This is a genomic window from Mycobacterium sp. TKK-01-0059 (genome assembly GCF_000709305.1).
Lineage (GTDB): Bacteria > Actinomycetota > Actinomycetes > Mycobacteriales > Mycobacteriaceae > Mycobacterium > Mycobacterium intracellulare.
This window is the reverse complement of record NZ_KL446995.1, coordinates 115,343-173,013: the sequence shown is the minus strand read 5'-3', so window position 1 is coordinate 173,013 and position 57,671 is coordinate 115,343. Positions and strand designations below refer to the sequence as shown.

The following is a 57,671-nucleotide window of genomic DNA, read 5'->3' as shown; positions in this document are numbered from 1 at the left end:
TGGTTTGCGCGGCCGCCCCCACCATGCATGTTTTGATTGCTGGCCGGGCGATGCAGGGGGTGGCCGGGGGCTTGCTGGCCGGCCTGGGCTACGCGGTGATCAACTCCGCGCTGCCCCGCTGGCTGTGGACGCGGGGGTCGGCGCTGGTGTCGGCGATGTGGGGTGTCGCGACGGTGGTCGGGCCCACGACGGGCGGGTTGTTCGCGCAGCTCGGGATCTGGCGGTGGGCGTTCGTCACGATGGCCGTCCTCACCGTTTTGATGGCCCTGCTGGTGCCGGTCGCGCTGGCCCGCGTCGACCCGACCAACGGCATCCCGCGGATGAAGGTGCCGGTGTGGTCGCTGCTGATCATCGGTGTGGCCGCGCTGGCCGTGAGCGTCGCGCAGATTCCCCGCAACACCGCCGCGACGTACGGGCTGCTCGCGGCCGGCATCCTGCTGGTCGGCCTGTTCGTGATCGTCGACTGGCGCATGCACGCGGCCATCCTGCCGCCCAGCGTGTTCTCTCCCGGGCCGTTGAAGTGGATTTACCTCACCATGGGTGTCCTGATGGGCGCGGCGATGGTGAACACCTATGTGCCGCTGTTCGGGCAGCGGTTGGCCCACCTCACGCCGATCGCGGCCGGCTTCCTGGGCGCGGCTCTCGCCCTCGGCTGGACCGTCAGCGAAATCGTCAGCGCCTCGCTGGAAAACCCGCGCACGATCGGGCGGGTGGTCATGGTGGCGCCGCTGGTTGCCGCGTCCGGCCTGGCGCTGGGCGCGGTCGCCCGGCACGGCGACGGGTCCAACTGGACCGCCGCCCTGTGGGCGGTGGCCCTGCTGGTCGCCGGCATCGGCATCGGGATGGCCTGGCCGCACCTCTCGGCCCGCGCGATGGCCTGCGTCAACGATCCGGCCGAGGGCGGCGCCGCCTCCGCGGCGATCAACACCGTCCAGCTGACCTCCGCGGCGATCGGCGCCGGACTGGCCGGGGTCGTCGTCAACACCGCCACCGGTGGCGAGGCGGTCGCGGCCCATTTGTTGTTCACGGTCTTCACCGCGGTGAGCGCCGCCGGTGTGGCGGTGTCGTACGCCGCGACCCGGGCCACGCGCCAGGCGCGGCCGGTCGCCAACGTGGGCTGACCCGTCGCCGATCACCGGGTGGACTTGACCACCTGCGAGTAATGGAATTGCCAACGCTCGACGATGTGGAAACCGAGGTAGCCCGGGAATCGGTATGCCGGGGCGCGCCCGAATGCGCTTCCGGGCGGGAGCGCTTGTCCCGCTTGGTGGTCCGGCAGCGAGGCGTCTTTATTGGTAATGGTCCAGATGGTGGGGCATTTGTTGATTTTGGCCGTGGTCAGCCAGACGGCCACATGGCCGTCCCACAGCGAGCCGACCTTCGGGCCGTACACGCCGCGCTCGACGTCGATCAGCGACCGGAAGGCCGCCGGCCGGGTGGCCAGCAGCGCCCGGATCGGGCCGGGCCGCCACGGCACGGTGTTGTCCACCATCAGGCAGTCGCCGGGGGCGGCGTGTGCGGCGATCAGGTCGGCGACCTGGCTGTAGTCCCAGCCTTCCTTGGCGTACGGCCAACGCTGGACGAACAGGTAATTGGGCACCGCGGCGATGACGAACAGCAGCACCGCGCCAACCATCGGCCAGGGCCGGCGGGCCAGCGTGACGATGCAGACGGCCAGGACGATGGCCATCGCGGGCGCGGTGAAGATCAGGTAGCGCGGGTAGTAGATCGGCTCGCTGACGGCCGAATAGATGACGACCAGCGCGGTCGGAATGACCATCCACACCACACAGAAGGTCAACAACCGGCGCAGGTCGCCGGCCGGGGCCGGCGCGCCGGCCAACCGGGCCAGCGCCGCCGCGACGATCACGACCGCGCTCAGCACCGCGAAGGCGACGCTGTGGTCGAAATACTGCCGCAGGATGATGTCGAACGCGTAATGCCAGCTCACCGGGTAGATCCAGCCGACCTGCCACACCTGGCCATGGGCGAACAGCGCGAACGGGATCATCGCCCCGACCGCGACGGCGGAGCTGGCGGCCCACCACACGGCCGGGGATCTGCGGGACCCCGCAGGAAGCAACAGCGGCAGGATCGCGCCGTACACCGGCACCAGCAGCACCAGGTTGACGTTGAGCAGGATCGACAGCGCCAATGCCAGCGCGTAGCAAATCCACCAGCGGGGCCGATTGCGCCGGACGGCGGCCACGAACAACACGGTCAGCCATACGGACGCGGCCGCGACGAAGCCATAGGAACGCGCCTCCATGCCGGCCCACGTCGTGCGGGGCAGGATGGCGAAGACGACGCCCGCGCACACCGCCGTCGGGCGCGTCGCGAACTTCTTGGTGAACACCGTGACCCCGGCGGCCGCGGCGCCCACGGCAAGGGCGCTGGGCAGGCGCGAGAAGAACTCGGTGGGCGGAAACACGGCGAACCAACCGTGCATCACCAGGTAGTACGCACCGTGGACGGCGTCGATGTGGCCCAGCAGCCGCCACAGCTCGGGCAGGGTCCGGCTCGCCGCGGCCGAAATCGTGGCCCCCTCGTCGAACCACAGCGAAGGCCGGCAGGCCCAGGCGGCGCTGACGGCGGTGGCGAACAGGGCGATCGCCCACGGGTCGAGCAACCTGCCGCGGGGGCGCGCTGCGACGGGTTTATCGACGGCATCCCCGGCGCGCGGCTCGAAAATCGGCTCGAGGGTGGGCTCGAGCATGGGACCAGACATGATGCTTGTTACTGTAGGGCGCGGCCGGTCGAACCGGTCACCAACAGCGCCCCCCCGCATTTGCAGTTCGCTCCCGTATTCACGAAAAGCGGCGTCATGCAATGCTTTCCGTCGCCGAATCGCGCATTCGATTGTTTTGTCATTATCGATATTGTCCGTTGGCCCAGCCAGGCGCCGCAAATTGCGGGTGCGCCTCGCCACACTGTGTCGTTCATCTATCTCCTCTGCATCGAGCAAACGCGATACTGTCTTGGGTTGGCTGACCAACCGAAACTGGGAGGGTAAATGGGCGCCTATCGGACTGTGGTGGTAGGAACCGATGGCTCGGACTCGTCGATGCGTGCGGTGGAGAAGGCGGCGCAGATCGCCGGGCCGGACGCCAAGCTGATCGTCGCCTCGGCGTACTTGCCCCAACATGAGGACGCCCGGGCCGCCGACGCCCTCCGGGACGAAAGCTACAAGGTTTCGGGCACCGCGCCGATTTACGCGATTCTGCGCGACGCCAAGGACCGCGCGCACGCGGCGGGCGCGCAGAACATCGACGAGCGCCCGATCGTGGGGGCGCCGGTCGATGCGCTGGTGCACCTCGCCGAGGAAGAGCAGGCGGACCTGCTCGTGGTCGGCAACGTCGGTCTGAGCACCATCGCCGGCCGGCTGCTGGGATCGGTGCCGGCCAACGTCTCGCGGCGGGCCAAGACCGACGTCCTGATCGTGCACACCACGACGTAACCGCCTGCCGCCGGGCCCGGCGCTACCAGCCCCGCGCGCGCCATTCGATCAGATGGGGTCGTTCGGCGCCCAACACCGTGTCGTCGCCGTGGCCGGGGTAGATGACCGTCGCGTCGTCATACACGTCGAACACCCGGGTGGTGACGTCGTCGAGCAGCTGGTCGAAATCGCCGGGCTGCCAGGTCTTGCCGACGCCGCCGGGGAAAAGGCAGTCGCCGGTGAACAGCTGCGTGACCCCGCCGGTCGCGGGTCCGTCCAGGGCCAGCGCGATCGATCCGGGGGTGTGCCCCCGCAGGTGGATGACGTCGAAGTTCAGCTCGCCGATCTGCACGGTGTCGCCGCCCGCCAGCAAACGGTCCGGTTTGACCGGCAGCGCCTCGGCGTCGATTTCGTTGGCGGCGGTCGGCGCGCCGGTCGCCTTCGCCACGGCGTCGAGCGCCTGCCAGTGATCGAAGTGCTGATGGCTGGTCACGATCAGCGACACCTTTGGTGCGTGCTGCCGGATCAGGCCGATCAGGTCGTCGGCGTCGTTGGCGGCGTCGATGAGCAGGGTTTCGCCCGTGGCGGAACACGTCACCAGATACGCGTTGTTGTCCATGGGGCCCACCGACGCCTTTATGATCGTGGCGCCGGGTAGGGTCCGGCGGGCCGCGGTACCAGGGTCGACGTGTCCCGTGTAGGTGTCGACAAGCTTGTCAGTGGGGCCGTCCTGGGCAGTCATAGCGGCCACGTTACTGGTCACAGACTGCTTGTCGGTATGGGCACATAGCATGGAATGCGCCGTGCGCAACTCCGATCCGGGATCGGCATTGTGGCTGCGGAAAAGTAGCAGATAGTTCCTGAGAGGGGCGGCGTTGGCTGACCGTCTGATCATCAAGGGCGCCCGCGAGCACAACCTGCGCGGCGTCGACCTCGACCTGCCCCGCGACGCGCTGATCGTCTTCACCGGGCTGTCGGGTTCGGGCAAATCGTCGCTGGCCTTCGACACGATCTTCGCCGAGGGGCAGCGGCGTTACGTGGAGTCGCTGTCGGCCTACGCCCGCCAGTTCCTCGGGCAGATGGACAAGCCGGACGTCGACTTCATCGAGGGCCTGTCCCCGGCGGTGTCGATCGACCAGAAGTCCACCAACCGCAACCCGCGATCGACGGTCGGCACCATCACCGAGGTGTACGACTACCTGCGGCTGCTGTACGCCCGCGCCGGCACCCCGCACTGCCCGGTGTGTGGCGAGCGCATCGCCCGCCAGACGCCACAGCAAATCGTCGATCAGGTGCTGGCGATGCCGGAGGGCACCCGCTTTCAGGTGCTGGCGCCGGTGGTGCGCACCCGCAAGGGCGAGTTCGCCGACCTCTTCGAAAAGCTCAACGCCCAGGGCTACAGCCGGGTCCGGGTCGACGGCGTCGTGCATCCGCTGACCGATCCGCCGAAGCTGAAGAAGCAGGAGAAGCACGACATCGAGGTCGTGGTGGACCGCCTCACCGTGAAAGCCAGCGCCAAGCAGCGGCTCACCGACTCGGTGGAAACCGCGCTGAGCCTGGCCGACGGCATCGTGGTGCTGGAGTTCGTCGATCACGAGCACGACGCCCACAACCGCGAGCAGCGGTTCTCCGAGAAGCTGGCCTGCCCGAACGGGCACGCGCTGGCCGTCGACGACCTGGAGCCGCGGTCCTTCTCCTTCAACTCGCCGTACGGCGCCTGCCCCGAATGCAGCGGCCTGGGCATCCGCAAGGAGGTCGACCCGGACCTGGTGGTGCCCGACCCCGAGCGCACCCTGGCCGAGGGTGCGGTGGCGCCGTGGTCGACGGGCCACACCGCGGAGTACTTCACCCGGATGATGGCCGGGCTGGGGGACGAGCTGGGCTTCGACGTCGACACCCCGTGGCGCAAACTGCCCGCCAAGGCCCGCAAGGCGATCCTCGAGGGATCCGACCACCAGGTGCACGTGCGGTACCGCAACCGGTATGGCCGGACCCGCTCGTACTACGCCGATTTCGAGGGCGTGCTGGCGTTTTTGCAGCGCAAGATGGCGCAGACCGAATCCGAGCAGATGAAGGAGCGCTACGAGGGCTTCATGCGTGACGTGCCCTGCCCGGTCTGCGAGGGGACCCGGCTCAAGCCGGAGATCCTGGCGGTGTCGTTGAGCGCGGGCAATCGCGGCAAGAAGTCCATCGCCGAGGTCTGTGAGCTGTCGATCTCCGATTGCGCCGACTTCCTCAACACCCTCACCCTGGGGCCGCGCGAGCAGGCGATCGCCGGGCAGGTGCTCAAGGAAATTCAGTCGCGGCTGGGATTTTTGCTCGACGTCGGTCTCGAATACCTGTCGTTGTCCCGCGCGGCCGCCACGCTGTCCGGTGGTGAGGCGCAACGCATTCGGCTGGCCACCCAGATCGGGTCCGGGCTGGTGGGCGTGCTGTACGTGCTCGACGAGCCGTCCATCGGGCTGCATCAGCGCGACAACCGTCGCCTCATCGAAACCCTCACTCGGCTAAGGGGTTTGGGCAACACGCTGATCGTCGTCGAGCATGACGAGGACACCATCGCACACGCCGACTGGATCGTCGACATCGGCCCGCGGGCCGGTGAGCACGGCGGTCAGATCGTGCACAGCGGCACCTACAGCGAGCTGCTGGCCAACAAGGAGTCGATCACGGGCGCCTACCTGTCGGGCAAGGAAAGCATCGAGATGCCGGCGATCCGGCGTCCCGTCGACCGGCGCCGTCAGCTCACCGTCGTCGGCGCGCGCGAGCACAACCTGCGCGGCATCGACGTCTCGTTCCCGCTCGGCGTGCTCACGTCGGTGACCGGCGTGTCCGGTTCCGGCAAGTCGACTCTGGTCAACGACATCCTCGCGGCGGTGCTGGCCAACCGGCTCAACGGCGCAAGGCTGGTCCCCGGCCGCCACACCCGGGTCACCGGGCTGGACCACCTGGACAAGCTGGTGCGGGTGGATCAGTCGCCGATCGGCCGCACGCCGCGGTCGAACCCGGCCACCTACACCGGCGTGTTCGACAAGATCCGCACCCTGTTCGCGGCCACCACCGAGGCCAAAGTCCGTGGCTACCAACCGGGCCGGTTCTCGTTCAACGTGAAGGGCGGCCGCTGCGAAGCGTGCACCGGTGACGGCACCATCAAGATCGAGATGAACTTCCTGCCCGACGTGTATGTGCCGTGCGAGGTGTGTCAGGGGGCCCGCTACAACCGGGAAACCCTCGAGGTGCACTACAAGGGCAAGACCATCTCCGAGGTGCTGGACATGTCCATCGAGGAGGCGGCGGAGTTCTTCGAGCCGATCACCGGCATCCACCGCTATCTGCGCACCCTGGTCGACGTCGGTCTCGGTTATGTGCGGCTCGGCCAGCCGGCGCCGACGCTGTCCGGCGGCGAGGCGCAGCGCGTGAAACTGGCCGCCGAACTGCAAAAGCGGTCCACCGGGCGCACCGTGTACATCCTCGACGAGCCGACCACGGGTCTGCATTTCGACGACATCCGCAAGTTGCTCAAGGTCATCAATGGCCTTGTCGACAAAGGCAATACGGTCATCGTCATCGAACACAACCTGGACGTCATCAAGACCTCGGACTGGATCGTCGACATGGGCCCGGAAGGCGGCGCCGAGGGCGGAACCGTTGTCGCGGAAGGCACTCCGGAGGACGTCGCGGCGGTGCCGGAGAGTTACACCGGGAAGTTCCTTGCCGAGGTCATCGGGCGCAACGCGCCGCCGGCCAGCGCTCCGACGCGCCGGCCGGCCCGCCGCCGTAAAGCCACCGCCTGAGCCCGCCTTCGCGACAAGGCCCGAATGACATTGTCGGGCAAGGCATCTGGCGAGCACTGAGGGGACACACGCCCCGCGTCGCTCACGGCTGATCGCCGCGCCGCATCGACTCGCGGATCTGGGCCAGTCGCTCGGCCGCCGCGCGACGGCGCTCGTCGTACTCGGCCTCGACCGATCGTCCCTCGGGTGACTCCGCGTCGAGTTCGGCCGAGCCCTGTGCCGTCGCGTACCGGGCCTCGATCTTGTCGCGCACGGACTCGAACGTCGGCGTACCGGCGTCGTCGTATCCGGCGTCGGCGGCACCTTCAGTGCTGGATTCGTCGGGCATGCCGCCACGGTACTGCGCGCCGCGGTCGAAATCGGCAACATCCGTTGTCAGTTCTTGGAGTCGCTGCGGTTCGCATTTCCCGTGCTCTAGCCCCGACCGGCGTTAACCATAATTCGGCCGCGGTCGCGTGTTACTGAACAGTAGCTGACGTTTTCGCCAAATCCCGTGCGGCGCCTAACAAGCCCGCGTTGATATTTTCCGCCCGCGCTGCACAGCCGCCATTAGCTTGTTATGTCACAATCTCCTTGGTTATTTGTCGCGAGTCGAATTGAGAAACGATTCAAGACGCGTTCACGAAATAGTTCGGTTCGCACGGTTAATAGGTGGAGGCAAACCCATGGAAGCGGCTCAGCTCGAAGCAAGAGTGTTTGATGCCCCGCGGTCGGACGTTCGGTCCGGCTGGCGCGATCACGCGACGGGATGTTGGGTCGTCGCGTCCACGCCGAGGGCGGAGCCCGATCTGTGGAATCAATACCTGGAAGGCGCAGCGCACAGCTATCGCAGGCACGGGTTGGATTGGGTGCTCGACGTGGACGCGATTTCGGACGGCGCGGACACGGCGCTGTTCTTCGCGGCCCTTGACCCGGAGGGGCGCGTGGTCGGGGGCACGCGCGTCGTGGGGCCGTTGCGCTCGCCCGAGGACTCCCACGCGCTGGTGGAGTGGAAAGGCAATCCCGGCCTTTCCCTGCTGCGTCATATGATCGCCAACCGGCTTCCGTTCGGCGTCGTGGAGGTGAAAAGCGCCTGGGCCAATTCCCGCGAATATGGCAATCAGTCGCTTTCCCGAGTATTGGCCCGCACGGCCCTGCCGACGATGACGTTGCTGGGTGCTCAATTTGTGATGGCTACCGCGGCGGCCCATGTGCTGGAGCAGTGGCAATCCTCCGGGGGCGTCGTGGCCGCACGCGTTCCGGCGGCCGCCTATCCGAATGAAAACTATCGAACCAAAGTGATGTGGTGGGACCGTCGCACCCTTTCCGCTCATGCCGAGCCGGCGCAATTCAAGCTGATGTGCGCCGAGAACGCCGAAATCCTCAGCCGCTTTTCGGCATTGGAAGAAATCACGTGTTGATGGCACGGTCCTGGTTGGCCGCCAAAGCGGTAAAACCGGGAAGGTGGTGTCGGGCCGGTTGCCGCGGATGCCATCATTGCGGCTATGGCATCTCGACACACGCGATTTCGGTTCTTCTACCGGGTCGGCTTCACGCCGTGGGAGGGACACCCGATCGGGCAGGGTCTGCGGGATCTGGTCGAGGGGACTGCTTCCACGCCGGCGCTGCCCAAGGGGCAGGCTCTCGACGTGGGATGCGGCACCGGGGACTGCGCCATCTATCTCGCCCAGCAGGGCTGGCAGGTCACCGGGGTCGATTACGTCGCGAAACCGCTTGAAAAGGCGCGGGCGAAAGCGGGCAAAGCCGATGTCTCGATCAATTTTGTTCGTGCCGATGTGACGCAGCTGAGTCAGTCCGGGATCGGGACTGGCTTCCAGTTGATCGTCGACAACGGTTGCATCCACAACATGAGTGGCGGCGACCGTGAGGCGTACGTCCGGGAAGTCAGCGCCGTGGCGGCGCCCGACGCGCGGCTGTTCATCGCCGCGTTCCCTCCCGGCGGCCGGTTCGGCGTGCCGGGGATCGATCACGCCGAGATCGAACGACGTTTTACTCCCGGCTGGACGCTGTTATTCACCGGCGACGAGCAGGAACTCGACGATAGGAAGACCCCGGCGTATTACTACCTGTTCCAACGTCGCCCCTGAGTGCCCGACCGTCTCCCGTGCTGCACTTTCTGGCGGATCTAAACCGCGTTTCCCGTTCCAGGAAACCGCGTGCTGGAGAAGTTCATCGGGATGACGCGTTTGGCCAGGAGTGATTCCATCGCCGCGCTGTCGATGGGGCGGGACAGCAAAAAGCCTTGCGCGCGATGGCAGCCCAGGCTGAGCAGCCTTTCGGCCGCGGCCACGGTTTCCACCCCTTCGGCCACGACATCGAGCCCGAAGGCGTCGGCCAGGGCCATCGTCGAGCGCACGATCGCCAGATCTCCGGCGTTGGTGTCGAGACTCTGGACGAAACCCTTGTCGATCTTGAGTGAATCGACGGGAAGAGATTTCAGATATGTCAACACACTGTAGCCGGTGCCGAAGTCATCGATCGCGATCTGTACGCCAACGTCCTTCAACCCGAACAACGTCTGACGCGTCGCGTCGATGTCTTGGACCACAACGCTTTCGGTGATCTCCAGACATACGGTGCTGGGATCAAGACCGAACTCGTCAAGGGTGGCGGCGACGGTGTCAACGATACCGGCCGTGACGAGCTGCACGGGAGATACGTTGATTCGCAGCACCGTGCCCTTCCCGACACCGTGCGAGCGCCATAGTCCGAATTGCGCACACGCGGAGCGCATGACGAGGCGGCCGAGCTTGGCGCCGAGGTTGATCGATTCCACGACCTGGATGAACGAATCAGGCATCAACAGGCCCAGAGTTGGGTGTTGCCAACGGATTAGCGCCTCGGTGCCGAGAATCTCGCCGGTACGCATGTCGAATTCCGGAAGGTAGTGGAGGACCAGCGCGCCGCCACCGCCCTCGATCATCCCTTCCAGGTGCAGCTCGATGTCGTTGCGGATCATGTCCGTTGTGGACATCTCCGGGCGGAAGGTTGCGACCTTGTTGCCGCCCGAGGCCTTGGCCGACCGGGTGGCCTGATCGACCCGCCGTAGCAGGTCTGACGTGGTCTCGTCCCCGGGTAGGCCTGCCGCGACGCCGATACTTACGGTGCGACTGAGCATTTCGCCGTCGATGGGGATCTGTTGGTGAACCCGACCGTGCAATGAGTGTGCGAACGCTTCGGCGGCCTCGACATCCATGGCCGCGGACGGCACGACGCCGAACTCGTCGCCGCCGAAGCGGGCGATGACGGAGGGAACCCGGGTGGCCTCACGTAGTAGCGCGGCGAAGGACTCGATGAATCGGTCGCCGGCGTCTTGGCCGAGGCGACTGTTGATGACCTTGAAGCGGTCGATGGCGAGGAACACGACCGACACCGGGCCGGGCTGTCCCTTCGCCAGCCGGTCGTCGAGGTGTGCGATGAGCGCCCTTCGGTTCAGCAGCCCGGTGAGTTCATCGTGCTCGGCGAGGTAGTGAATTTGCTGTTCGGCGACGACGCGGGCTTGCAGCTGCGCAAAAAGCGCGGCGATCGCCTGTAGCGCATTGAGTTCTTCGGGTAGCCATTCGCGGTCTCCGAGTTTGCCGAAGGCGAGTGTGCCGGTGGTGACGTCGCCGGACAGCAGCGGAACGGCGGCCAGCGAGACGGCGGGAACCCCGGTGCCCGCTTCGATTCGGTTCTGATAGTCGGCGTTCTCCGGCTCGGGGCGGACCACCTCGGGCACCTTGAGGTGTTCGGTGCGCGCGAAGATGGAGTCGGCGTCGGCGAAATACACCAACCCGATCGGGTCGGGGTCGGCGTTACGCGGCGGGAATTCGGCGATGAGGATGGTCGCGCGGATGGTGTGATCGTTGTGGCGCAGGAAGCTGAAGTCCACCCCCAGGTCGCGAACCAGGTTGCCGAGCACGCGTTCGCTGATGGTGGCAGAGTCCGCCGCGGTGGCCGCCATCAACTCGGCGGCGGCAGCGGTGACCAGGTGGTCCAGTGTGCCCGACATTGCCTTAACGGTAGCGGTAACCGGTGCGCCGCGTTTGGCATTGCCTAGTGCGTCTAGCAATGATTCGCTCACGTTGACGCCCGAGTGTGATCGGGGTCGCGTGGACTCGGTGGCTACGGGGAAGGTGCGGCGGGCCGGGTTAGCGGCGCGGTCGGACGCGCGCGCGGATAGGACCGCCGGCGATCATGGTGAAGTGCAACGCGAGCGGAAATTCGTCGTCGAGTGAGCGAATTTCGACTCCCCGGATGAGTGTTGCCAAGGCGAGTGTGACTTCGAGCATGGCGAAATGGTCGCCGATGCACGAGCGGGGGCCGCCGCCGAAGGGCACGTATTGCCACCGATCGAGAGCCTTGAAGTTCTCCGGGCTGAATCGTTCCGGGTCGAATCGAAGCGGGTCGTCCCAAAGCTGCGGGTCGCGTTGTACGGCCATTCGCCCCACGATGAGCATCGTGCCCTTGGGCACCCGGTAGCCGCCGACTTGGACGTCGCGGGATGCCATGCGTGTCCCCGTAGGCGCCGGGGGGCACAGGCGCAACGATTCCCGTATGACCTGCACCGTGTAACCGAGCTGTGGAATGTCGTCGGACGTCAGCGGCCGATCCGGCAGGGCCGCGACTTCCGCGGCCACGCGGTTCTGGCAATCGGTGTGGTGTCCCAGAGACCACAGCGCATACGTCAACGCGGTCGTCGTGGTGTCGTGGCCGGCGAAGAGGAACATGACGAGCTCGTCGCAAATCTCGTCATCGGACAACCGTTTTCCGGTTTCTGGATCCTCGGCGGCGAGCAGGGCATGGACCAGGGGCGCGACTCGTGTCGGATCGGCGCGACAGTCCCGCAGGATCTCCTGTGTCAGCGCGTGAAGTTTGGCGCTCGCCGCTCGCGCGCGATGACGCGCGGGTGTGGGCAACCAGCGCGGCGCGCGGAGCGGGCGCGTCGCGCGCCTGACCGCGTAGGCCAACGCGATTCGCAGTGGCTCGACGACCTCGTCGGCCCGTTGTTCCAGGTCGAGCCCGAGCACCGATCGGCCCAGCGCGCGCAACGTGATCGTGCGGCATTCGGCGTCCAAATCGATCAGGGCGTCCTCGTGCCAGCTTTCGCTCACCGATTGCGCCGCCTGCTCCATGTGGCCGCCGAACTCGCTCACCCGCTGCTTGGTGAACACCGGCTGTAGGGTGCGCCGGCGTGGCTTCCATTGCTCGAAGGGAAGATCGGTGAGGCTGGCGCCGATGACGCGGCGCACTTGGTCGAAGACCGGAGTGGTCTTGTCCACGGAATCGTCTTTGGTGCTGAGGATGTCGCGGATGGCCTCCGGAGACGTCGCCAACACCATCGGGGGCATCAGCCATCGCGGCCCTAACTTGAACGACGTCACCCGCCCGCCGGCGTCACGCAGCCGTTCGGTTCCCGTGCTGAACTCCCGTACCGCCGCGAGGCGCTGACGGTAAGGCATCGGATTCACCGGCGGCAGGGGCAGGCATTCGATGCCGTCACTTGCAAGGGCCTGAACCACGCCTACCTCCTGCGGAAATGCTGTTGCCTACGCCGGTCGAACGACCGCGCAGGCCGAAAGCTTGCCGGCCCCCGCTGACCGGACAAGTATTCCAGGACGTCCGTTTCGACGCAGCGAAATTCAACGGGACGCCGGTGCAGACTGCGCGGACAGGTTAATAATCATTTGCGACACTTCGGCCGGGTACCTGACTGCCGCCAGAGCTGACGAGAAATCGATCATGCGGACCCCATGAAAGGTTGAGGGTGAAGAGAATTCGGCCGCTGTGGCGAATGCCTGGGATCGTTTTGCGTGAGCGGTCGCATCCGCCGGGGCGGGAGCGCATTCCTGAGCCGATGGTGGTGGACGATCCGGAGTCTGTCGCACAGTTCCACACCGGTGGCGCATCCAACCCCGGCATGTGCGCGGTGTACGACTTGTGCGCTCGCGCGCTTGATGCGCTGCTGCCTCCAGGCGGCCGCCTGCTGGATCTCGGCGTCGGCTCCGGTCGTGCGTTGAGCGCCGTCCTGCGCCGACGACCCGACGTTCGGGCCACAGCCGTCGATCTCGCCCCCAACATGCTGTCCACGGCGCGGGCGCTGTTCGACGCCGAAGGGATCGGAGAACGTGTCGAACTGCGCCGGGAGGACATCACCGCGTTGCCGGAGCGGGTTTCAACGGCCCCGTGGGACGCCGTCTCGTGCATGTGGACCTTACATCAGCTACCCGATTTCGACACCTTGCGCGGCGCCCTTCGACAGATCGAAGCGATCCAACGCCGCAGTGGGGCCGCAGTGTGGATTTCCGATTTTCAGCGACTCCGGGACCCTGCGGCCGCCCCCAGCATGCTGGCGATAGCCGACCCCGACTCGCCGGCCGTCCTGCGCCAAGACGCCATTGCGAGCGAGGCGGCGGCGTTCACCATCGCGGAACTGTCGAATGAGCTTGCCGCAGCGGGTCTGCAAGCAATGCACCGCGGTCATTCGACACCGGTGCCCTACCTGCAGGCGTACTGGATGTACGGGGCGCGCGGCGGACCGAGCGCGGTGACCGGCGCGCGGGACCCTCGGCTGAGTCGTCAAGCCCGCCGCGAGTCGGCTTTGTTGCGATGGGGATTCACGGCGAAACCGTTCTGAGGTCCGATGGCCCCGGCTCGCTCGTCACACGACGGGCGCATCACGGGCGCCCAGAACGGACCCGGCTCGGGCTGCGGCGACTGGACACCGACGGTGGCGGTGCGGAGGTCAAGCGCAAGACCAGCACGATCGATTCCTCGGGATCGGTCGCGATCAGGCGCGCAAATCCGTCTTGTAGTCGGGCCAATTCGTCGCCGAAGGCGGCCGATAACTCATTGAGATCGGCAGCATTCCGCGCATGCAGAAAGACCGGCGACAGCGGCCTGACGGCGAGGCCTTCGCGCTGGGCAACGATCCATACCGCCTCGACCGCCGACCCGCCGCGGGCGTAGTCACGGAGGCGCCCCCCGGTCACGGTGAGCACGGCCAGGGCGGAGCTGGCGAGGACTTCGTCGCGCATCCCGTCGCCCAGCGCGCTACCGGCGTCCCATTCCGCAAGATAAGCCATGACGTCGGCCCGGCGCACGATATCCATCAGCGCCAAGTCGCTGGCGTCGAGTTCGAGCGAGCGCACGTCGATACCGGTGTCGGGGTCGGGGTCTCCGGGCCAGCGCAGTTCCGACACCATCTCCGCGTGCAGATGCGGCGTCAAGTACCGGATGCGGTCGGCCGCGCCGAAAATCGTTGCGGCCCGCGAAAGCTCGTCTCGCCCGGTGAGCAGGTGCAGGCGTGCGCCCTCCCGCTCGGCCGTGACGGTGAGTAACTTGGTCGTCTGATCGTCGAGCGGTTGAGGTGTGCCGCGATGCCGGTTGGTCTCCCGCACGAGCATCGGTTCATAGAGATCGGCCAGGGCCGGGTCGCTGCCGGTTCCGAAGTGCATGGTGGCCCGCAGCGGCGACCCGGCGCCGTCTTCGGATACGGTCACCGGGCCGAGCACCCCGCGGGCGGCGGCGGCGATTCTGACGTTGTACAGCGCCGCGCCCACCGCGACGGCGCTGCCGCGGAAGCCCACGTCCATCGTCGAAGTATGTTCTGTGGCAATGCTTATGGTGAGCTCGGTCGGTTGCGCGTCGATGCGCCACGGCTGACTGTTTCCGCCCGAGGGGGCGCGCATGGCGGCGGCGACAATCGTGTCGTCGACCGCGGGGGCCGCCGGGTCGTCTCCCTTGTCGTTGTCACGCGCAGGGCGATGCTGGGCCGTGTCGACCTCGCGCAGCTGGTCGAGCGCCCAGCCTGTGTCGATGCGGCACCGGCCGGATCGAAGGTGTTCGCCCAGTCCGATTCTGCGGACGGCCTCGGCCAGGGCCGAGGCGCCCACAATGACATCGGATGCCTGCTGCGGCCACGTCGACAGCGACCGGTCGATCTCGATGAGCGATGCGGCGGTGCGCGGCGAGATGTGCTCGGCTTCGTCGTATCGCAGCATGTGCGGGAGCTTGTCCCGGGTACTCATGCCTGCCACCAGCTCGACGTCGAGCCCGTCCAGCAATCCGTGCATGATCGGGCGTTCGGGGTGTTGATCGAAGCGTTCAACATCGACCCGCCCGCGGTCGCTGGTCGCCATCAACACGGGGATACGCCTGTCACGGGCCGCCAGCCGCAAGGCGACCTTCATGTCGAGCGAATCGCATTCTTCGACGGCGATGTCCAGTCCATCCAAGAACGCATCGATGGTGTCTGCGGTGATTCCGGTGTCGAGCACATCCACCGCCAGGTAGGGATCGAGCTCGGCGATCCTGCGCGCCGCCACCTGAGCTTTGTTCAACCCGAGGTCGAACACAGTGGCCGGCACCCGATTCAGATTCGATAGTTCCAAATGATCGAAATCCGCCAGCCGAAGGCGGCCACACAATCCCTGGACCGCCAGGGTGTGCGCGATGACATGCCCGACGCTCAGGCCGGCGACGCCAATGGTCAGCGAGCTGAGCCTGGCCTGTTCCGCAATGGTGATGTTGTTCCTGTTGCGATCAAGTCGTAACGCCCGAAACCCCCGCGGCCCCAACACCGCAACGACGGCGCGCCGCCACGGGTAGTACGCCCACCGGGTTCCCTCGCCGAGGAGGGTTGAATCCGGTGGCGGGTGGAGGCCGCGCAGATTGGCCAGCTGCGCGTCGAGCCGGTCGACGACCTCGACGGTGGGATCGGTTTGAAGTCGGTCCAGTACCAGACGATCGCCGGGCTCTTCGGGGTCGAGAATTTGTGCGCTGTGCGCGGTTACCGTGCGCTCGTCCATGGTGTTTCGTGTATAGCACCTGACCGGCGTGCCGGCCGTCTTAACGCTGCGTTTGGCCGCTCACCGGGCGATGACGTCCTTGTCCTGCAGCTCGGTTTCCTCGACGAATTGCCCGCGCCGTATCAGGCTCGTGACCGCGGCATCCCACCGACGCAGCTGTGGCGCGCTGAAGAACGACTCACCCAGGTAAAGCTCGATGTAGGGATGCAGAATGATGGCGCCGATGCGCAAGATGAGCGGGTTGAGCACCCCCCAATCGGGATCGAGGTCGGGCCGGAGCTTGCCCTGTTGCCCGAACTGATCACCCTGCCCCGCGCTGATACCCACCAGACCGGTGAAGATGACCGAACCCAAGGCGCCACCCTCGGCGAGCGCACGCCCGAGGTAGGACATCACATCGGGACGCGCGACCATCAGCGTGGTCAGCCGCCGCCCTGCCTCGTTGAGATTGTCGGACGGCGGTTCGGGCAGCGTAGCGGGCTCCAAGGCCTCACTCACCGTTTGCAGGACGTATTGATCGACGGCGGCGCTCAGCGCGGCCTTGGTGCGAAAGTGGTGCTGTACCAGCCCAATCGAAACGTCCGCGGTCTCGGCGACCGCGCGCAACGTCGTGGCGGCGATGCCGCGAACGGCAAAGCAGCTCAGCGCGGCGTCGCGAATCCGCTCTTTGGGCGAAGGGTCTGCTGGAGGGGGCGGGTCGTACGGAAACAGCCGGGTGGGTCCCACGGCCGGACAATACACCCGCATCGCGTCACGATACGGAGGTATCGGATAACCATACCTGCGTATCGTCACCGCGCTTACGTGGCCGCGGGCGTCCTCGGCGACGAACGGTGTTCTCGCCCACAAGGTCCCGGGAGGCTACCGCGCCTGCCGCTCGAGATACCGGACCATCTGCTGCCAGTACACCAGAGTCAGCGCCATCTGCACGGCGACCGCGATCAGCGCCGGCCGCAGCCGGTGGCGGCGGGCGGCGAGCACCGCGCCCAACGCGGCGGCCGACGTCGCCGCGCTGACCAACGCCGCCGCATCGCGGGGGCGACGGCTGATCCAGCGCTCCTCGCCCAGCATCGCCCGCGTCGACCATGCGCGGTGATGGGCGGGCGTGCCGAAAACGAACGGGTTCGCGGCCAGCCACAGCGCGATCCACGCCGCGTGGCTCCACCGCCGCGTCCACGGCGGCACCAGGATCAACGGCGTGCTCGCCCACCGGCTCCACGCGCTCCACGGATGGCAGTGCCGCGCGAAGACCGCACGCCGAACGCGCGCAACGGATACCACCGAGCTACCGCATCGCGGTCTTGGAACGTTCGGCCGGAACGACGACCGGGGCGCCGGCGGCCGGGGCGGAGGGCAACGGCGTCCGCGAAATGCCCGGGGTGCCCAGCGCTCCGGCCAGCCAGGGCAGCGCGGCGGCGAACACGCGGTCCGCGAACGGCCAATCGTGCCGGCCGGGCTGCGGAACGACGGCGCAGTCGATTCCGTTGGCGCGGCCGAGCGCGCACAGCGAATAGGCGGCCGCGGTCTGATTGGCGGGGTTGGCGGCCGCCTCGCGTCCGGCCAGACGGATGGCGCCGCTGTCGGTCAGTGTGATGTCCCGGCGCGCCGTCGGCGGACCGTCCGACGAAATCGCGAACCAGCCGGCGACGTCGTGGTACGGCCCATGCCGGGTGATCACCGTGGACGGATCGAAAGCCGCCCAGGCATCGGCGTTTCCGCCGAACAGCCGGGCGATGGTCTGAGCCTTGTTGCCGGCATTGGGGAAGAAGTCGCCGGCGACGTCGACGAACGCGCTGAACATATCGGGATGCATGACGGTCAAGTCCACGGCGCAGGTCCCGCCCATGGACCAGCCCGCCACACCCCAGTTGGACCGGAGCGGGCTGACACCGAACGCCGAAACCATATAGGGCACGACGTCTTTGGTGAGGTGGTCGGCGGCGTTGCCCCGCACCCCGTTGACGCATTCGGTGTCGTTGTTGAAGGCGCCGCCGGAGTCCACGAACACGAACACCGGCGCCTTGCCGCCGTGCGCGGCCGCGAAGTCATCGATCGTCTTGACCGCGTTGCCCGCACGGGTCCAGTCCGCCGGCGTGTTGAACTGCCCGCCGATCATCATCACGGTCGGCAACGGTGGCGGCGGGGACGTGGCGAACCATTCGGGCGGCAGGTACACGAGCTCGCCACGGTGTTTGAAGTGCGACCCGTCCGAGGGGATCGCGACGGGCACCACGGTGCCGTGCGGTGGCCGGATTCGGTTGGCGGCCATCGCGGTAACGGTCGCCTGATCGGTCTGATCGGGCAGCGGGCCGGACGTCAGCTGGCTCCACGCGGACTGGACGGTGGGGAAGTAGCCCACCCACAGGTTGAGCACCAGCGCCGCGCTCAGCAAGCACAGCGGCACGGCCAGCACCCCCGCGCCGCGCCGCCAGCGGCGCGCGCTGCCCCAGCCCAGCACCAGCACCGCCGCCGCCACGCCCGTCAGCGCGATCCACACCCACAGCGCCGTCGGCGCCGGCTCCTCGGAGAGCCCATGGTCGACGACGTACCAGTGGGTCACGTAGGCGGCGGCTCCGCCGCTCAGCGCCGCCACCGGCATCCGCACCGTGCGCCAGCGACGCGACCGCCACCCGACCGCCAACGTCAGCACGACGGCGGCCAGCACCTGGATCGTCGTCGGCACCCAGCCATGCATCAGCGAGGTGTGACTAAGAGCCAGGAACTGCGCGGGCGCACCGTTCGTCGAGGCTGTCACGTGAGTCATTGTGATCTATTGTTTACCGGCCTGGAACATATTTACCTAATGTTCGCCCACTATGGACGCAGTGTTGCTGACCTCGATTAATGGGGTTTGGCCAGCGGGAACGGCAGCGTCTCCCGGATGCTGCGCCCCGTTATGAGCATGACGAGGCGATCGACGCCCATCCCGAGCCCGCCGGTGGGCGGCATCGCGTATTCCATCGCCTGCAGGAAGTCTTCGTCGAGCTCCATCGCCTCGGGATCCCCACCCGCGGCCAACAGCGACTGCTCCTGCAGGCGGCGACGCTGTTCCACCGGATCGGTGAGCTCGCTGTAGGCGGTGGCCAGCTCGACACCCCACGCCACCAGGTCCCACCGTTCGGCGACGCCGGGCTCGCTGCGATGCGGGCGGGTCAGTGGCGACACCGACGTCGGGAAGTCGATATAGAACGTCGGCTCCTCGGTCCGGTCCTCGACCAGATGTTCGTACAGCTCCAGCACCACCGCGCCGGCGTCCCAGTGCGCCCGATACGGAATGTGCGCGGCGTCCGACAGCTTGCGCAGCGCGGGCAGCGGCGTGGCGGGGTCGATGTGCTCGCCGAGCGCTTCGGAGACGGCGTCGTACACGGTCTTGACCGCCCACACGCCGGAGATGTCGACCGGCTCGAGGCCGCCACCGGTGCCCTGGTCGCGTGGGCGCATGACGGCCTGCTCGCCGTGGGCGGCCTCGGCGGCGTTCTGGATCAGCTCGCGGCACCCGTCGATCCAGACCTTGTAGTCGGCGTGCGCCTGGTACGCCTCCAGCAGGGTGAACTCCGGGTTGTGGCTGAAGTCCACGCCCTCGTTGCGGAAGGCCCGGCCCAGTTCGAAGACCCGCTCGACGCCGCCGACGCATAGCCGCTTGAGGTAGAGCTCCGGCGCGATCCGCAGGAACAGGTCCATGTCGTAGGTGTTGATGTGCGTGACGAACGGCCGGGCCGTGGCTCCGCCGTGGATCTGCTGCAGGATCGGGGTCTCGACTTCGATGAACCCCTTGTCGAACAGCGTCTGCCGGACCGAGCGCAACACCTCGCTGCGCGCCGTGATCAATTCGCGAGACTCGGGATTGACCGCCAGGTCGACGTAGCGGGTCCGCACCCGGGCCTCCGGATCGGTCAGCCCCTTCCACTTGTTGGGCAACGGCCGCAAGCACTTACCGATCATCCGCCAGTCGCCGACGATCAGCGAGCGGGTTCCCTTCTTGGAAAAGCCCATGTGGCCGGAGACCTCGACCAAGTCGCCGAGATCGATGGCCGCCGTGAAGTCGGCCGTTCGCCCGCGCTGCAACTGCGAATTGTCCAGCAGCACTTGCATTTCCCCCGACCAGTCACGCAGGTGGGCGAACAGCACCCCGCCGTAGTCGCGTATTCGCAGTATCCGGCCGGAGACGGTGATCGTCTCCCGGTCGTCCGTGTCGAGCGCCGCGGCGACCGTGTGACTGGGCGGATGGCCCACCGGATACGCGTCGATGCCCTTGCGCCGCAACACCTTCAACTTGGCCAGGCGCACCCGAACCTGCTCGGGCAGCCGGGATCTCGCCTCTTCCTCGTCGGCCGACTCCTGGCGCCTCTGCAGCCCGCTGACGTCCGGCGCGCTCCCGTCGTGGTGCAACAGCCCGGACGCGGCCAGCCGGGCGGGGACGGCCGGGTGGTGACCCGTGTGCGGCTTGCGCCGGCCGAACGGCAGGACGAGGAAGCCCTCGGCCAGCGCCGAGGCGACCCCGACCCGCGGGATCAGGCGGGCGTCCTCGTAGCAGGCGTACCGCGGCACCCAGTCGGGCTGGTACTTCATGTTGGAGCGATACAGCGTCTCCAGCTGCCACCACCGCGAGAAGAACAGCAAGAACCCGCGCCACAGCCGCGCGACGGGGCCGGCGCCCAGTTGGGCACCCTGTTCGAAAGCCGAGCGGAACATCGCGAAGTTCAGTGAAATGCGGGTGATGCCAAGGTTTTCCGCGTTGAGTGCGAGGTCGCTGACCATCAGCTCGATGGTGCCGTTGGGGGACTGCGGCGATCGGCGCATCAGGTCCAGGGAGACGCCGGTGGTTCCCCACGGGACCAGCGACAGCATCGCGACGACGGCGCCGTCCCGGTCCAGGGCCTCGACCAGCAGGCAGTCCCCGTCGGCGGGATCGCCTAGGCGGCCCAGCGCCATCGAAAACCCGCGCTCGGTTTGGGTGTCGCGCCAGGCGTCGGCGCGGGTGATGGTGTCGGCCATCTCGTCGGCGCCGATGTCGCGGTGCCGCCGGATCCGCACGGTCAGGCCGGCCCGGCGGGCGCGGGTCACGGCCTGTCGGACTCCGCGCATGTCGGGGCCGGACAGCTTGAAGTCGGCGGTCCGCAGGATGGCCTCGTCGCCGAGCTCCAGCGCGTTCAGGCCGGCTTCGCGATATGTCCGCGCCCCCTGGGTGCTGGCGCCCATGACCCCGGGCGCCCAGCCGTAGGTTTGGCACAGACCCAGCCAGGCGTCGGCGGCCTGGGACCACGCCCGGGGATCGCCGATCGGGTCGCCGCTGGCCAGGCAGACGCCGACCTCGACCCGGTAGGTGATGGCGGCGCGCCCGCTCTGGGCGAAAACCACCGACTTGTCGCGGCGGGTGGCGAAGTAGCCCAGGGAGTCGTTCTTGCCGTACAGCTCGAGCAGCCCGCGGATGGCCGATTCGTCCTCGCCGGTGAGCGCGTTCTCCGCGCGCTGCGATTGAAAGAGCACGATCGTCGCCATGATCAGCGCGAGCGCGCCGAACAGACCGAAGATCGCGTTGAGGAACACGTGCGGCCGGCCGGTGAACAGGTCCGGATCGGCGAGCGCGAATCCGACCACCCGGTTGGCCACGTAGGGCAGGCGATCCGGGCGGGCCAGCGTTCCGGGGAACAACTCGACCAGGCCCCAGGACACCAAGATCCCCACCACATCGCCGGCCACCAGCACGCCGGCCGCCTTGACCAGCGCGCCCCGGCGGACCTTGGCCCAGAACTCCCGATAGGCCAACACCAGCAGGACGATCGCGACGATGTGCAGGGCGAACCCGAGATTCTCGCCCAAGATCTCGGCGGCGGTGTTGTCCCCGGCGGCGATATCGGCGGCGTTCAGGCCGGCGGCGAGAATCATGTTGCCCAGCAACAGCAGCCAGGCGATCCGCTTGCGCGCGGTCAGGGCCGCGGCCAGCAAGGCCAACACGAACGACCACGCGATGCTGGTGTCGGGGAAGTTGAACAGATAGTCGTTGATGAACTCGCGCGGCACCTTGATCAGGTAACGGATCAGGGGGGACACACTGCCCAGCAGCGACACGGTGGCGATGACACCCACGGTCCATCCGGCCGCCGCGGGCACCCAGCGATACCGCGAGTTCGATCGGCTACGGGGCCCCAAGTGCGGCCCCGAACGGGGGCCTGAACGAGGAGAAGCGAGTGTCACAGACCGCGAGGATATGCCCTCAATCCGTGAAAAGCTTGCCGAAGCGCTAAGAGTGGCGGGCGCGAGTTTGCACGCGTTTTTCGGGGCCGGTTGGTGGCCGGCGCGGCGCCGCCGACCGGCCGAAGTGCTAAAAGGCACCTCAAGGCTGCTAAACTGACGCCTGCGACCATCCCGGCGAACGCCAGGAACAGTTAAGTGGAGTCCCACTCCCACCGCGAACCGACGAGATCCCTGTGCGGATCTGCGGAAGGTTCGACGGTCCGGTCACAGGCAGCGCGTATGCCTGTTCCGCGTCCAGCGCGGGCGGCCCGAGTAGCCCTCGGCCGCGATCGGTCGGCATTGGGCCCTGCTTGTGCAGGGCTTTTTTGCTCGTGGTGTGGTGTTTCCACCGCTGCTTCCCGACGAACCCAGGTAACGGTCGTCACCGCAGGACATAGAGAAGCCCAACAAGGGAGGCCCCATCAGCACTGAGACCCGCGTCAACGAGCGCATCCGCGTACCTGAAGTCCGATTGATTGGCCCAGGGGGAGAGCAGGTAGGCATAGTGCGCATCGAAGACGCACTGCGCGTCGCTGCGGACGCCGATCTCGACCTTGTCGAAGTTGCCCCGAACGCCAGGCCGCCGGTCTGCAAGATCATGGACTACGGCAAGTTCAAATACGAAGCGGCGCAAAAGGCGCGCGAATCCCGCCGCAACCAGCAGCAGACCGTCGTCAAGGAACAAAAGCTGCGACCCAAGATCGACGATCACGACTACGAGACCAAAAAGGGCCACGTCATCCGCTTCCTGGAGGCGGGATCGAAGGTGAAGGTCACGATCATGTTCCGCGGACGTGAGCAGTCGCGGCCCGAGCTGGGCTATCGGTTGCTGCAGCGCCTGGGCGCGGACGTCGCCGAATACGGTTTCGTGGAGACGTCGGCCAAGCAGGACGGCCGCAACATGACGATGGTGCTGGCGCCGCACCGCGGCGCGAAGACCCGCGCCAGGGCGCGGCATCCCGAAGAGGTGGGGGGCGGAGCGGCACCGGATTCCGACGCCGCCGACGCCGAACCGTCGTCGAACTGACCTAGCCGAACTGACCTAACAGCGAGAACCGAGCGAGAACCAGAGGAAACATGCCCAAAGCCAAGACCCACAGCGGGGCGTCAAAGCGCTTCCGGCGTACCGGAACCGGCAAGATCGTCCGGCAGAAGGCCAACCGCCGGCACCTGCTCGAGCACAAGCCGACGAAACGGACCCGGCGGCTCGACGGCCGAACCGTGGTGGCCGCCAACGACGCCCAGCGGATCAATCGGCTGCTGAACGGCTGATCACCGCGCCGGCCAGACCCGCATCGCGAGCTGGCACGGCGAACCCATTTATCGACCCACTACGCATGAACGAGAGTAGGAACATCCAATGGCACGCGTGAAGCGGGCGGTCAACGCCCACAAGAAGAGGCGCAGCATCCTTAAGGCCTCGAAGGGCTATCGCGGCCAGCGATCCCGGCTCTACCGCAAAGCCAAAGAGCAGCAGCTGCATTCGCTGCAGTACGCCTATCGCGACCGTCGCGCGCGCAAGGGCGAGTTCCGCAAGCTGTGGATCTCGCGGATCAACGCGGCGGCGCGCGCCAACGACATCACCTACAACCGGCTGATCCAGGGCCTCAAGGCCGCCGGCGTGGAGGTGGACCGCAAGAACCTGGCCGACATCGCGGTCGCGGACCCGGCCGCCTTCACCGCCCTGGTCGACATCGCCCGCGCGGCGCTGCCCGAGGACGTCAACGCCCCCTCGGATTCGGGAGAAGCCGCTTAACCGGCCCGACCGAAGATGCCCGACCGGCAGGTGCTGACCGAGCGTTCGGCCAGGGTCGCCGCGGCGGTCAAGCTGCATCGCCACGTCGGGCGCCGTCGGGCGGGGCGTTTCCTCGCCGAAGGCCCGAACCTGGTCGAGGCGGCCGCGCGTCGCGGTCTGGTCCGCGACGTCTTTGTCACCGAGGTCGCGCAGCAGCGCCATGCGTCGTTGCTGGCGGGCCTGGACTGCCCGGTTCACCCGGTCACCGAGCGCGCCGCGAAGGCGCTCTCCGACACGGTCACCCCGGCGGGGCTGGTCGCGGTGTGCGACATGCCGGCGACCCGCCTCGACGACGTGCTGGCGGGCGCGCCGCAGCTGGTCGCGGTGGCCGTCGAGATCGGCGAGCCCGGCAATGCCGGCACCCTGATCCGCCTCGCGGACGCGATGGGCGCGGCGGGCGTGATCCTCGGCGGCCACAGCGTCGATCCGTACAACGGCAAGTGCCTGCGCGCCTCGGCCGGCAGCATCTTCTGCGTCCCTGTCGTCGTCGCGCCGGACACCCTCGCCGCCGTGGACGCGGTGCGCGCCGCGGGCCTGCAGGCGCTCGCCACCACCGTGGACGGTGAGCGACGGCTGGACGAGGCCGGCGAACTGCTGGGCAGGCCGACGGCGTGGCTGTTCGGGCCCGAATCCCACGGCCTGCCAAGCGAAATCGCGTCGGCGGCCGACCACCGGCTGCGCATCCCGATGTCCGGCGGCGCCGAGAGCCTGAATGTGGCGTCGGCCGCGGCCATCTGCCTGTACCAGAGCGCGCGGGCCCTGAAGCTGCCTACGCGGCCTTGACCGCGCGCTTCGGGCGGCCCCGCCCGGCGCGCAGGCCGGCCAGCGACAACGTCGTGTGCACCAGCGATCCGGCCCGCTCCAGCAGCGCCCGGGCGGGTTGCAGGGCTGGGTCGAACGGCAACTTGGGCGGCGGCGGGAAGTAGTGCATCGGCAGCCCGCGGCGATCGCGCGGCGGCGCCATGAACGGCGGGGCCTCGACCAGCGGCGCGTCGCTGGGCAGCCGTCCCTCGGCGCGGCGGTAGGCGGCCAGCGCGCGCGGGTGCAGCCGGATCTCGTCGGGCACCGCCAGGAACGCGAGTTCGACGATCTTGCCGAACAATCGCAGCAACACCTCGTCACCCGGAGTCCAACGCATACCGGCCTTTTCGCGGACCGCGGGCTCGAACAGCCCGGCCGCGATCCAGCGCTGCCCGGCCACCAGCGGTTTGAAGATCTGGTCCCAGATCGGGGTCGGCATCAACACGAACCTGGGTTTGGGAATGCGGATGTCGAAGATGTCGAGGACCGCCTGGTTGATCTCCAGCTCCTCGCGACCGACCCGCTCCCAGTACTCCTGGAATTCGTCCCACGACCCGGGCACCGGCCGCATGCTCATCCCATACATCCGGTACCACTGCACGTGCTCGTCGAACAGCTGCCGCTTCTCGGCCTCGGTCAGGCCGCCGCAGAAGTACTCGGCCACCTTGACGATCAGCATGAAGAACGTGGCGTGCGCCCAGTAGAAAGTGTCGGGGTCGAGCGCGTGATAGCGGCGGCCCTCGGCGTCGACGCCCTTGATCGTGCGGTGGTAGCCCTTGATCTGCTGCCCGGTCTGGGCCGCGCGGTCGCCGTCGTAGACCACGCCCATGATCGGGTAGACCGACCGGGCCACCCGCTGCAGCGGCTCGCGCAGCAGGATCGAATGCTCCTCGACGGCGGCGCCCAGTTCCGGGTACATGTTCTGGATCGCACCGATCCACACGCCCATCATTCCGGTGCGCAGATCGCCAAAATACTTCCAGGTCAAAGAATCTGGTCCGAGCGGATCAGCGGGGGTAGTCGATCTGGCAGTCATCGCGGCCTCCTGCACCGATTGGCCTCACGATAACTTTTGACAACGAGTGTTGTCTACGATTTCGGTGATGTGTCCCCGCAGCTGTTATCGAGGTTCCACACCGGTGTGCCGCCACCGTGACCAGGCGGTGAAGTGCGACTTGTGACACACCCGCCGGGGCCGTCGTTGCCTGCCTCTGACGAAACCAAATAACCTGGCCAGGTGGAACTCGCGCGTCGCGATCTGAAGCCGGGCGAGCCCGACGAATCCCGCGCGGCGCACTCCGCTTCGCGGCGCACGCCGCTGTCGGTGCACAACGCGACCCAATGGCTGCACGGCCGCAATCACAGCCCCGGGGCGGTCGCCCTGGTCCGGCGGGCACGCCGGCTGTTGCCGGGGGACCCCGAGTTCGGCGATCCGTTGTCCACGGCCGGCGACGGCGGTCCGCGCGCCGCGGCGCGCGCGGCCGACCGGCTGCTGGGGGACCGCGACGCGGTGTCGCGTGAGGTCAGCCTCGGGGTGCTGCAGGTGTGGCAGGCGCTGACCGAAGGCGTTTCCCGCCGGCCGGCCAATCCCGAGGTGACGTTGGTCTTCACCGACCTGGTCGGCTTTTCGACGTGGTCCCTGCGGGCCGGCGACGACGCGGCGCTGGCGCTGTTGCGTCAGGTGGCGCGGGCCCTCGAGCCGCCGCTGCTCGACGCCGGCGGGCACATCGTCAAACGCATGGGTGACGGCCTCATGGCCGTGTTCGGTGATCCGACCGTCGCCGTGCGGGCCGTGTTGGCCGCCAAGGAGGCGGTCGGATCGGTCGAGGTGGAGGGCTACACACCGCGGATGCGCGTGGGGATCCACACCGGACGACCGCAGCGGCTGGCCTCGGATTGGCTCGGCGTGGATGTGAATATCGCCGCACGAGTTATGGAACGGGCCACCAAAGGTGGAATCATGGTGTCGAGTTCAACGTTGGATCTCATACCGCAAAGCGAGTTGGACGCGTTGGGCGTCGAGGCCAAGCGGACCCGCAAACCGGTTTTCGGGCCCAAGCCCGCCGGCATGCCCGCCGATTTGGCGATATATCGCCTCAAGACTTTTAGGGAGTTGTCAGGCTCTGATGACACAGCCGAAACAAAACCGCAGCCATAATGAGTGCCAATGATTGGGGGCATCGTGTCCCGGCTCGCCCGGGTCCAATTCACCGTGGGGTATGCGGCGCTGTTGCTTGCCATCAGCTGCGCCATCCTGGTGCTCGGCCCGGACGCACATGACGTCATCGTCGCGCGCGCCAGCACCAACCTGCACAACCTGGCCCACGGGCACCTCGGCACGCTGCTGGGCAGCGCGCTGGTCGTCGACGCCGGGCCGCTCTACTTCTGGCTGCCCTTCCTGACCTGCCTGCTGGCGCTGGCGGAGCTGCATTTGCGCACCATCCGGCTGGTGGTGGCCTTTCTCGTTGGCCACATCGGCGCGACGCTGCTGGTGGCCGCCGCCCTGGCCGGGGCGGTCGAATTCGGCTGGCTGCCTGTGTCGATCACCCGGGCGAGTGACGTCGGGATGAGCTACGGCGCGCTGGCGGTGCTCGGCGCGATGACGGCGGTGATCCCGTCGCGCTGGCGGGCCGCCTGGGTCGGCTGGTGGGTGGCGGCGGGCATCGCTTCGGCGATCGTCGGCGGCGACTTCACCGACGCCGGCCACACCGTCGCGGTGATCCTGGGCGTGCTCGTGTCGGCGCGGTTCCGGCAGCCGATCCACTGGACACCGGCCCGGTACCTGATGCTGGCGGCTTCCTCGGGCTTCGGTTTCCTGATGCTGGCGCACCACTGGGGGACCATGGCGGCGACGCCGGTGTTCGGTCTCCTCGGCGCCGTGGTCGCCTATGCGGGGGCGAGGTACGTCACCGGCCGGGGCCTGCCGGTCGCGCCGCTGGACGGCGACGACACGCTGCCCGGTCCGGCGCCGGCCGTCGCCGGCTGAGTCCCGCCGCGCCAGTGCCCAGCGCCCGCCGGGCGCCGCGGATCCGATCACTATGATCAGCAGTCGTCCCGTGCCGCGCGGAATGCACCATCGATGCGGGCAGCCCTAACAGCTTCGTCAGCAAGGAGAGTGTCGCCGCGTGGGTGAGCAACCCGTCGACCTGTCGCCCGAAGCGTTGACCGCGGCGGTCAACGCCGCGCGGCAGGCCTTCACCCGGGCCGACGACCTCGAAACGCTGGCGCGCGCCAAGACCGAGCACCTCGGCGACCGCTCACCGCTGGCGCTGGCGCGCCAGGCGCTGGGCAGCGTTGCTAAAGACCAACGCGCCGATGCCGGCAAGCGGGTCAACGCCGCGCGGGGCGAGGCCCAGCAGGGGTACGACGAACGCCTCGCGGCCCTGCGCGCCGAACGCGACGCCGCCGTGCTCGTCGCCGAGCGCATCGACGTCACGTTGCCGTCGACGCGACAGCCGGCCGGGGCGCGGCACCCGATCACGATCCTCGCCGAACACGTCGCCGACACCTTCATCGCCATGGGTTGGGAAGTGGTCGACGGTCCCGAGGTCGAAAGCGAACAGTTCAACTTCGACGCGCTCAACTTTCCCGCCGACCACCCCGCGCGCAGCGAGCAGGACACCTTCTACATCGCGCCCGAGGATTCTCGGCAGCTGCTACGCACCCACACCTCGCCGGTGCAGGTGCGCACGCTGCTGGCCCGCGAGTTGCCCGTCTACATCGTCTCGATAGGCCGCACCTTCCGCACCGACGAGCTCGACGCCACCCACACCCCGGTCTTCCACCAGGTCGAAGGCCTGGCGGTGGACCGCGGCCTGTCCATGGCGCACCTGCGGGGCACGCTGGACGCGTTCGCGCGCGCCCAGTTCGGCCCGGAGGCGCGGACCCGCATCCGCCCGCACTTCTTTCCGTTCACCGAGCCCTCCGCCGAGGTCGACGTGTGGTTCGTCGGCAAGAAGGGCGGACCGGGCTGGGTGGAGTGGGGCGGCTGCGGGATGGTGCACCCAAACGTGTTGCGGGCCGCCGGGATTGACGCGCAAGAATACTCCGGCTTTGCGTTCGGCATGGGCCTGGAACGAACGCTGCAGTTCCGCAACGGGATTCCGGACATGCGCGACATGGTCGAGGGCGACGTCCGGTTCTCGCTGCCGTTCGGGGTGGGTGCCTGATGCGCGTTCCGTACAGCTGGCTGCGCGAGGTCGTGAACGGCGGCGCGCCGGCCTGGGACGTGGCCCCCGCCGAGCTGGAGCAGGCGCTGGTGGACATCGGCCACGAGGTCGAAGAGGTTCTCGCCCTCGGCCCGGTCGAGGGCCCGCTGACGGTGGGCCGCGTCACCGACATCGAGGAACTCACCGGTTTCAAGAAGCCGATCCGGTTCTGCCGCGTCGACGTCGGCGCGGATAAAGACCGCGAGATCGTTTGCGGCGCAACTAACTTCGTGGCCGGTGACCTCGTGGTGGCGGCGCTTCCGGGCACCACGCTGCCCGGCGGATTCGCCATCGCCGCGCGTAAGACCTACGGCCGCACCTCGGAGGGAATGATCTGCTCGGCGGCCGAACTCGGTTTGGGCGCCGACCATTCCGGAATTCTGGTGCTGCCGCCGGGCACCGCCGAACCCGGCGCCGACGGCCACGCCGTGCTGGGACTCGACGACGTGATCTTCCACCTGGCCATCACCCCCGACCGCGGTTACGGCATGTCGCTGCGGGGCCTGGCGCGCGAGGTCGCCTGCGCCTACGACCTGGACTTCGTCGACCCCGCGGACGTCAAGCCGTTGCCGGCCAACGGGGAGGCCTGGCCGCTGACGGTGCAGCCCGACACCGGCGTGCGGCGGTTCGCGCTGCGCCCGGTCACCGGCATCGAGCCGGCGGCCGTGTCACCGTGGTGGCTGCAGCGCCGCCTGCTGCTCTCGGGCATCCGCCCCACCTCGCCGGCGGTCGACGTCACGAACTACGTGATGCTCGAGCTGGGCCACCCCCTGCACGCCCACGACCGCAACCGCATCAACGGCGGCTTCGGCGTGCGCTGCGCCCGTCCCGGCGAGACCGTCGTCACCCTCGACGACATCGAACGCAAACTGGAACCGGCCGACGTCCTGATCGTCGACGACACGGCGACCACGGCGATCGGCGGCGTGATGGGCGCGGCGAGCACCGAGGTGCGCGCCGATTCCACCGACGTGCTGCTCGAGGCCGCGGTGTGGGATCCCGCCGCGGTGTCGCGCACCCAGCGCAGATTGCACCTGCCCAGCGAGGCCGCCCGCCGCTACGAGCGGGGCGTGGATCCGGCCATTTCCGTTGCCGCGCTGGACCGCTGCGCCACGCTGCTCGCCGAGATCGCCGGCGGCGCGGTGTCCGACACGCTGACCGATTGGCGGGGTGACCCGCCCCGCGACGACTGGGCCGGGTCGCCGATCGACATCGCCGCCGACCTGCCCGGCCGCATCGCCGGCGTGGCCTACGCCCCGGGCACGGCCGCCAAGCGGCTGTCCCAAATCGGTGCCGCCGTCGCCGAACACGGCGACACGCTGACGGTCACCCCACCCAGCTGGCGGCCCGACCTGCTGCAGCCCGCCGACCTCGTCGAGGAGGTGCTGCGGCTCGAGGGCCTGGAGGTCATCCCCTCGGTGCTGCCGTCGGCGCCGGCGGGCCGCGGGCTGTCCGCCGTGCAACAGCGCCGCCGCGCCATCGGCAGGTCGCTGGCCCAGTCCGGGTACGTCGAGATCCTGCCGACGCCCTTTTTGCCCGCCGGGGTGTTCGACCTGTGGGGACTGCCGCCCGACGATCCGCGGCGCGTCACGACCGACGTGCTCAACCCGCTGGAGGCCGACCGCCCGCACCTGGCCACCACCCTGCTGCCGGCGCTGCTGGAAGCCTTGGTGCGCAACGTATCCCGCGGTCTGGTCGACGTTTCGCTCTATGCCCTTGCCCAGGTGGTGCAGCCGACAGCAGAGACCCGCGGCGTGACGCCGATCCCCGTCGACCGGCGGCCCACCGACGCCGAGATCGCCACGCTCGACGCGTCGTTGCCGCGCCAACCCCAGCACGTCGCCGCGGTGCTGACCGGCCTGCGGGAAGCGCGCGGCCCCTGGGGGCCGGGCCGGCGCGCCGAGGCCGCCGACGCGTTCGAGGCGGTGCGCATCATCGCCCGCGCCGCCGGCATCGACGTGCGGTTGCGGGCGGCGCAGCAGCTGCCGTGGCACCCGGGCCGGTGCGCCGAGGTGCTCGTGGGCGACACGACGGTCGGGTACGCGGGCCAGCTGCACCCGGCCGTGACCGAGCGCTCCGGGCTGCCCAAGGGCACCTGCGCCCTCGAACTCGATCTCGACGCCGTGCCCCTCGTCGGGGCGCTGCCCGCGCCCCGGGTGTCTCCGTTCCCGGCGGTCTTCCAGGACGTCAGCCTGGTGGTGTCGGCGGACGTACCGGCTCAGGCGGTGGCCGACGCCGTGCGCGAAGGCGCGGGCGAGCTGCTGGAAGACCTGCAGCTGTTCGACGTTTTCACCGGCCCGCAGATCGGGGAGGACCGCAAGTCGCTGACCTTCGCGCTGCGGTTCCGGGCGCCGGATCGCACGCTGACCGAGGACGACGCGACCGCGGCCCGCGAGGCTGCCGTGCGCCGGGCCGCCGAGTCGGTCGGCGCCGAGCTCCGCGCCTGATGGAATGGATTTGCAAACTACTGCATAACCATGCAAAATCGTCGAAATGGCCGACGTGATCAAGGTGGCAGTTGCCGGTGCCAGCGGCTATGCGGGCGGTGAAATCCTGCGCTTGCTGCTTGGGCACCCGGCCTACGCCCAGGGGCGCCTGTCGATCGGCGCGCTGACCGCCGCTGCCAGCGCCGGCAGCACGCTCGCTGAGCACCATCCGCACCTGACGCCGCTGGCCCAGCGCGTCGTCGAGCCGACCGAGCCCGCCGTGCTCGCGGGCCACGACGTGGTGTTCCTGGGCTTGCCGCACGGCCATTCGGCCGCGCTGGCCTCTCAGCTCGGCCCCGACACCGTGATCATCGACTGCGGCGCGGACTTCCGGCTCACCGACGCCGCCGCCTGGGAGCGGTCCTACGGCACCCCGCACGCGGGCAGCTGGCCCTACGGGCTGCCGGAGCTCCCGGGCGCGCGCGAGCGGCTGCGCGGCGCGCGGCGCATCGCGGTTCCCGGCTGCTACCCGACCGCGGCGCTGCTGGCGTTGCTGCCCGCGGTGGCCTCAGACCTCGTCGAGCCCGCCGTCACGGTCGTCGCCGTCAGCGGCACCTCCGGGGCCGGGCGGGCCGCCAAGACCGACCTGCTGGGCGCCGAGGTCATCGGGTCGGCGCGCGCCTACAACATCGCCGGGGCGCACCGGCACACCCCGGAGATCGCCCAGGGGCTGGGGGCCGTCACCGGCCGCGCCGTGACGGTGTCGTTCACCCCGGTGCTGATCCCGACGTCGCGCGGGATCCTGGCCACGTGCACCGCCCCCACCCGTGCGTCGTTGCCGCAGCTGCGGGAGGCCTACGAAAAGGCTTACGACGCAGAGCCATTCATCTACCTGATGCCCGACGGTCAGCTGCCCCGCACGGGTGCGGTGATCGGCAGCAACGCGGCGCACATCGCCGTCGCGGTGGACGAGGCGGCCCAGACCTTCGTGGCGATCGCCGCGATCGACAACCTGGTCAAGGGCACGGCCGGGGCCGCCGTGCAGTCGATGAACCTGGCACTGGGTTGGCCGGAGACGGAAGGCCTTTCGGTGATCGGGGTGGCGCCGTGACGCGCACCGAGTCGCCGCGGTTGCTGCGCGAGCAGGGCGTCACCGCGCCGGCCGGATTCCGGGCGGCGGGCATCGCCGCCGGCATCAAGGCCTCGGGCAAGCGCGACCTGGCCCTGGTCTTCAACGAGGGCCCCGATTACGCGGCCGCCGGGGTGTTCACCCGCAACAGGGTCAAGGCCGCGCCGGTGCTGTGGAGCCAGCAGGTGCTGAGCACGGGCGCGCTGCGCGCGGTGATCCTCAACTCCGGCGGCGCCAACGCCTGCACCGGGCCGGGCGGGTTCGGAGACACCCACGCCACGGCCGAGGCCGTCGCGGCCGCCCTGTCGGACTGGGGAACCGAGACCGGGGCCATCGAGGTCGCGGTGTGCTCCACCGGGCTGATCGGTGACCGGTTGCCGATGGACAAGGTGCTGTCCGGCGTGCGCGCGATCGTGCAGGACATGGCCGGCGGCCTGTCCGGCGGCGACGACGCCGCCCAGGCGATCATGACCACCGACACCGTGCCCAAACAGGTTGCGCTGCACCACCCGGACAGCTGGACGATCGGCGGGATGGCCAAGGGCGCGGGCATGCTCGCGCCGTCGCTGGCGACCATGCTCTGCGTGCTGACCACCGACGCGGTCGTCGACGCCGCCGCGCTGGACTCCGCGCTGCGCCACGCCACCGCGCGCACCTTCGACCGGCTCGACATCGACGGCGCGTGCTCGACCAACGACACGGTGCTGCTGCTGGCCTCCGGGGCCAGCGGGATCGCGCCGGATCAGGGCGATCTCGACGACGCCGTGCTGCGTGTCTGCGACGACCTGTGCGCGCAGCTGCAGGCCGACGCCGAGGGCGTCACCAAGCGCGTCAACGTCACCGTCACCGGCGCCGCCTCCGAGGACGACGCCCTGGTCGCCGCCCGGACCATCGCCCGCGACAGCCTGGTCAAGACGGCGGTGTTCGGTTCGGACCCCAACTGGGGACGGGTGCTCGCCGCCGTCGGCATCGCGCCCATCGCCCTGGATCCCGATAGGATCACGGTGTCGTTCAACGGCTCCACGGTCTTCGCCGACGGGGTGGGGGCGCCGGGAGCGCGCGAGGTGGACCTCTCGGGAGCCGACATCGACATCGCCGTCGATCTGCGGCTCGGCGACGGCCGGGCCACCATCCGGACCACCGACCTGTCCCACGGCTACGTCGAAGAGAATTCGGCCTACAGCTCATGACCCGCGCCAGCGACTTATCCACCGCGGTCAAGGCGCAGGTGCTCGCCGAGGCGCTGCCCTGGCTCAAGCAGTTGCACGGCAAGATCGTCGTCATCAAGTACGGCGGCAACGCCATGACTGACGACACGCTGCGGCACGCGTTCGCCGCCGACATGGCGTTCCTGCGCAACTGCGGCGTGCACCCCGTCGTCGTGCACGGCGGCGGCCCGCAGATCAGCGCGATGCTGCGCCGGCTCGGCATCCAGGGTGACTTCAAGGGCGGATTCCGGGTCACCACACCGGAAGTGCTCGACGTGGCGCGGATGGTGTTGTTCGGCCAGGTCGGCCGCGAGCTCGTCAACTTGATCAACGCGCACGGGCCGTACGCGGTCGGCATCACCGGCGAGGACGCCCAGCTGTTCACCGCCGTGCGGCGCAGCGTCACCGTCGACGGCGTGGCCACCGACATCGGCCTGGTGGGCGACGTCGAGCGGGTCAATACCGCCGCGGTGCTGGATCTTATTGCCGCACGGCGCATTCCGGTGGTGTCGACGCTGGCGCCGGACGCCGAAGGTGTGGTGCACAACATCAACGCCGACACCGCCGCGGCGGCGCTGGCCGACGCGCTGCGCGCCGAGAAGCTGTTGATGCTCACCGATGTCGAAGGCCTGTACACGAGTTGGCCCGACCGCGATTCGCTGGTCAGCGAAATCGACACCGCCACATTGTCGCAACTGCTACCCACCCTGGAGGCGGGCATGATTCCCAAGGTCGAAGCCTGTCTGAGGGCCGTGAGCGCCGGTGTGCCGAGCGCCCACGTCATCGACGGCCGGGTCGAACATTGTGTGCTGGTGGAGCTTTTCACCGACGCGGGCACGGGAACCAAGGTGGTACCGGCATGAGTAATACCGACGCCCTGAAGCGGCGGTGGGAAGCCGTGATGATGAACAACTACGGCACCCCCGCGATGGCCCTGGCCAGTGGCGACGGGGCCGTGGTCACCGACGTCGACGGCAAGAGCTACCTCGACCTGCTCGGCGGCATCGCGGTCAACATCCTGGGCCACCGCCACCCCGCGATCATCGAGGCCGTCACCCGGCAGATGGCGACGCTGGGCCACACGTCCAACCTGTACGCGACCGAACCCGGCATCGCTCTGGCCGAGGAACTGGTGGCCCTGCTGGGCGCGCCCGAGGAAACTCCGGCGCGGGTATTCTTCTGCAACTCCGGCACCGAGGCCAACGAGGTGGCCTTCAAAATGTCCCGGCTCACGGGCCGCACGAAACTGGTTGCCGCGCAAGAGGCTTTCCACGGCCGGACGATGGGATCGCTGGCGCTGACCGGCCAGCCGAGCAAGCGGGCGCCGTTCGCCCCGCTGCCCGGCGACGTCACCTACGTGCCGTACGGCGACGCCGCGGCGCTGGCCGCGGCGGTCGACGACGACACCGCGGCGGTGTTTCTGGAGCCGATCATGGGGGAGAGCGGCGTCGTCGTCCCGCCCGAGGGATACCTGGCCGCCGCGCGCGATGTCACCGCGCGGCACGGCGCCCTGCTGGTGCTCGACGAGGTGCAGACCGGGATGGGCCGCACCGGAACGTTTTTCGCCCACCAGCATGACGGCATCACCCCCGACGTGGTCACGCTCGCCAAGGGGCTCGGCGGCGGCCTGCCCATCGGGGCGTGCCTGGCCGTCGGGCGCGCCGCCGAGATGATGACGCCCGGCCTGCACGGCAGCACCTTCGGCGGCAATCCGGTCTGCACCGCGGCGGCGCTGGCGGTGCTGCGGGTGCTGGCGTCCGACAACCTGGTCCGCCACGCCGAGGTGGTGGGCAAGTCGTTGCGGCACGGCATCGAGGGGCTCGGTCACCCGCTCGTCGACCACGTGCGCGGGCGCGGACTGCTGTGCGGGGTGGTGCTCACCGCGGCGCGGGCCAAGGACGCCGAGGCGGCCGCGCGCGAGGCCGGGTTCCTGGTGAACGCCGCCGCGCCCGACGTCATCCGGCTGGCCCCGCCGCTGATCATCACCGAAGGCCAGCTCGACGGGTTCATCGCCGCGCTGCCGGGCATCCTCGAAGGGGCCGCACGTGGTTAGGCATTTCCTGCGCGACGACGACCTGTCGCCCACCGAGCAGTCCGAAGTGCTGCAGCTGGCCGCCGAGCTGAAGAAGGACCCGTTCTGCGCGCGTCCCCTAGAGGGGCCGCGCGGGGTCGCGGTCCTGTTCGACAAGAACTCCACCCGCACCCGGTTCTCCTTCGAGGTGGGCATTGCCCAGCTCGGCGGGCACGCAGTCGTCGTCGACGCCCGCAGCACCCAGCTGGGCCGCGACGAGACCCTGGAGGACACCGCGCGGGTGCTGTCCCGCTACGTCGAGGCCATCGTCTGGCGCACGTTCGGGCAGGAGCGACTCGAGGCGATGGCCGGGGCCGCGACGGTGCCGGTGGTCAACGCGCTGTCCGACGAGTTCCACCCCTGCCAGGTGCTCGCCGACCTGCAGACCATCGCCGAACGCAAGGGAGCGCTGCGTGGCCTGCGGATGACCTACCTCGGCGACGGCGCCAACAACATGGCGCACTCGTTGATGCTCGGCGGGGTCACCGCCGGCATCCACGTCACGATCGCCGCCCCGGACGGCTTCGCCCCCGATCCGGCGTTCGTGGCCGCGGCCCGCCGGCGCGCCGAGGACACCGACGCCTCGGTCACCGTCACCGCCGACGCCGGGGCGGCCGCGCGCGGCGCCGACGTCCTGGTCACCGACACGTGGACGTCGATGGGACAGGAGGGCGACGGCCTGGACCGGGTCAAACCGTTCCGGCCGTATCAGATCAACGCCGACCTGCTGTCGCTGGCCGACCCGGAAGCCGTTGTGCTGCACTGCCTTCCGGCTCATCGCGGCGACGAGATCACCGACGAGGTGATGGACGGCCCGGCCAGCGTGGTCTTCGACGAGGCCGAGAACCGGTTGCACGCCCAAAAGGCGCTGCTGACATGGCTTTTGGAGCGGCGGTCATGACCCGCGCGCCGGCGACGATGCAGGGCGCAGCGATGAGGAGGAGCGGCGCAATGACCCGTAGCAAGGCCACGCCCGAAACCACCCGGGCCGGGCGCCAGGACCGCATCGTGGCGATCCTGTCGTCGGCGTCGATCAGCAGTCAAAGCGAACTGGCGGCCCGGCTGGCCGGCGAGGGCATCGAGGTCACCCAGGCCACCCTGTCGCGCGACCTGGAGGAGCTGGGCGCGGTGAAGCTGCGCGGCGCCGACGGCGGCGTCGGCGTCTACATCGTTCCCGAGGACGGCAGCCCGGTGCGCGGCGTGTCGGGCGGCACCGCCCGGCTGTCCCGGTTGCTCGGCGAGCTGTTGGTGTCGGCCGACTCCAGCGCGAACCTCGCGGTGCTGCGCACCCCGCCCGGCGGTGCCAACTATTTGGCCAGCGCGATCGATCGCGCGGCGCTACCGTACGTCGTCGGCACCATCGCCGGCGATGACACCGTCTTCGTGGCCGCCCGAGAGCCGATGACCGGCGCCGAACTGGCCACCACATTGGAAAAACTCACGTAAGCGATTTCAACCTAAGGAGATTGGTTCATGTCAGAACGCGTCATCCTGGCGTATTCCGGCGGTCTGGACACCTCGGTGGCCATCAGCTGGATCGGCAAGGAGACCGGCCGTGAGGTCGTAGCGGTGGCGATCGACCTCGGCCAGGGCGGCGAAGACATGGAGGTCATCCGCCAGCGGGCCCTGGACTGCGGGGCGGTGGAGGCCGTCGTCGTCGACGCCCGCGACGAATTCGCCGAGGGTTACTGCCTTCCCACCATCCTGTCCAACGCCCTCTATATGGATCGCTACCCGCTGGTGTCGGCGATCAGCCGGCCGTTGATCGTCAAGCACCTGGTGGCGGCGGCGCGCGAGCACGGCGGCAGCATCGTCGCGCACGGCTGCACCGGCAAGGGCAACGACCAGGTCCGGTTCGAGGTCGGATTCGGTTCGCTGGCACCCGATCTCGAGGTGCTGGCGCCGGTCCGCGACTACGCCTGGACGCGCGAGAAGGCGATCGCGTTCGCCGAGGAGAACGCCATCCCGATCAACGTCACCAAGCGCTCGCCGTTCTCGATCGACCAGAACGTGTGGGGCCGCGCGGTGGAAACCGGCTTCCTGGAACACCTTTGGAACGCGCCCACCAAGGACGTCTACGCCTACACCGAAGACCCCACGCTGAACTGGAGCACCCCAGACGAGGTGATCGTCGGGTTCGAGCGCGGCGTGCCGGTGACGATCGACGGCAAGCGGGTGTCGGTGCTGGACGCCATCGAGGAGCTCAACACCCGCGCCGGCGCGCAGGGCGTCGGCCGCCTCGACGTCGTCGAGGACCGGCTGGTGGGCATCAAGAGCCGCGAGATCTACGAGGCGCCCGGCGCCATGGTGCTCATCACCGCGCACACCGAACTCGAACACGTCACGCTCGAGCGCGAGCTGGGCCGGTTCAAGCGGCACACCGATCAGCGTTGGGCCGAGCTGGTGTACGACGGGCTGTGGTACTCCCCGCTCAAGGAGGCACTGGAGAGCTTCGTCGCCAAGACCCAGGAGCACGTGACGGGCGAGGTGCGAATGGTGTTGCACGGCGGCCACATCGCGGTCAACGGGCGGCGCAGCGCCGAATCGCTGTACGACTTCAACCTGGCCACCTACGACGAGGGCGACAGCTTCGACCAGTCGGCCGCAAAGGGTTTCGTCTACGTGCACGGCCTGTCGTCGAAGATCGCGTCCCGCCGGGACCAGACGGTGACGGGCCCGGCCGAAGCGTGAGCACCCGCGAGGGATCGCTGTGGGGCGGGCGGTTCGCCGACGGCCCGTCGGACGCGCTGGCCGCGCTGAGCAAGTCCACCCATTTCGACTGGGTGCTGGCCCCTTACGACATCGTCGCCTCGCGGGCCCACGCCGTGATCCTGTTCCGGGCCGGGCTGCTGACCGAAGAGCAGCGCGACGGGCTGCTGGCCGGCCTGGACCAGCTCGCCTCCGACGTCGCCGACGGCAGCTTTTCGCCGCTGGTCACCGACGAGGACGTGCACGCGGCGCTGGAACGCGGGCTGATCGACCGCGTCGGGCCCGAGCTGGGCGGGCGGCTGCGGGCCGGCCGGTCGCGCAACGACCAGGTGGCCACCCTGTTCCGGATGTGGCTGCGCGACGCGGTGCGCCGGGTCGCCGCCGGGGCGCTGGACGTCGTCGGCGCGCTGGCCGCCCAGGCCGCCGCCCACCCCGACGCCATCATGCCCGGCAAAACCCACCTGCAGTCCGCCCAGCCGGTGCTGCTGGCCCACCACCTGCTCGCGCACGCCCACCCGCTGCTGCGCGACGTCGACCGCCTCGTCGACTTCGACAAGCGGGCCGCGATCTCCCCGTACGGCTCCGGGGCGCTGGCCGGGTCGTCGCTGGGCCTGGACCCCGGCGCGATCGCCGCTGAGCTCGGCTTCGCGGCCCCCGCCGACAACTCCATCGACGCCACCGCGTCCCGAGATTTCGCCGCGGAGGCGGCGTTCGTCCTCGCCATGATCGGCGTCGACCTGTCCCGGCTGGCCGAGGACGTCATCCTGTGGAGCTCGACCGAATTCGGCTACGTCACCCTGCACGACTCGTGGTCCACCGGCAGCTCGATCATGCCGCAGAAGAAGAACCCGGACATCGCCGAGCTGGCCCGCGGCAAGTCGGGTCGGCTGATCGGAAACCTGGCCGGCCTGCTGGCCACGCTGAAGGCCCAGCCGCTCGCCTACAACCGTGACCTGCAGGAAGACAAGGAACCGGTGTTCGATTCGGTGGCCCAGCTGGAGCTGGTGCTGCCCGCGATGGCGGGGCTGGTGGGAAGCCTGACGTTCGACGTCGACCGGATGGCCGCCCTCGCGCCGGCCGGGTACACGCTGGCGACCGACATCGCCGAATGGCTGGTGCGCCAGGGGGTGCCGTTCCGCTCCGCGCACGAGGCCGCCGGCGCGGCCGTGCGCGCCGCCGAGGAGCGCGGCGTCGGGCTCGACGAGCTGACCGACGACGAGCTGGCCGCCATCAGCGGCGACCTCACACCGCAGGTTCGCGAGGTCTTGACGATCGAGGGCTCAGTAGCGTCGCGCGATGCGTGGGGCGGCACCGCGCCCGTCCGGGTCGCCGAGCAGATCGAAAACGTCCTGGCCAGCGCCGGAAGGCTCAAAGAGCGGCTCGAGGACCGGGCGCGCGGGAGCCGTTGAGATGACGTCGGTTTCCGTGCCCCGCGCTGTCGCGCCGACTAGACTGCGGGCTCAAAGCGATCCGGATGAACGTTTCGGGCCGGATCCCCGTGACCAAGGGGTGGGAAACCAATGAGCGTCGTCGCCGGCGTCTTCGGTGCGCTACCGCCGCACCGTTATTCGCAGCGCGAGCTCACCGACTTCTTCGTCAGCATCCCCGAGTTCGCGGACTACGAAGACATCGTCCGGCAGCTGCACGCCAGCGCCAAAGTCGACAGCCGCCACCTGGTGCTGCCGCTCGAGCAATACCCCACGCTGACCGACTTCGGCATGGCCAACCGGATCTTCACCGAGCACGCTGTGAACCTCGGCTGCGAGGCGCTGTCCGGCGCGCTCGACGAGGCGGGACTGCGGGCGCAGGACGTCGACGTGCTGATCACGACCACCGTCACCGGGCTGACGGTGCCGTCCGTGGACGCCCGGATCGCCGCGCGGCTCGGCCTGCGCGACGACGTGCGCCGCGTGCCGCTGTTCGGCCTCGGCTGCGTGGCCGGCGCCGCCGGTGTCGCCCGCGCGAACGACTACCTGCGAGGCGCGCCCGACGCCGTCGCCGCCCTGGTCTCGGTCGAGCTGTGCTCGCTGACCTACCCCGGATACAAGCCGTCGCTGGCGGGGATGGTCGGCAGCGCCCTGTTCGCCGACGGCGCCGCGGCGGTGGTGGCCGTGGGCGACCGGCGCGCCCAACAGCTCGCCGCCGCCGGGCCCAGCGTCCTGGATTCGCGCAGCCATCTGTATCCCGATTCGCTGCGCACCATGGGCTTCGACGTGCGTTCGGGCGGATTCGAGCTCGTGCTGTCGAAGGACGTCGCGGCGGTCGTGGAGCAATACATCGAGGACGACGTCACCCAGTTTCTCGGCGCCCATGGCCTGACGCCGACCGACATCGGCGCGTTCGTCAGCCACCCCGGCGGACCCAAGGTCATCGAGGCGATCAACGCGGCGCTCAGCCTGCCGCCGGAGGCCCTCGAACTCACCTGGCGTTCGCTCGGCGAGATCGGCAACCTTTCGTCGGCGTCGGTGTTGCACGTGCTGCGCGACACCCTCGCCAAGCCGCCGCCGAGCGGAAGTCCCGGCCTGATGCTCGCGATGGGGCCGGGATTCTGTTCCGAATTGGTGTTGTTGCGTTGGCACTGATGGTCGCTCGTGTACCTCCGTTCCTGCCCTGAGGCGCCCTTTTGGGGCGGCGGGGAGGTTGTGGCGGTGGGTCGACCGACGGCCCTTTGGAGGAGCCGGCGCTGTGAGTGACACGAAAGGCCGCGTTCGATGAACGGCAACACCGAAGAGCTCGTCCGGGCCCTTCGCCAATCGCTGAAGGAAAACGAGCGGCTCAAGCGCGAGAACCGCCAATACCTCGCCGCCACCACCGAGCCGGTGGCGGTGGTGGGCATGGGATGCCGCTATCCCGGTGGGGTGGACTCGCCAGAGGCGTTGTGGGAGATGGTGGTTGAGGGCCGCGACGTCGTCTCGGAGTTCCCGTCGGACCGCGGCTGGAGCCTGGCCGGGCTCTTCGATGCGGATCCGGACGCGGTCGGAAAGTCCTACGCGCGCTGCGGCGGGTTTCTCTCGGACGTCGGGGATTTCGACGCCGCCTTCTTCGGGATCGCGCCGAGCGAGGCGCTGGCGATGGACCCCCAGCAACGCCTGCTGCTCGAGGTGTCGTGGGAGGCGTTGGAGCGGGCCGGAATCGATCCCGTCACCCTGCGCGGTTCGTCGACCGGCGTGTTCGCCGGGATCTTTCACGGCTCCTACGGGGGACAGGGCCGGGTGCCGGGACACTTGGAGCGATACGGCCTGCGCGGCTCGACGCTGAGTGTGGCATCCGGGCGGGTGGCGTACTCGTTGGGGCTCGAGGGCCCGGCGGTTTCCGTCGACACGGCGTGTTCGTCGTCGCTGGTGGCCCTCCATTTGGCCGCGCAGTCGTTGCGTTCCGGTGAATGCGATCTGGCGCTGGCCGGCGGCGTGACGGTGATGGCCACGCCGGCGATGTTCATCGAATTCAGTCGCCAGCGGGCGCTGGCCGCCGACGGCCGCTGCAAGGCCTACGCGGGCGCGGCCGACGGCACCGGGTTTTCCGAGGGCGTCGGCGTGCTCGTGCTGGAGCGGCTGGCCGACGCGCGCCGGCTCGGGCATCCGGTGCTGGCCGTGATACGCGGGTCCGCGGTGAACCAGGACGGCGCGTCCAACGGGCTGGCGACGCCCAACGGGCCCTCGCAGCAACGGGTGATCCGGGCGGCGCTGGCCAACGCGCGGCTGGGCGCCGCGGACGTGGACCTGGTGGAGGGGCATGGGACCGGCACCACGCTCGGGGATCCGATTGAGGCGCAGGCGCTTCTGGCGACCTACGGGCAGGACCGGCCCGTGGACCGGCCGCTGTGGCTGGGGTCGATCAAATCCAACATGGGTCACACGTCGGCCGCGGCCGGCGCCGGCGGAGTGATCAAGATGGTGCAGGCGGTCCGCCACGGCGTGATGCCCAAGACGCTGCACGTGGATGAGCCGACGCCGCACGTGGATTGGTCGGCCGGCGCGGTGTCGCTGCTGACCGAATCGCGCCCGTGGTCCACGCCCGACCGGCCGCGCCGCGCGGGCGTCTCGTCGTTCGGCATCAGCGGCACCAACGCGCACGTCATCGTCGAGCAGTATGCGCCGGAGCCCGAAAGCGACTCGCCCCCAGGCGATGACGTGGTGGTGCCGTGGGTCCTCTCGGCCCGGTCGGCCGAGGCGCTGTCGAACCAGGCGGCGCGGCTGCTGGCGCACGTGAAGGCCCATCCCACGCTGCGGGTGATCGACGTGGGCTGGTCGCTGGTCGCGACGCGGTCGCGCTTCGAGCACCGCGCGGTGGTCGTGGGCGCCACCGGCGCGCAGCTGCTGCGGGGGCTGGCCGAGTTGGCGGCCGGCGAGCAGGGGGCCGGCGTCGCGGTGGGCCGGGCGCAGTCGCCCGGCAAGACGGTGTTCGTGTTCCCCGGCCAGGGCTCGCAATGGGCCGGCATGGGCGCCCAATTGCTGGACAGTTCAACGGTATTCGCCGAGCAGCTGCACCGGTGCGCGGGGGCGCTCGCCGATCACGTCGACTGGTCGCTGATCGACGTCATCCGCGGCGCGCCGGGCGCGCCCGGACTGGACCGGGTGGACGTGGTGCAGCCGGCGCTGTGGGCGGTCATGGTGTCGCTCGCGGAGTTGTGGCGTTCGGTGGGCGTGGTGCCCGATGCGGTGATCGGTCATTCCCAGGGTGAAATCGCTGCGGCCTGCGTGGCGGGGGCGCTGTCGCTGGAAGACGCCGCCCGGGTGGTGGCGCTGCGCAGCAGACTGCTGGTGGGGCTGTCGGGCCGGGGCGGCATGGTCTCGCTGGCCTGCGCCCTGCCGCGCGCCGAGCAGCTGATCGCGCCGTGGGGTGAGCGATTGAATATCGCCACGATCAACGGTGTTTCGGCGGTGGTGGTCTCCGGCGAGGTGGACGCGCTGACCGAATTGATGCGGCGGTGCGAAGCCGACAACATCCGCGCCCGCCGCATCGATGTCGACTACGCCTCGCATTCCGCCGCGGTGGACGCGATCCGCGAGCCCCTCGCCGCGGCGCTGAACGGCATTGCACCGCGGTCGTCCTCGGTCGCGTTCTTCTCCACCGTGACCGGTGAGCTCATGGACACCGCGGGACTGGACGCCGACTACTGGTTCCGTAGCATCCGGCAGACGGTGCAGTTCGAGCGGGCGGTCCGCTGCGCCTGCGACGCGGGCTATCGGGCGTTCATCGAATCCAGCCCGCACCCCGTGCTGATGGCCGCCATCGAAGAGACCATGCCCGACCACGAACAGGGCTGCGTCATCCCGTCGTTGGGCCGCGACGACGGCGGCCCGGACCGCTTCTGGCTCTCGGCCGGGCAGGCGTTCGTGGCGGGCGTGGGTGTGGACTGGCCCGCCGCGTTCGACGGCCTGGGCGGCCGGCGTGTCGACCTGCCCACGTACGGGTTTGCGCGGCAACACTTTTGGCTTCAGGGCGGATCGACGGGCTCGTCTGACGCCGCCACCCTGGGGGTCAGCGGTGCCGAGCACGGGCTGCTCGGCGCGGTGGTGCCCCGGCCCGACTCCGGCGGTGTGGCGCTCACGGGCCGGGTGTCGACGGTCGCCCACCCCTGGTTGGCCGATCACGCGGTGGGCCAGACCGTCTTGTTCCCCGGTGCGGGATTCGTCGAGCTGGCCATCCGCGCGGGTGACGAGGTCGGCTGCGGCGTGCTCGACGAGCTGACACTGTCGGCGCCGTTGGTGCTGCCCGCCGGCGACGGTGTGCAGGTGCAACTCGCGGTCGGGGCGGCCGACGAGTCGGGTCGGCGTCGGCTGTCGGTGTATTCGGATGCCGCGCAGCCGGGTTCGGAGTGGGTGTTGCACGCCGAGGGACTGTTGCGGCCGGGGGCGGTGACTCCGGCCGCGGACCTCTCGGTGTGGCCGCCCGTCGGGGCGACCGCGGTGGAGGTCTCGGGCGCCTACGCCGCGCTCGCCCGGCGCGGCTACGAATACGGCCGCGCATTCCAGGGATTGCGGGCGATGTGGCAGCGCGGGGACGAGCTCTTCGCCGAGGTCGCCGTGCCCGACGCCGCCGCGGCCGACGGCGGCTTCGGAATCCATCCCGTGCTGTTGGACGCCGCGCTGCAAGCGATCGGGGCCGCCGGCGAGCAGGACATGACCGTGTTGCCGTTCTCCTGGCAGGGCGTGTCGTTGCACGCGTCGGGCGCGGCGCGGGCGCGGGTACGGATCGCGCCCGCCGGCGCCGGGGCGGTCTCGGTGGAATTGGCGGACGGAGCGGGGCTGCCGGTGCTGTCGGTGGGCGCGTTGGCCATGCGCCCGGTCTCCGCCGAGCAATTGGCCACCGCGGCGGCACCCACGCAGCGCCCGCTCGCCCAGGGAGTGCTCGACCTGACCTGGTCACCGATCACGCTGGGCGGCGAGGACGACGGCGCAAAGGCCACGGTGTGGGAGTTGGCAGATCACGGCGGCGACGTGGTGAAGTCGGTGCACGCGGCGGCCGCCGAGGCCTTGGAGGTGCTGCAATCGTGGTTGCGCGCCGACGGCGACGGGGTGCTGGCCGTGCGGACCCGCGGCGCGGTCGCGCTTGCCGGCGAAGACGTTTCGGACCTTTCCGGCGCCGCGGTGTGGGGCCTGGTGCGCTCGGCGCAGGCCGAGCACCCCGGCCGCATGGTGCTGATCGACTCCGACGGGTCGCTGGATCCCCACGCGGTAATCGGTTGCGGTGAGCCGCAAGTGGTGGTCCGCGGGGGCGTCGCCTATGCGGCCCGGCTGCGGCTGGTGCGGGCGGACTCCGCGATCGGCCTGCCGGCCGGTGGCTGGCGGTTGGACGCCGGCGGCGAGGGCACCCTGGAGGACCTCGTCGTAAGCCCTTGCCCGCGAACCGAATTGATCGCGGGGCAGGTGCGGGTGGCGGTGGCCGCGGTCGGGGTCAACTTCCGCGATGTGCTGGTGGCGCTGGGGATGTATCCCGGCGGCGGCCAGCTGGGGGCCGAGGGCGCCGGTGTGGTCGTCGAGGTCGCCCCCGACGTGACCGGGTTGGCCGTCGGTGATCCGGTCATGGGGTTGTTGGGGGTCGTCGGCTCCGAGGCGGTGGTCGACCAGCGATTGGTGACACCGGTGCCCGACGGGCTGTCGCTGGTCGCGGCCGCCGGCGTGCCGGTGGTATTCCTCACCGCGCTGTACGGGTTGTCGGTGCTGGCGGGGCTGCGCTGCGGGGAGCGCGTGTTGGTGCACACCGCCACCGGGGGAGTGGGCATGGCCGCGGTGCAACTGGCGCGGCACTGGGGTGCGGAGGTGTTCGTCACCGCAAGCCGCGGCAAGTGGGATACCTTGCGCGCGATGGGATTCGACGACGACCACATCGGGGATTCCCGCACGCTCGAGTTCGAGGAGAAGTTCCGCGCGGTGGCGGGTGACCGCGCCTTCGATGTCGTGCTCAATTCCCTGGCCGGCGATTTCACCGACGCCTCGCTGCGGCTGTTGGCGCCCGGTGGGCGATTCATCGAGATGGGCAAGACCGACGTCCGCGACCCGCGCGTCGTCGCCGAACAATATGGGGGCGCCCAGTACCGGGCCTTCGACCTGTTGGAGGCCGGCCCGGACCGGACGGCGGCCATGCTGGCCGAGATCGTCGGATTGTTGACCCGCGGGGTCTTGACACCGTTGCCGCAGAAGACATTCGACGTCCGCTGCGCCGCGGCGGCCTACCGGTACGTCAGCCAGGCCCGCCACGTCGGCAAGGTCGCGCTCACCGTGCCGTCGGGGCCCGGCGAGGTGCTCAGCGGCTGCGGCGGCGGGCTGGCCGGGGGCAGTGTGGTGATCACCGGCGGCACTGGGATGGCCGGTTCGGCGCTGGCCCGCCACCTCGTCGACCGCTACGGGGTGGCCCACGTGGTGCTGGTCAGCCGGGCCGGCGCGGAGGCCCCCGGTGTCGCGGAACTGGTGGACGGGCTGAAGCGGGCCGGCGCCGACGTGTCGGTGGAGGCCTGCGACGTCGCCGATCCCGACGCGGTGGGGGCGATGCTTTCCCGGATACCGGCGCACTATCCGCTGCGCGGCGTCGTTCACGCCGCCGGGATCCTCGACGACGGGTTGATCTCGTCGCTGACCCCGGACCGGGTGGACGCGGTGCTGCGGGCCAAGGTCGACGGTGCCTGGAACCTGCACCAGCTCACCCGCGATCTGGATTTGTCGGCGTTCGTGGTGTTTTCGTCGATGGCCGGGATCGTGGGGACCCCGGGACAGGCCAACTACGCGGCGGCCAACAGCTTCCTCGACGGGCTGGCCGCCTACCGGCGCGCCCACGGCCTCGCGGGCCTGTCGCTGGCCTGGGGCCTGTGGGAACAGGCCTCGGCGATGACGGCGCACCTCGGCGACCGGGACAAGGCCCGGATGAGCAGGATCGGCCTGGCGCCGCTGCCCACCGGGCAGGCCTTGGCGGCCTTCGACGCCGCCATGCTGGTCGACCGTCCGGTGCTGGTGGCCGCCGCCGTGGACCGGGCCGACCTGTCGGACAACGTCGCCGCGCTGCCGCCGCTGCTGCGCGAACTCGCCGCCGGCCCGGCCCGGCGCGTGGTCGACGACACCGGCGCCGCCGCGTCCAGCACGGGTCTGAGCGCACGCCTGAACGGCCTGAGCCCCGAGGCCCGGCAGCGCGAATTGATCGACCTGGTTCGCGGCAACGCCGCGATGGTCCTGGGCGTGCCGAACCCGGCCGACATCAACGTCGGCCGCGCGTTCCAGGAGCTCGGCTTCGACTCGCTCACCGCGGTCGAGCTGCGTAACCGGCTCAAAAACGCGACGGGCCTTACCCTTTCGCCAACACTCATCTTCGACTACCCCACGCCGACCGTGCTGGCTGGGCACCTGGACACACAACTGGCGGGGGCCGGCACCGACGTGCAGCCGAACCTGATGGCCCGGGTCAACGACATCACCCGCGAACTGCAGGCGCTGCTGGGCGCGCCCGACTGGAATGCCGACGACCGCTCGGTGCTGCGGGCGCGCATCCACACCCTGCTCGGCGCCATTGCGCCCGCCGATCCGGCCGACTCCGAACACCTCGACGATGACCTCGATGCCGCCACCGAAAGCCAACTCTTTGCGATCCTCGATGAAGAACTCGGCCGCTGACACCCCGCCAGGAGCGGCAACGCCCGGCACCGCGCAGCACGTCGACTACCTGAAGCGCCTCACGGCGGATCTCAGGCGGACCCGGCGGCGCGTCGCCGAGCTGGAAGGCCAACTGTCCGAACCGGTCGCGGTGGTGGGCATGGCCTGCCGCTACGCCGGCGGCGTGGACACCCCGGAAGCCCTCTGGGAGCTGGTCGCCGAGGGGCGGGACACGGTGTCGGACTTCCCGCTCGATCGCGGCTGGGACGTCGAGGGCCTCTACGACCCGGACCCGGACGCGAAAGGCAAGATGTACACCCGCCACGGCAGCTTCCTGCAGCACGCGGGGGACTTCGACGCCGGGTTCTTCGGCATCGGGCCCAGCGAGGCGCTGGCCATGGACCCCCAGCAGCGGATGATGCTGGAGATCTGCTGGGAGGCGTTGGAGCGCGCGGGAATTGACCCCTTCGCGCTGCGCGGCACGGCGACCGGAGTCTTCGCGGGGGTCATTCACGCCGGGTATGGCGGCGAGGTGAAAGGCGAGCTGGAGGGCTACGGGCTCACGGGCTCGACCTTGAGCGTCACCTCGGGCCGGGTGTCGTACGTGTTGGGGCTGGAAGGCCCGGCGGTCTCGGTGGACACCGCGTGCTCGTCCTCGTTGGTCTCCATGCACCTGGCCGCGCAGTCGTTGCGGTCCGGGGAATGCGACCTGGCGCTGGCCGGGGGAGTGACCGTCATGGCGACCCCGGCGGCGTTCGTCGAATTCAGCCGGCAGCGGGCGCTGGCGCCCGACGGTCGCTGCAAGGTGTACGCCGGGGCGGCGGACGGGACTTCGTGGTCGGAGGGCGCCGGTGTGCTGGTGCTGGAGCGGCTGGCCGACGCGCGGCGCCTGGGACACCCGGTCCTGGCGCTGCTGCGGGGCACCGCGGTGAACCAGGACGGCGCGTCCAACGGCTTGACCGCACCCAACGGGCCGTCGCAGCAGCGGGTCATCCGGGCCGCGTTGGCCAACGCCGGACTGACGGCGGCGGACGTGGATGCCGTGGAGGGCCACGGGACCGGGACCGTGCTCGGGGACCCCATCGAGGCGCAGGCGCTGCTCGCGACGTACGGACAGGACCGCCCGGCGGACCGCCCGCTGTGGCTGGGATCGATCAAATCCAACATCGGCCACACCTCGGCCGCGGCGGGCGTGGCCGGGGTGATCAAGATGGTGCAGGCGATGCGGCACGGGGTGTTGCCCAGGACGCTGCACGTGGATGTCCCGTCGCCCCACGTGGATTGGTCGGCCGGGGCGGTGTCGCTGCTGACCGACCCGCGGCCCTGGCCGGATCACGACGGGCCGCGGCGGGCAGGCGTCTCCTCCTTCGGGATCAGCGGCACCAACGCCCACGTGATCGTCGAGCAGGCACCCGCCGAACCCAACGACGTGCCCGCGGCGCACGACGGCTCGAATCCCATTGTCCCGTGGGTGGTTTCGGCACGCTCGACCGACGCGCTGGCCGGTCAGGCCCAACGCCTGCTGGACCACCTGGGCGCCACACCGGATGTGCCCGCGGTGGACGTGGGCTGGTCGTTGGCGACCACCCGGGCGGCGTTCGAGCACCGCGCGGTGCTGATCGGCGCCGACCGTGCGGGCCTGTCAGCCGGCCTGGCGGGGTTGGCCGCGGGGGCGCCGGTCCCGGGCGCGATCACCGGGCGCACCCGCGCGGCGGGCAAGCGCGTGTTCGTGTTTCCCGGTCAGGGTTCGCAGTGGCTGGGCATGGGCGCGGCCTTGTACGAACGCTTTCCCGCGTTCGCCCAGGCTTTTGACGAGACGGTGACCGCGGTGGACGCCCACTGCCGGCTGCCGTTGCGCGAGGTGATGTGGGGCTCCGACGCGGAGTTGTTGCAGAGCACCGAATTCGCCCAGCCGGCGCTGTTCGCGCTGGAGATCGCGATGGCCGCGCTGTGGGAAGCCCTGGGCGTCACACCGGATGTGGTGATCGGCCACTCCGTGGGGGAGATCGCCGCGGCCTGCGTCGCGGGCGCGCTCTCGCTGTCCGACGCGGCGCGATTGGTCGCGAGCCGGGGCCGGTTGATGGCGCAGTTGCCGCCCGGTGGGGTGATGATGGCCGTGACCGCGACCGAGGCCGACGTGGCGCCGCTGCTGAACGGCGACGTCGGCATCGCGGCGGTCAACGGCCCGCAATCGCTCGTGCTTTCGGGCTCGGAGTCGGCGGTGAAGGTGGTCGCGGACCGGCTGGCGGCCGGGGGCGCCCGGGTGCGGCAGCTGGCGGTCTCGCACGCGTTCCACTCGCCGCTGATGGAACCCATGATGGGGGACTTCGCCGCGGTGGTGGCCGGCGTGTCGGCACGCGAGCCGCGGATCGCGTTGGTGTCCAACCTGACCGGGCAGCTGGCCGGGCCCGACTATGGGACGGTCGCGTACTGGGTTGACCATGTGCGCAAGCCGGTTCGGTTCGTCGACGGCGTGCAACTGGCCGAATCGCTAGGCGCCGGTGTGTTTTTAGAGGTCGGCCCCGGGGCGGCGATGACGGCCGCGGTCGACCAGTGCCTGACCACCGACCGCGCGATGTCGGTGGTGTCGATGGCCAAGGGCCGCCCCGAGGTCGACTCGCTGCTGTCGGCGGCCGGACAGCTGTTCGCGACAGGTTCGGACCTGGACTGGTCGGCGGCGTTCACCGGGCTGAGCGCGCGGCGCATCCCGTTGCCGACGTATGCCTTTGTGCGGCGCCGGTTTTGGCTGTCGAGCGATTCGGTGGGATCGGCGAACATCGCCAGCCTGGGTCTGACCGAGGCCGAGCACGCGTTGCTGGGGGCGGTAGTGGACCGGCCGGATTCCGGCGGTGTGGTGTTGACGGGCCGGCTGTCGACGGCCGCCCAACCGTGGCTGGGCGACCACGCCGTGGCCGGCACGGTGCTGTTCCCCGGGGCGGGCTTCGTGGAGCTGGCGTTGCGGGCGGGTGACGAGGTCGGCTGCTCGGTGATCGAGGAACTGACGCTGTCGGCACCGCTAGCGGTCCCGGTGGGCGGGGTCGTGCAGCTGCAGGTGGTGGTGGAGGCGGCCGACGGCACCGGAGCGCGGGCCGTCTCCGTGTATTCGCGTGCGGCGCAAACGGATTGGATTTTGCACGCCGAGGGCTTGTTGCGCGACGGCGCGACCACCCCGGTGACGGATCTGTCGGTGTGGCCCCCCGTCGGCGCCGAGGCGGTGGACGTGGCCGGCGCGTACGACGGCCTGGCGGACCGCGGCTACGGGTACGGCCCGGCCTTTCAGGGGTTGCGGGCCGTGTGGCGGCGGGGGGCCGAAACGTTCGCCGAGGTCGAGCTCCCGCAGCACGCCGGTGTCGCGACCGGCGGCTTCGGCATCCACCCGGTGCTGCTGGACGCGGCGTTGCACGCGCTCGGGGTGGCCGACGAGCGGATCGAGACCGTGTTGCCGTTCTCCTGGCAGGGCGTGAGCCTCTACGCCGCCGGTGCATCGCGGGTCCGGGTGCGGCTGGCACCGGCGGGCACCGGCGCCGTGTCGGTCGACCTGGCCGACGCGTCGGGCCTGCCGGTGCTCTCGGTGCGGGAGTTGGTGACGCGCGCCGTGTCGGCCGACCAATTGAGGGCGGCGCTGGCGGCCCGCGCCGGGAGCGGCGAGCTCCTCGACGTGGTATGGTCGCCGATCTCGCTCCCGGGCAACGGGGTTGGCCAGGGCGTGACCGTATGGGAGCCGCCCCCCGGCGCTTCGATCACCGCGGTCTACACCGCGGCGCACGAGGCCCTCGGCGTCCTGCAGTCCTGGCTGTCCGGCGACGCGGCCGGGACGTTGGTGGTGCAGACCCGTGGTGCGGTGACCCTGTCCGCTGACGACGTCTCCGACCTGGCCGGCGCGGCCGTCTGGGGGCTGGTGCGCTCGGCGCAGGCCGAGCATCCGGGCCGCATCGTGTTGGTCGACACCGACGGCTCGTTGGACGTCGCGACGGTGATCGGTTGCGGCGAACCGCAATTGGTGGTGCGCGACGGCATCGCCCACAGTGCCCGGCTGAAGCCGGCCGGCCAGCGGGCGCTGTTGTCGCTGCCCGCGCCGCCGTCGGTGTGGCGGCTGGCCGCCGGCGACGCCGGGACGCTGGAGGACCTGGCGGTCCAGGAGTACCCGCCGGCGGAGCTGGAAGCCGGACAGGTGCGGGTGGCGGTGGCCGCGGCCGGGGTGAATTTCCGGGACGTGCTGGTGGCGCTGGGCATGTATCCCGGTGCCGCGCAGTTGGGTGCCGAGGGCGCCGGCATCGTGACCGAAGTCGGTTCCGGCGTCACCGATGTGGCCGTCGGCGACGCGGTGATGGGGATCTTCGGGCTGGCGGGCTCGGAGGCGACCGTCGATCGGCGGCTGGTCACGCGGGTGCCGCGGGGCTGGTCGATGGCTCAGGCCGCCGGCGTGCCGGTGGTGTTCCTGACCGCGTACTACGGGCTCTCGGTGTTGGCCGGATTGCGGGCGGGCCAACGGGTGCTGGTGCACGCGGCCACCGGCGGGGTCGGCATGGCCGCGGTGCAGCTGGCCCGGCATTGGGGCGCGGAGGTATTCGCGACGGCCAGTCGCGGCAAATGGGACACGCTGCGCGCCATCGGTTTCGACGATGCCCACATCGCGGATTCGCGGACGCTGGAGTTCGAGCACAAGTTCCGCGCGGCGGTGGGCGCCGGGGGCTTCGGCGTGGTGCTCAACTCCCTGGCCGGTGAATTCAACGATGCGTCCCTGCGGCTCTTGGGCCGGGGTGGTCGTTTCATCGAGATGGGCAAGACCGACCTGCGTGATCCGGATGTCGTCGCGCACGCCCACCCCGGGGTGGGGTACCGCGCCTTCGACCTGATGGAGGCCGGCCCGGATCGAATCGCGGAGATGCTGGCCGAATTGATGACGTTGTTCGCCGGTGGGGCCCTGGCGCCGTTGCCGGTCAAGGCTTTCGACGCGCGTAGCGCCGCCGACGCCTACCGCTTTGTCAGCCAGGCCCGTCACATCGGCAAGGTCGTGCTCACCATGCCGGACGGCCCCGCGGGGCTGGCGGGCGGGACCGCGCTCATCACCGGCGGCACCGGCATGGCGGGGTCGGCGGTGGCTCGCCACCTCGTCGAGCGGCATCGGGTGCCCCACGTGATGCTGGTCAGTCGCGGCGGGGAGCAGGCGGCCGGAATCGCCGAGCTGGCAGGCGAATTGCGCGACCTGGGCGCCTCGGTGTCGGTGGTGGCCTGCGATGTCGGCGACCGGGACGCGGTCGCGGCCCTGCTGGCGCGGGTGCCCTCGCACTACCCGCTGCGGTCGGTGTTCCACGCCGCGGGGGTGATCGACGACGCGATGGTCGCGTCATTGACTCCCGCGCGTATCGACGCGGTGTTGCGCGCCAAGGTTGACGGCGCGTGGCACCTGCACGAGCTGACCAAAGAACTGGACCTGGCCGCGTTCGTGGCCTTTTCGTCCATGGCCGGCATCGTGGGTGCGCCGGGTCAGGGCAACTATGCGGCGGCCAACAGCTTCCTCGACGCGCTGGCGGCCCATCGCCACGCCCGGGGACTGCCGGGATTGTCGGTGGCGTGGGGGATGTGGGAAGAGCCGTCGGCGATGACGCACCACCTCGGCGAGGCCGATCGGGCCAGGATGAGCCGGGCCGGGCTGAGCGCGTTGTCCACCCGGCAAGCGCTGGACCTGTTGGACGCCGCGCTGCTCGGCGACCGGCCCATGGTGGTGGGCACCCGCCTCGACCGGGGCGCGCTGGCGCACCACAGCGCCACGCTGCCGCCGCTGCTGAGCCAGCTGGCCACCCGCCCCGCCCGGCGGGTCCTCGAGCACACCGACATGGTGTCCCTGACGGGCCTGCGGGCGCGCCTGGACGGCCTGAGTCCCGAACAGCGACAAGCCGAATTGGTGGAACTGGTCTGCGGCAACGCGGCCACGGTACTGGGGCACACCACCGCCGACGTCAACGCCGACGACGCGTTCGGTGACCTCGGTTTCGACTCGCTGACCGCCGTCGAACTGCGAAACCGGCTCAAAATCGCTACCGGGCTAACCCTGTCACCCACGCTGATCTTCGATCACCCCACGCCGGCCGCCTTGGCCGAACACCTCGGAACCGAACTGGCCACCGGCTCCGTCGCCGCCCCGGCCACCGAGCCCGATCGCATCGCCCGGTTCGACGACATCGCGCGGGAACTGCAGGCACTGCTGGGCCGGCCCGGGCTGAGCCCCGCCGACCGGGCACAGCTCGTCGCCCGGCTCGAGGGTCTGCTGGCGACGGCGACCGGCCCGACGCCGTCCGCGCTGCCCGATCAGCCTGAGGACGCGTTCGACGACGACCTCGCCACCGCCACCGAGAGTCAGCTCTTTGCCATCCTCGACGACGAAGTCGGCCCCTGACCTTGGCCTCGACAGACGTAGCGATCATCGGGCTGGCGTGCAAGTTCCCCGGAGCGGCCGGCCCCGAGGCCTTGTGGCGGCTCATCCGCGACGGGCGGGAGAACACCCAATTCGCCGGGGAGGCACAGCAATTCGACGCCGACTTCTTCAACCTGTCGCCGCGCGAGGCGTGCGCGATGGACCCGAGGCAACGGCTGGCCCTCGAACTGACCTGGGAGCTGTTCGAGAACGCATTCATCGTTCCCGACACACTGCGGACAGAACCGGTTTCGGTGTACCTCGGGGTGATGACGGATGACTACGCCGCGCTGACCCTGCGCGACCTCGCCGACAACCTCGACCACCACACGTTCACCGGCATCAGCCGGGCGATGATCGCCAACCGGATCTCGTATGCCTTCGGGCTGCAGGGGCCCAGCATGACCGTCGACTCCGGCCAGTCCTCGTCCCTGGTGGCGGTGCACCTCGGATGCGAAAGCGTGCGGACCGGGCAGTCGTCGCTGGCCATCGCGGGCGGGGTTCACCTCAACCTGGCCGACGAAATCGCCATGCTGGAACGGGAATTCGGCGCCGTGTCGGTGTCCGGCCACACCTACGCTTTCGATCGGCGCGCCGACGGTTACGTGCGCGGTGAGGGCGCGGGGCTGGTGCTGCTGAAGCCCCTGCCGGCCGCGCTCGACGACGGCGATCGCATCCACGCCGTCATTCGCGGCAGCGCCGTCGCCAACGCCGGGCACAGCCCGGCCGGCCAGACCGTGCCGTCGGCGCGTGGCGAGGCCGACGTGATCCGCCGCGCGCTCGCCGACGCCGGCCTCGAGGCGGCGGACATCGACTACGTCGAGGCCCACGGCACGGGAACCAAAGTGGGTGACGCGATCGAAGCCCAAGCGCTGGGTGAGGTTTTCGGCGTGCGCGCACACGATCCGGTTCGGGTGGGATCGGTGAAGACCAACATCGGCCACGCCGGCGGCGCCGCCGGGGTGGCGGGTCTGCTCAAGGCCGTCCTGTCGATCCACCATTCGACGATTCCGCCGAGCCTCAACCATGCCGGCCCAGATCCCGAGGTGGATCTGAATCGCCTTGGACTGCAAGTCAATACCGTGGCGGTGCCCTGGCCGTCCACGCGCCACCCGCGGCGGGCCGGGGTGTCCTCGTTCGGCATGGGCGGGACGAACGCGCACCTCGTCGTGGAACAGCCTCCCGCCCAACCCCATGCGGCGCAATCGAACTCAGGCTTCACGGTGCCGTGGGTGCTCTCGGCCCGATCCGAACGCGCGCTCACCAACCAGGTGCGGCGGCTGTCGGACCACCTGGCCGAGCGGGAGGATCTCACCCCCCTCGACGTGGCCTGGTCATTGGTCAGCACCCGGGCGTCTTTCGAGCATCGCGCGGTCGTGGTGGGTGGCGATCGTGGGGAGTTGGCAACGGGATTGGCGGCGCTGGCGGCGGGGCAGCCACATTCGGGTGTGTCGGTGGGCCGGGGCATGCCGCCGGGCAAAACGGTGTTCGTCTTTCCCGGCCAGGGTTCGCAGTGGCTCGGGATGGGGCGCCAACTCTACGACCGCTTCGAGGTGTTCGCCCGCGCCTTCGACGAGGCCGTCGAAGTGGTGGACGGGCATGTGCGGCTGCCCTTGCGCGAGGTGATGTGGGGCGCGGGCCCGGAGTTGTTGCAGAGCACGGAGTTTGCCCAGCCGGCATTGTTCGCGTTGGGGATCGCGCTGGCGGCGTTGTGGCAATCCTTCGGTGTCGCACCGGATGTGGTGATGGGACATTCGGTGGGGGAGATCACCGCGGCGTGCGTGGCCGGGGCGCTGTCGCTGCCCGATGCGGCCCGGCTGGTGGCGGCCCGCGGCCGGCTGATGGGACGGCTGCCGGCCGGTGGGGTGATGGTGGCGGTCGGCGCCGGCGAGGCCGAGGTGGCCGCGTTGATGGACGGTGGGGTGAGCATCGCGGCGGTCAACGGCCCGCAGTCGGTGGTGCTCTCCGGCGAACAGACACCGGTCGCGGCGCTGGCCGATCGGCTGGCGCAAACCGGTCGGCGCGTACACCGGTTGGCGGTCTCCCACGCGTTTCATTCGCCAATGATGGAGCCCATGCTGGGCGAGTTTTCCGCGGTGGCGGCCGGCATCGAACCGCGGCGCCCCCGAGTCGAGTTGGTCTCGAACCTGACCGGGCGGCCGGCCGATGCCGAGTACGGATCGGCGCAGTACTGGGTGGAACACGTGCGCCGGCCGGTGCGCTTCTTCGAGGGGGTGCGCGCCGCCGAGGCGGGCGGCGCCGCGATTTTCCTCGAGCTGGGACCGGGCGCGGCGCTGACGGCCGCCGTGGACCAATCGCTGAGCGCCGAGCGGGCGGCGTCGCTGGCCACCATGCCCAAGGACCGCCCCGAGACGGAATCGACGCTGGCCGCCGCCGGGCAGCTGTTCACCCGCGGACTCGACCTCGACTGGGCGGGCGTCTTCGCCGGCCTGAACGCGCGGCGGGTCGAATTGCCGACGTATGGCTTTGCGCGAGAGAGGTTTTGGCTCGGCGACGGGCGCGGGCCGGGGGGATCGGGGGCCGCGCCCGCCGCCGTGACGCGCTCGCCCGACTTGGCCCAGCGGTTGCACGGCCTGCCGCGCGACGAACAGCAGCGTGTGCTGCTCGGGTTGGTGTGCGAGCACGCGGCGGCCGTGCTGGGATATCCGGGCGGACAGGCCATCGACCACGACCGCGCCTTCGGCGACCTCGGGTTCGACTCACTGACCGGGGTCGAATTGCGCAATCGCCTCACCACACATGCCGGGACGGCGTTGTCACGCACGGTGATCTTCGACTACCCGACCCCGGCCGCGCTGGCCGATCATCTTCGCCGGCAACTACTCCATGACGATCGCGAGGAATCCGACGACGAAAAACTATGGTCCGCGCTGAGGAGGATTCCTGTGCGTGAACTTCGCAGAACGGGATTGCTCGACAAACTCCTATTACTCGCCGGTGTGCCGGAAACACCCGAAGGCGACGCAAATGAACCCGGTCCCAGCGGTGACGATATCGATTCTTTGAGCCCCGACGATTTAATCGCCATGGCGCTCAATGCGGCGGAAGACGACGAAATCGAATGACGAATTCCCCGCTGGCGGACATGATTACGCGTACACCACGCGCAGTCAATCTGACATGTGTTGAATACCAGAAACTTTTGCAAGACCACAGCCAACCGAATAAACTTCCGGCATTACGCGGAATCGTGTTCACGTTGGTTGGCAATCAAGAGAGTAGAGCATGAGCGTCATCGCGGGTGTGTTCGGCGCTTTGCCGCCGCATCGGTACAGCCAACGCGAAATCACCGACCACATCGTCGAGTTCCCCGCGTTGAAGGAACACGAAGAGATCGTCCGGCGTCTGCACGCCGCCGCCAAGGTCAACAGCCGCCACTTCGTCCTGCCGCTCGAGCGGTACCACGCGCTGACCGACTTCGGTGATGCCAATGAGGTCTTCATCGACAAGGCCGTGGAACTTGGCTGCGACGCGCTGCTCGGCGCCCTCGACGAGGCGGGGCTCGTCCCGCAAGACATCGACACGATCGTCACCACGACCGTCACCGGCGTCGCG

37 protein-coding genes and 1 pseudogene (2 of these 38 running past the window's edge) are annotated in these 57,671 nt (G+C 69.6%); 27 read left to right on the top strand and 11 right to left on the bottom strand.

Annotated elements, in window-relative coordinates:
• Nucleotides 1–1,121 carry the 3' portion of an MFS transporter gene (locus tag K883_RS22885; protein ID WP_008257658.1) on the top strand. The gene continues 298 nt to the left of window position 1, outside the view, so the window shows 1,121 of its 1,419 coding nt (coding positions 299–1,419); its start codon lies off the left edge, out of view; the stop codon is at nucleotides 1,119–1,121.
• An 11-nt stretch (nucleotides 1,122–1,132) separates the two neighbouring features.
• Here the strand turns inward: K883_RS22885 and K883_RS22880 are convergent, their stop codons facing one another.
• Nucleotides 1,133–2,716, bottom strand: a complete 1,584-nt coding sequence (locus K883_RS22880; protein ID WP_008257656.1) for a mannosyltransferase — start codon at nucleotides 2,714–2,716, stop codon at nucleotides 1,133–1,135.
• Nucleotides 2,717–3,013: 297 nt separating this feature from the next.
• Here K883_RS22880 and K883_RS22875 point away from each other — a divergent pair, with 297 nt between their 5' ends.
• Nucleotides 3,014–3,457, top strand: a complete 444-nt coding sequence (locus tag K883_RS22875) for a universal stress protein (protein ID WP_008257654.1) — start codon at nucleotides 3,014–3,016, stop codon at nucleotides 3,455–3,457.
• A 22-nt stretch (nucleotides 3,458–3,479) separates the two neighbouring features.
• Here the strand turns inward: K883_RS22875 and K883_RS22870 are convergent, their stop codons facing one another.
• Nucleotides 3,480–4,178, bottom strand: a complete 699-nt coding sequence (locus K883_RS22870; protein WP_008257650.1) for an MBL fold metallo-hydrolase — start codon at nucleotides 4,176–4,178, stop codon at nucleotides 3,480–3,482.
• Nucleotides 4,179–4,311: 133 nt separating this feature from the next.
• Here K883_RS22870 and uvrA point away from each other — a divergent pair, with 133 nt between their 5' ends.
• Nucleotides 4,312–7,230 (top strand): excinuclease ABC subunit UvrA, encoded by a 2,919-nt coding sequence (gene uvrA / locus K883_RS22865; protein ID WP_020822789.1) that lies wholly within the window; start codon nucleotides 4,312–4,314, stop codon nucleotides 7,228–7,230.
• 82 nt (nucleotides 7,231–7,312) lie between these two features.
• Here uvrA and K883_RS22860 read toward each other — a convergent pair whose 3' ends face one another.
• A complete protein-coding gene (locus K883_RS22860; RefSeq protein ID WP_020822788.1) occupies nucleotides 7,313–7,558 on the bottom strand; it encodes a hypothetical protein in 246 nt (81 codons plus the stop codon).
• 337 nt (nucleotides 7,559–7,895) lie between these two features.
• Between K883_RS22860 and K883_RS22855 the strand changes: the two genes are divergently transcribed.
• The gene (locus K883_RS22855) at nucleotides 7,896–8,630 is read left to right on the top strand and encodes a hypothetical protein (RefSeq protein WP_020822787.1); all 735 of its coding nucleotides are present in this window, start codon (nucleotides 7,896–7,898) and stop codon (nucleotides 8,628–8,630) included.
• An 84-nt stretch (nucleotides 8,631–8,714) separates the two neighbouring features.
• Nucleotides 8,715–9,317, top strand: coding sequence for a class I SAM-dependent methyltransferase (locus K883_RS22850; RefSeq protein ID WP_008257646.1), 603 nt, complete (start codon nucleotides 8,715–8,717; stop codon nucleotides 9,315–9,317).
• 38 nt (nucleotides 9,318–9,355) lie between these two features.
• On the opposite strand, the gene K883_RS22845 is transcribed toward K883_RS22850, so the two are convergent.
• Both K883_RS22845 and K883_RS22840 read right to left on the bottom strand, forming a co-directional pair.
• Complete coding sequence (locus tag K883_RS22845; protein ID WP_008257645.1) at nucleotides 9,356–11,221, bottom strand: putative bifunctional diguanylate cyclase/phosphodiesterase; 1,866 nt, start codon at nucleotides 11,219–11,221, stop codon at nucleotides 9,356–9,358.
• Between the two features lie 139 nt (nucleotides 11,222–11,360).
• On the bottom strand, nucleotides 11,361–12,731 hold the full coding sequence (locus K883_RS22840; RefSeq protein ID WP_008257643.1) for a cytochrome P450: 1,371 nt from the start codon (nucleotides 12,729–12,731) through the stop codon (nucleotides 11,361–11,363).
• 272 nt (nucleotides 12,732–13,003) lie between these two features.
• On the opposite strand from K883_RS22840, the gene K883_RS22835 reads away from it, so the two are divergent.
• On the top strand, nucleotides 13,004–13,846 hold the full coding sequence (locus K883_RS22835; RefSeq protein WP_231504781.1) for a class I SAM-dependent methyltransferase: 843 nt from the start codon (nucleotides 13,004–13,006) through the stop codon (nucleotides 13,844–13,846).
• A gap of 40 nt (nucleotides 13,847–13,886) precedes the next feature.
• On the opposite strand, the gene K883_RS22830 is transcribed toward K883_RS22835, so the two are convergent.
• From K883_RS22830 to lysX, 5 genes are all read right to left on the bottom strand, one after another.
• Complete coding sequence (locus K883_RS22830) at nucleotides 13,887–16,019, bottom strand: Rv1355c family protein (RefSeq protein WP_008257641.1); 2,133 nt, start codon at nucleotides 16,017–16,019, stop codon at nucleotides 13,887–13,889.
• A gap of 60 nt (nucleotides 16,020–16,079) precedes the next feature.
• Complete coding sequence (locus K883_RS22825; protein ID WP_036429259.1) at nucleotides 16,080–16,745, bottom strand: TetR/AcrR family transcriptional regulator; 666 nt, start codon at nucleotides 16,743–16,745, stop codon at nucleotides 16,080–16,082.
• A gap of 135 nt (nucleotides 16,746–16,880) precedes the next feature.
• Nucleotides 16,881–17,300, bottom strand: coding sequence for a DUF6653 family protein (locus K883_RS22820; protein ID WP_179945122.1), 420 nt, complete (start codon nucleotides 17,298–17,300; stop codon nucleotides 16,881–16,883).
• A 4-nt stretch (nucleotides 17,301–17,304) separates the two neighbouring features.
• Nucleotides 17,305–18,783 (bottom strand): alpha/beta hydrolase, encoded by a 1,479-nt coding sequence (locus tag K883_RS22815; RefSeq protein ID WP_179945121.1) that lies wholly within the window; start codon nucleotides 18,781–18,783, stop codon nucleotides 17,305–17,307.
• Between the two features lie 77 nt (nucleotides 18,784–18,860).
• Nucleotides 18,861–22,214: a bifunctional lysylphosphatidylglycerol synthetase/lysine--tRNA ligase LysX gene (gene lysX, locus K883_RS22810; protein ID WP_369798927.1), complete on the bottom strand. Its 3,354-nt coding sequence runs from the start codon at nucleotides 22,212–22,214 to the stop codon at nucleotides 18,861–18,863.
• A gap of 460 nt (nucleotides 22,215–22,674) precedes the next feature.
• Here lysX and infC point away from each other — a divergent pair, with 460 nt between their 5' ends.
• The 4 genes from infC (at nucleotide 22,675) to K883_RS22790 (ending at nucleotide 24,831) form a co-directional block, all read left to right on the top strand.
• Complete coding sequence (gene infC / locus K883_RS22805) at nucleotides 22,675–23,280, top strand: translation initiation factor IF-3 (RefSeq protein ID WP_072501342.1); 606 nt, start codon at nucleotides 22,675–22,677, stop codon at nucleotides 23,278–23,280.
• A gap of 50 nt (nucleotides 23,281–23,330) precedes the next feature.
• Nucleotides 23,331–23,525 (top strand): 50S ribosomal protein L35, encoded by a 195-nt coding sequence (gene rpmI, locus K883_RS22800; protein WP_008257635.1) that lies wholly within the window; start codon nucleotides 23,331–23,333, stop codon nucleotides 23,523–23,525.
• 88 nt (nucleotides 23,526–23,613) lie between these two features.
• Nucleotides 23,614–24,009 carry a 50S ribosomal protein L20 gene (gene rplT / locus K883_RS22795; RefSeq protein WP_008257634.1) on the top strand — a complete coding sequence of 132 codons (396 nt, stop codon included), beginning with the start codon at nucleotides 23,614–23,616 and terminating at the stop codon, nucleotides 24,007–24,009.
• 30 nt (nucleotides 24,010–24,039) lie between these two features.
• A complete protein-coding gene (locus K883_RS22790) occupies nucleotides 24,040–24,831 on the top strand; it encodes a TrmH family RNA methyltransferase (protein ID WP_086427194.1) in 792 nt (263 codons plus the stop codon).
• On the opposite strand, the gene K883_RS22785 is transcribed toward K883_RS22790, so the two are convergent.
• Complete coding sequence (locus K883_RS22785) at nucleotides 24,818–25,885, bottom strand: oxygenase MpaB family protein (RefSeq protein ID WP_008257632.1); 1,068 nt, start codon at nucleotides 25,883–25,885, stop codon at nucleotides 24,818–24,820. The two genes, K883_RS22790 and K883_RS22785, sit on opposite strands and share 14 nt — an antisense overlap.
• Before the next feature lie 201 nt (nucleotides 25,886–26,086).
• On the opposite strand from K883_RS22785, the gene K883_RS22780 reads away from it, so the two are divergent.
• The 17 genes and pseudogenes from K883_RS22780 to K883_RS22700 all read left to right on the top strand — a co-directional run.
• Nucleotides 26,087–27,007 carry an adenylate/guanylate cyclase domain-containing protein gene (locus K883_RS22780; RefSeq protein WP_009955220.1) on the top strand — a complete coding sequence of 307 codons (921 nt, stop codon included), beginning with the start codon at nucleotides 26,087–26,089 and terminating at the stop codon, nucleotides 27,005–27,007.
• Between the two features lie 9 nt (nucleotides 27,008–27,016).
• Nucleotides 27,017–27,835 (top strand): rhomboid-like protein, encoded by an 819-nt coding sequence (locus K883_RS22775; RefSeq protein ID WP_008257630.1) that lies wholly within the window; start codon nucleotides 27,017–27,019, stop codon nucleotides 27,833–27,835.
• Nucleotides 27,836–27,974: 139 nt separating this feature from the next.
• Entirely contained in the window at nucleotides 27,975–29,018 is a 1,044-nt protein-coding gene (pheS, locus tag K883_RS22770) for a phenylalanine--tRNA ligase subunit alpha (RefSeq protein WP_020822781.1), read from the top strand.
• Nucleotides 29,018–31,504, top strand: coding sequence for a phenylalanine--tRNA ligase subunit beta (pheT, locus tag K883_RS22765; RefSeq protein WP_020822780.1), 2,487 nt, complete (start codon nucleotides 29,018–29,020; stop codon nucleotides 31,502–31,504). Before pheS ends, pheT begins: the two co-directional genes overlap by 1 nt.
• A 30-nt stretch (nucleotides 31,505–31,534) precedes the next feature.
• Nucleotides 31,535–32,594, top strand: a pseudogene (gene argC / locus K883_RS22760) (N-acetyl-gamma-glutamyl-phosphate reductase).
• On the top strand, nucleotides 32,591–33,802 hold the full coding sequence (argJ, locus tag K883_RS22755) for a bifunctional glutamate N-acetyltransferase/amino-acid acetyltransferase ArgJ (protein WP_014711887.1): 1,212 nt from the start codon (nucleotides 32,591–32,593) through the stop codon (nucleotides 33,800–33,802). The pseudogene argC and the gene argJ overlap by 4 nt, the downstream one beginning before the upstream one ends.
• Nucleotides 33,799–34,683, top strand: coding sequence for an acetylglutamate kinase (gene argB / locus K883_RS22750; RefSeq protein WP_020822778.1), 885 nt, complete (start codon nucleotides 33,799–33,801; stop codon nucleotides 34,681–34,683). Before argJ ends, argB begins: the two co-directional genes overlap by 4 nt.
• Nucleotides 34,680–35,873: an acetylornithine transaminase gene (locus K883_RS22745; protein ID WP_020822777.1), complete on the top strand. Its 1,194-nt coding sequence runs from the start codon at nucleotides 34,680–34,682 to the stop codon at nucleotides 35,871–35,873. Before argB ends, K883_RS22745 begins: the two co-directional genes overlap by 4 nt.
• On the top strand, nucleotides 35,866–36,792 hold the full coding sequence (gene argF, locus K883_RS22740) for an ornithine carbamoyltransferase (protein WP_036455972.1): 927 nt from the start codon (nucleotides 35,866–35,868) through the stop codon (nucleotides 36,790–36,792). Before K883_RS22745 ends, argF begins: the two co-directional genes overlap by 8 nt.
• A gap of 50 nt (nucleotides 36,793–36,842) precedes the next feature.
• On the top strand, nucleotides 36,843–37,337 hold the full coding sequence (locus tag K883_RS22735; protein ID WP_008257622.1) for an arginine repressor: 495 nt from the start codon (nucleotides 36,843–36,845) through the stop codon (nucleotides 37,335–37,337).
• 27 nt (nucleotides 37,338–37,364) lie between these two features.
• Nucleotides 37,365–38,582, top strand: coding sequence for an argininosuccinate synthase (locus K883_RS22730; protein WP_014385093.1), 1,218 nt, complete (start codon nucleotides 37,365–37,367; stop codon nucleotides 38,580–38,582).
• Complete coding sequence (argH, locus tag K883_RS22725) at nucleotides 38,579–40,009, top strand: argininosuccinate lyase (RefSeq protein ID WP_036455971.1); 1,431 nt, start codon at nucleotides 38,579–38,581, stop codon at nucleotides 40,007–40,009. The genes K883_RS22730 and argH overlap by 4 nt, the downstream gene beginning before the upstream one ends.
• Before the next feature lie 111 nt (nucleotides 40,010–40,120).
• Complete coding sequence (locus K883_RS22720; RefSeq protein WP_036455970.1) at nucleotides 40,121–41,182, top strand: type III polyketide synthase; 1,062 nt, start codon at nucleotides 40,121–40,123, stop codon at nucleotides 41,180–41,182.
• Between the two features lie 129 nt (nucleotides 41,183–41,311).
• The gene (locus K883_RS22715; RefSeq protein ID WP_036455969.1) at nucleotides 41,312–47,701 is read left to right on the top strand and encodes a type I polyketide synthase; all 6,390 of its coding nucleotides are present in this window, start codon (nucleotides 41,312–41,314) and stop codon (nucleotides 47,699–47,701) included.
• Nucleotides 47,682–54,077, top strand: a complete 6,396-nt coding sequence (locus tag K883_RS22710) for a type I polyketide synthase (RefSeq protein ID WP_008257611.1) — start codon at nucleotides 47,682–47,684, stop codon at nucleotides 54,075–54,077. The genes K883_RS22715 and K883_RS22710 overlap by 20 nt, the downstream gene beginning before the upstream one ends.
• A gap of 2 nt (nucleotides 54,078–54,079) precedes the next feature.
• Nucleotides 54,080–57,181 carry a type I polyketide synthase gene (locus K883_RS22705; RefSeq protein WP_036455968.1) on the top strand — a complete coding sequence of 1,034 codons (3,102 nt, stop codon included), beginning with the start codon at nucleotides 54,080–54,082 and terminating at the stop codon, nucleotides 57,179–57,181.
• 160 nt (nucleotides 57,182–57,341) lie between these two features.
• Nucleotides 57,342–57,671, top strand: the beginning of a protein-coding gene (locus K883_RS22700; RefSeq protein ID WP_008257608.1) for a type III polyketide synthase. The gene runs 732 nt beyond the window's last position; only the first 330 of its 1,062 coding nucleotides appear in the window; it begins with the start codon at nucleotides 57,342–57,344; its stop codon lies beyond the right edge, outside the window.

Excerpts from the sequence above, each read along its gene's own strand:
- argB (WP_020822778.1), top strand. The coding sequence starts at position 33,799 with ATGACCCGCGCCAGCGACTTATCCACCGCGGTCAAGGCGCAGGTGCTC.
- K883_RS22815 (WP_179945121.1), bottom strand. The coding sequence starts at position 18,783 with ATGACTCACGTGACAGCCTCGACGAACGGTGCGCCCGCGCAGTTCCTG.
- K883_RS22880 (WP_008257656.1), bottom strand. The coding sequence starts at position 2,716 with ATGCTCGAGCCCACCCTCGAGCCGATTTTCGAGCCGCGCGCCGGGGAT.
- K883_RS22715 (WP_036455969.1), top strand. The coding sequence starts at position 41,312 with ATGAACGGCAACACCGAAGAGCTCGTCCGGGCCCTTCGCCAATCGCTG.
- pheT (WP_020822780.1), top strand. The coding sequence starts at position 29,018 with ATGCGCGTTCCGTACAGCTGGCTGCGCGAGGTCGTGAACGGCGGCGCG.
- K883_RS22730 (WP_014385093.1), top strand. The coding sequence starts at position 37,365 with ATGTCAGAACGCGTCATCCTGGCGTATTCCGGCGGTCTGGACACCTCG.
- K883_RS22745 (WP_020822777.1), top strand. The coding sequence starts at position 34,680 with ATGAGTAATACCGACGCCCTGAAGCGGCGGTGGGAAGCCGTGATGATG.
- K883_RS22860 (WP_020822788.1), bottom strand. The coding sequence starts at position 7,558 with ATGCCCGACGAATCCAGCACTGAAGGTGCCGCCGACGCCGGATACGAC.
- K883_RS22850 (WP_008257646.1), top strand. The coding sequence starts at position 8,715 with ATGGCATCTCGACACACGCGATTTCGGTTCTTCTACCGGGTCGGCTTC.
- K883_RS22875 (WP_008257654.1), top strand. The coding sequence starts at position 3,014 with ATGGGCGCCTATCGGACTGTGGTGGTAGGAACCGATGGCTCGGACTCG.
- K883_RS22855 (WP_020822787.1), top strand. The coding sequence starts at position 7,896 with ATGGAAGCGGCTCAGCTCGAAGCAAGAGTGTTTGATGCCCCGCGGTCG.
- K883_RS22785 (WP_008257632.1), bottom strand. The coding sequence starts at position 25,885 with ATGACTGCCAGATCGACTACCCCCGCTGATCCGCTCGGACCAGATTCT.
- K883_RS22845 (WP_008257645.1), bottom strand. The coding sequence starts at position 11,221 with ATGTCGGGCACACTGGACCACCTGGTCACCGCTGCCGCCGCCGAGTTG.
- K883_RS22835 (WP_231504781.1), top strand. The coding sequence starts at position 13,004 with ATGCCTGGGATCGTTTTGCGTGAGCGGTCGCATCCGCCGGGGCGGGAG.
- rplT (WP_008257634.1), top strand. The coding sequence starts at position 23,614 with ATGGCACGCGTGAAGCGGGCGGTCAACGCCCACAAGAAGAGGCGCAGC.
- K883_RS22870 (WP_008257650.1), bottom strand. The coding sequence starts at position 4,178 with ATGACTGCCCAGGACGGCCCCACTGACAAGCTTGTCGACACCTACACG.
- rpmI (WP_008257635.1), top strand. The coding sequence starts at position 23,331 with ATGCCCAAAGCCAAGACCCACAGCGGGGCGTCAAAGCGCTTCCGGCGT.
- K883_RS22710 (WP_008257611.1), top strand. The coding sequence starts at position 47,682 with ATGAAGAACTCGGCCGCTGACACCCCGCCAGGAGCGGCAACGCCCGGC.
- K883_RS22735 (WP_008257622.1), top strand. The coding sequence starts at position 36,843 with ATGACCCGTAGCAAGGCCACGCCCGAAACCACCCGGGCCGGGCGCCAG.
- K883_RS22775 (WP_008257630.1), top strand. The coding sequence starts at position 27,017 with ATGATTGGGGGCATCGTGTCCCGGCTCGCCCGGGTCCAATTCACCGTG.
- K883_RS22720 (WP_036455970.1), top strand. The coding sequence starts at position 40,121 with ATGAGCGTCGTCGCCGGCGTCTTCGGTGCGCTACCGCCGCACCGTTAT.
- K883_RS22830 (WP_008257641.1), bottom strand. The coding sequence starts at position 16,019 with ATGGACGAGCGCACGGTAACCGCGCACAGCGCACAAATTCTCGACCCC.